The 55517-nt window shown below is 71.6% G+C and carries 51 protein-coding genes and 5 pseudogenes (1 of these 56 cut by a window edge); 22 read left to right on the forward strand and 34 right to left on the reverse strand.

Annotated elements, in window-relative coordinates:
- Nucleotides 1-36: 36 nt before the first annotated feature.
- Nucleotides 37-1422, reverse strand: a complete 1386-nt coding sequence (locus ACFPZI_RS08405; RefSeq protein ID WP_381360289.1) for a tetratricopeptide repeat protein — start codon at nt 1420-1422, stop codon at nt 37-39.
- A 341-nt stretch (nt 1423-1763) separates the two neighbouring features.
- Between ACFPZI_RS08405 and ACFPZI_RS08410 the strand changes: the two genes are divergently transcribed.
- Both ACFPZI_RS08410 and ACFPZI_RS08415 read left to right on the forward strand, forming a co-directional pair.
- A complete protein-coding gene (locus ACFPZI_RS08410; protein WP_381360292.1) occupies nt 1764-2462 on the forward strand; it encodes a bifunctional DNA primase/polymerase in 699 nt (232 codons plus the stop codon).
- Between the two features lie 72 nt (nt 2463-2534).
- Nucleotides 2535-2821: pseudogene (locus ACFPZI_RS08415) on the forward strand (ATP-binding cassette domain-containing protein); the annotation flags it as partial.
- Between the two features lie 165 nt (nt 2822-2986).
- On the opposite strand, the gene ACFPZI_RS08420 reads toward ACFPZI_RS08415, so the two are convergent.
- Both ACFPZI_RS08420 and ACFPZI_RS08425 read right to left on the reverse strand, forming a co-directional pair.
- Entirely contained in the window at nt 2987-3868 is an 882-nt protein-coding gene (locus ACFPZI_RS08420; RefSeq protein ID WP_381360295.1) for an alpha/beta fold hydrolase, read from the reverse strand.
- 585 nt (nt 3869-4453) lie between these two features.
- Nucleotides 4454-5146: a metal-dependent transcriptional regulator gene (locus ACFPZI_RS08425; RefSeq protein WP_381360298.1), complete on the reverse strand. Its 693-nt coding sequence runs from the start codon at nt 5144-5146 to the stop codon at nt 4454-4456.
- Nucleotides 5147-5406: 260 nt separating this feature from the next.
- Here ACFPZI_RS08425 and ACFPZI_RS08430 point away from each other — a divergent pair, with 260 nt between their 5' ends.
- Entirely contained in the window at nt 5407-6162 is a 756-nt protein-coding gene (locus ACFPZI_RS08430; protein ID WP_381360300.1) for an SIS domain-containing protein, read from the forward strand.
- Between the two features lie 313 nt (nt 6163-6475).
- Here ACFPZI_RS08430 and ACFPZI_RS08435 read toward each other — a convergent pair whose 3' ends face one another.
- The 3 genes from ACFPZI_RS08435 to ACFPZI_RS08445 form a co-directional block, all read right to left on the reverse strand.
- On the reverse strand, nt 6476-7888 hold the full coding sequence (locus ACFPZI_RS08435) for a PAS domain-containing protein (protein ID WP_381360303.1): 1413 nt from the start codon (nt 7886-7888) through the stop codon (nt 6476-6478).
- A gap of 199 nt (nt 7889-8087) precedes the next feature.
- A complete protein-coding gene (locus ACFPZI_RS08440; protein WP_381360305.1) occupies nt 8088-8507 on the reverse strand; it encodes a RidA family protein in 420 nt (139 codons plus the stop codon).
- A gap of 365 nt (nt 8508-8872) precedes the next feature.
- Nucleotides 8873-9979 carry a citrate synthase 2 gene (locus ACFPZI_RS08445; protein ID WP_381360308.1) on the reverse strand — a complete coding sequence of 369 codons (1107 nt, stop codon included), beginning with the start codon at nt 9977-9979 and terminating at the stop codon, nt 8873-8875.
- A gap of 375 nt (nt 9980-10354) precedes the next feature.
- Here ACFPZI_RS08445 and pdxH point away from each other — a divergent pair, with 375 nt between their 5' ends.
- Nucleotides 10355-11041, forward strand: coding sequence for a pyridoxamine 5'-phosphate oxidase (pdxH, locus tag ACFPZI_RS08450; RefSeq protein ID WP_381360311.1), 687 nt, complete (start codon nt 10355-10357; stop codon nt 11039-11041).
- A gap of 4 nt (nt 11042-11045) precedes the next feature.
- Here the strand turns inward: pdxH and ACFPZI_RS08455 are convergent, their stop codons facing one another.
- The 12 genes from ACFPZI_RS08455 to ACFPZI_RS08510 form a co-directional block, all read right to left on the reverse strand.
- Complete coding sequence (locus tag ACFPZI_RS08455; protein WP_381360314.1) at nt 11046-11732, reverse strand: TetR/AcrR family transcriptional regulator; 687 nt, start codon at nt 11730-11732, stop codon at nt 11046-11048.
- Nucleotides 11720-12454, reverse strand: coding sequence for an enoyl-CoA hydratase family protein (locus ACFPZI_RS08460; RefSeq protein WP_381360317.1), 735 nt, complete (start codon nt 12452-12454; stop codon nt 11720-11722). The genes ACFPZI_RS08455 and ACFPZI_RS08460 overlap by 13 nt, the downstream gene beginning before the upstream one ends.
- Nucleotides 12451-13986, reverse strand: a complete 1536-nt coding sequence (locus ACFPZI_RS08465) for an AMP-binding protein (protein ID WP_381360320.1) — start codon at nt 13984-13986, stop codon at nt 12451-12453. The genes ACFPZI_RS08460 and ACFPZI_RS08465 overlap by 4 nt, the downstream gene beginning before the upstream one ends.
- A gap of 153 nt (nt 13987-14139) precedes the next feature.
- Nucleotides 14140-15351, reverse strand: coding sequence for an acyl-CoA dehydrogenase family protein (locus ACFPZI_RS08470; RefSeq protein WP_381360323.1), 1212 nt, complete (start codon nt 15349-15351; stop codon nt 14140-14142).
- A gap of 187 nt (nt 15352-15538) precedes the next feature.
- Nucleotides 15539-17386, reverse strand: a complete 1848-nt coding sequence (locus tag ACFPZI_RS08475; RefSeq protein ID WP_381360628.1) for an acetyl/propionyl/methylcrotonyl-CoA carboxylase subunit alpha — start codon at nt 17384-17386, stop codon at nt 15539-15541.
- Between the two features lie 10 nt (nt 17387-17396).
- Nucleotides 17397-18995 carry an acyl-CoA carboxylase subunit beta gene (locus ACFPZI_RS08480; RefSeq protein ID WP_381360326.1) on the reverse strand — a complete coding sequence of 533 codons (1599 nt, stop codon included), beginning with the start codon at nt 18993-18995 and terminating at the stop codon, nt 17397-17399.
- Complete coding sequence (locus ACFPZI_RS08485) at nt 18992-20680, reverse strand: acyclic terpene utilization AtuA family protein (protein WP_381360329.1); 1689 nt, start codon at nt 20678-20680, stop codon at nt 18992-18994. The genes ACFPZI_RS08480 and ACFPZI_RS08485 overlap by 4 nt, the downstream gene beginning before the upstream one ends.
- Nucleotides 20677-21492: a TIGR03084 family metal-binding protein gene (locus ACFPZI_RS08490; RefSeq protein WP_381360332.1), complete on the reverse strand. Its 816-nt coding sequence runs from the start codon at nt 21490-21492 to the stop codon at nt 20677-20679. Before ACFPZI_RS08490 ends, ACFPZI_RS08485 begins: the two co-directional genes overlap by 4 nt.
- A 210-nt stretch (nt 21493-21702) precedes the next feature.
- The gene (locus ACFPZI_RS08495; RefSeq protein WP_381360335.1) at nt 21703-21963 is read right to left on the reverse strand and encodes a hypothetical protein; all 261 of its coding nucleotides are present in this window, start codon (nt 21961-21963) and stop codon (nt 21703-21705) included.
- Nucleotides 21960-22322, reverse strand: coding sequence for a DUF6247 family protein (locus ACFPZI_RS08500; RefSeq protein WP_381360338.1), 363 nt, complete (start codon nt 22320-22322; stop codon nt 21960-21962). The genes ACFPZI_RS08495 and ACFPZI_RS08500 overlap by 4 nt, the downstream gene beginning before the upstream one ends.
- Before the next feature lie 122 nt (nt 22323-22444).
- A complete protein-coding gene (locus ACFPZI_RS08505; RefSeq protein WP_381360341.1) occupies nt 22445-23410 on the reverse strand; it encodes an EamA family transporter in 966 nt (321 codons plus the stop codon).
- Nucleotides 23411-23592: 182 nt separating this feature from the next.
- Nucleotides 23593-24447 (reverse strand): LysR family transcriptional regulator, encoded by an 855-nt coding sequence (locus ACFPZI_RS08510; RefSeq protein WP_381360344.1) that lies wholly within the window; start codon nt 24445-24447, stop codon nt 23593-23595.
- A 25-nt stretch (nt 24448-24472) separates the two neighbouring features.
- On the opposite strand from ACFPZI_RS08510, the pseudogene ACFPZI_RS08515 reads away from it, so the two are divergent.
- A pseudogene (locus tag ACFPZI_RS08515) lies at nt 24473-24619 on the forward strand (NADP-dependent oxidoreductase); the annotation flags it as partial.
- 64 nt (nt 24620-24683) lie between these two features.
- Here the strand turns inward: ACFPZI_RS08515 and ACFPZI_RS08520 are convergent.
- Nucleotides 24684-25163: a wHTH domain-containing protein gene (locus ACFPZI_RS08520; protein WP_381360347.1), complete on the reverse strand. Its 480-nt coding sequence runs from the start codon at nt 25161-25163 to the stop codon at nt 24684-24686.
- Between the two features lie 114 nt (nt 25164-25277).
- Between ACFPZI_RS08520 and ACFPZI_RS08525 the strand changes: the two genes are divergently transcribed.
- Entirely contained in the window at nt 25278-25730 is a 453-nt protein-coding gene (locus ACFPZI_RS08525; protein WP_381360350.1) for an NUDIX hydrolase, read from the forward strand.
- Between the two features lie 170 nt (nt 25731-25900).
- Here the strand turns inward: ACFPZI_RS08525 and ACFPZI_RS08530 are convergent, their stop codons facing one another.
- On the reverse strand, nt 25901-28777 hold the full coding sequence (locus ACFPZI_RS08530) for an FAD-binding and (Fe-S)-binding domain-containing protein (RefSeq protein WP_381360352.1): 2877 nt from the start codon (nt 28775-28777) through the stop codon (nt 25901-25903).
- Nucleotides 28778-29339: 562 nt separating this feature from the next.
- Between ACFPZI_RS08530 and ACFPZI_RS08535 the strand changes: the two genes are divergently transcribed.
- The 7 genes from ACFPZI_RS08535 to serC all read left to right on the forward strand — a co-directional run bounded on the left by ACFPZI_RS08535 (nt 29340) and on the right by serC (nt 36718).
- Complete coding sequence (locus tag ACFPZI_RS08535) at nt 29340-31628, forward strand: ATP-binding protein (RefSeq protein ID WP_381360355.1); 2289 nt, start codon at nt 29340-29342, stop codon at nt 31626-31628.
- Nucleotides 31625-32032 (forward strand): roadblock/LC7 domain-containing protein, encoded by a 408-nt coding sequence (locus ACFPZI_RS08540; protein WP_381360358.1) that lies wholly within the window; start codon nt 31625-31627, stop codon nt 32030-32032. Before ACFPZI_RS08535 ends, ACFPZI_RS08540 begins: the two co-directional genes overlap by 4 nt.
- A complete protein-coding gene (locus ACFPZI_RS08545; protein WP_381360361.1) occupies nt 32029-32376 on the forward strand; it encodes a DUF742 domain-containing protein in 348 nt (115 codons plus the stop codon). The genes ACFPZI_RS08540 and ACFPZI_RS08545 overlap by 4 nt, the downstream gene beginning before the upstream one ends.
- Entirely contained in the window at nt 32357-32974 is a 618-nt protein-coding gene (locus ACFPZI_RS08550) for a GTP-binding protein (RefSeq protein ID WP_381360364.1), read from the forward strand. Before ACFPZI_RS08545 ends, ACFPZI_RS08550 begins: the two co-directional genes overlap by 20 nt.
- On the forward strand, nt 32971-34206 hold the full coding sequence (locus tag ACFPZI_RS08555) for a cytochrome P450 (RefSeq protein WP_381360367.1): 1236 nt from the start codon (nt 32971-32973) through the stop codon (nt 34204-34206). Before ACFPZI_RS08550 ends, ACFPZI_RS08555 begins: the two co-directional genes overlap by 4 nt.
- Entirely contained in the window at nt 34203-35459 is a 1257-nt protein-coding gene (locus ACFPZI_RS08560) for a cytochrome P450 family protein (RefSeq protein ID WP_381360370.1), read from the forward strand. The genes ACFPZI_RS08555 and ACFPZI_RS08560 overlap by 4 nt, the downstream gene beginning before the upstream one ends.
- 140 nt (nt 35460-35599) lie before the next feature.
- Nucleotides 35600-36718, forward strand: a complete 1119-nt coding sequence (serC, locus tag ACFPZI_RS08565) for a phosphoserine transaminase (RefSeq protein WP_381360373.1) — start codon at nt 35600-35602, stop codon at nt 36716-36718.
- 68 nt (nt 36719-36786) lie between these two features.
- Here the strand turns inward: serC and ACFPZI_RS08570 are convergent, their stop codons facing one another.
- The gene (locus ACFPZI_RS08570) at nt 36787-36966 is read right to left on the reverse strand and encodes a DUF397 domain-containing protein (RefSeq protein WP_381360376.1); all 180 of its coding nucleotides are present in this window, start codon (nt 36964-36966) and stop codon (nt 36787-36789) included.
- Nucleotides 36967-36977: 11 nt separating this feature from the next.
- Nucleotides 36978-37619, reverse strand: a complete 642-nt coding sequence (locus tag ACFPZI_RS08575) for a Scr1 family TA system antitoxin-like transcriptional regulator (RefSeq protein ID WP_381360377.1) — start codon at nt 37617-37619, stop codon at nt 36978-36980.
- Between ACFPZI_RS08575 and ACFPZI_RS08580 the strand changes: the two are divergent.
- Nucleotides 37504-37896: pseudogene (locus tag ACFPZI_RS08580) on the forward strand (hypothetical protein); the annotation flags it as partial. The gene ACFPZI_RS08575 and the pseudogene ACFPZI_RS08580 sit on opposite strands and share 116 nt — an antisense overlap.
- 226 nt (nt 37897-38122) lie before the next feature.
- Here the strand turns inward: ACFPZI_RS08580 and ACFPZI_RS08585 are convergent.
- The 3 genes from ACFPZI_RS08585 to ACFPZI_RS08595 form a co-directional block, all read right to left on the reverse strand.
- On the reverse strand, nt 38123-39685 hold the full coding sequence (locus ACFPZI_RS08585; RefSeq protein WP_381360380.1) for a cellulase family glycosylhydrolase: 1563 nt from the start codon (nt 39683-39685) through the stop codon (nt 38123-38125).
- Nucleotides 39686-39879: 194 nt separating this feature from the next.
- Nucleotides 39880-40752: an ABC transporter permease gene (locus ACFPZI_RS08590; protein ID WP_381360383.1), complete on the reverse strand. Its 873-nt coding sequence runs from the start codon at nt 40750-40752 to the stop codon at nt 39880-39882.
- Entirely contained in the window at nt 40749-41801 is a 1053-nt protein-coding gene (locus tag ACFPZI_RS08595) for an ATP-binding cassette domain-containing protein (protein WP_381360386.1), read from the reverse strand. The genes ACFPZI_RS08590 and ACFPZI_RS08595 overlap by 4 nt, the downstream gene beginning before the upstream one ends.
- An 86-nt stretch (nt 41802-41887) precedes the next feature.
- On the opposite strand from ACFPZI_RS08595, the gene ACFPZI_RS08600 reads away from it, so the two are divergent.
- Entirely contained in the window at nt 41888-42742 is an 855-nt protein-coding gene (locus tag ACFPZI_RS08600) for a TetR/AcrR family transcriptional regulator (protein ID WP_381360389.1), read from the forward strand.
- Here the strand turns inward: ACFPZI_RS08600 and ACFPZI_RS08605 are convergent.
- Nucleotides 42716-43747, reverse strand: coding sequence for a WD40 repeat domain-containing protein (locus ACFPZI_RS08605; RefSeq protein WP_381360392.1), 1032 nt, complete (start codon nt 43745-43747; stop codon nt 42716-42718). The two genes, ACFPZI_RS08600 and ACFPZI_RS08605, sit on opposite strands and share 27 nt — an antisense overlap.
- Nucleotides 43748-43835: 88 nt before the next feature.
- Between ACFPZI_RS08605 and ACFPZI_RS08610 the strand changes: the two genes are divergently transcribed.
- Nucleotides 43836-44513 (forward strand): GDSL-type esterase/lipase family protein, encoded by a 678-nt coding sequence (locus ACFPZI_RS08610; RefSeq protein WP_381360630.1) that lies wholly within the window; start codon nt 43836-43838, stop codon nt 44511-44513.
- Nucleotides 44514-44750: 237 nt separating this feature from the next.
- Here ACFPZI_RS08610 and ACFPZI_RS08615 read toward each other — a convergent pair whose 3' ends face one another.
- Nucleotides 44751-45512 (reverse strand): hypothetical protein, encoded by a 762-nt coding sequence (locus tag ACFPZI_RS08615; protein WP_381360394.1) that lies wholly within the window; start codon nt 45510-45512, stop codon nt 44751-44753.
- A 335-nt stretch (nt 45513-45847) separates the two neighbouring features.
- On the opposite strand from ACFPZI_RS08615, the pseudogene ACFPZI_RS08620 reads away from it, so the two are divergent.
- Nucleotides 45848-46000 (forward strand): annotated as a pseudogene (locus ACFPZI_RS08620) (aldo/keto reductase); the annotation flags it as partial.
- Nucleotides 46001-46146: 146 nt separating this feature from the next.
- Here the strand turns inward: ACFPZI_RS08620 and ACFPZI_RS08625 are convergent.
- Together ACFPZI_RS08625 and ACFPZI_RS08630 are read right to left on the reverse strand one after the other, a co-directional pair.
- Nucleotides 46147-47136, reverse strand: a complete 990-nt coding sequence (locus ACFPZI_RS08625) for an aldo/keto reductase (RefSeq protein WP_381360397.1) — start codon at nt 47134-47136, stop codon at nt 46147-46149.
- Between the two features lie 56 nt (nt 47137-47192).
- Nucleotides 47193-47618 (reverse strand): helix-turn-helix domain-containing protein, encoded by a 426-nt coding sequence (locus tag ACFPZI_RS08630; protein ID WP_381360400.1) that lies wholly within the window; start codon nt 47616-47618, stop codon nt 47193-47195.
- On the opposite strand from ACFPZI_RS08630, the gene ACFPZI_RS08635 reads away from it, so the two are divergent.
- Nucleotides 47553-47906, forward strand: a complete 354-nt coding sequence (locus tag ACFPZI_RS08635; RefSeq protein WP_465269178.1) for a hypothetical protein — start codon at nt 47553-47555, stop codon at nt 47904-47906. The genes ACFPZI_RS08630 and ACFPZI_RS08635 overlap by 66 nt on opposite strands.
- On the opposite strand, the gene ACFPZI_RS08640 is transcribed toward ACFPZI_RS08635, so the two are convergent.
- Nucleotides 47837-49486, reverse strand: a complete 1650-nt coding sequence (locus ACFPZI_RS08640) for a recombinase family protein (RefSeq protein ID WP_381360406.1) — start codon at nt 49484-49486, stop codon at nt 47837-47839. The genes ACFPZI_RS08635 and ACFPZI_RS08640 overlap by 70 nt on opposite strands.
- Nucleotides 49487-49561: 75 nt before the next feature.
- Between ACFPZI_RS08640 and ACFPZI_RS08645 the strand changes: the two are divergent.
- Nucleotides 49562-49861 (forward strand): annotated as a pseudogene (locus tag ACFPZI_RS08645) (aldo/keto reductase); the annotation flags it as partial.
- Between the two features lie 195 nt (nt 49862-50056).
- Here ACFPZI_RS08645 and thpR read toward each other — a convergent pair.
- Nucleotides 50057-50629 (reverse strand): RNA 2',3'-cyclic phosphodiesterase, encoded by a 573-nt coding sequence (thpR, locus tag ACFPZI_RS08650; protein WP_381360409.1) that lies wholly within the window; start codon nt 50627-50629, stop codon nt 50057-50059.
- Nucleotides 50630-50743: 114 nt separating this feature from the next.
- Here thpR and ACFPZI_RS08655 point away from each other — a divergent pair, with 114 nt between their 5' ends.
- A complete protein-coding gene (locus ACFPZI_RS08655; RefSeq protein WP_381360410.1) occupies nt 50744-51331 on the forward strand; it encodes a Uma2 family endonuclease in 588 nt (195 codons plus the stop codon).
- A 33-nt stretch (nt 51332-51364) separates the two neighbouring features.
- Here the strand turns inward: ACFPZI_RS08655 and ACFPZI_RS08660 are convergent, their stop codons facing one another.
- Both ACFPZI_RS08660 and ACFPZI_RS08665 read right to left on the reverse strand, forming a co-directional pair.
- Complete coding sequence (locus tag ACFPZI_RS08660; RefSeq protein WP_381360413.1) at nt 51365-52738, reverse strand: MFS transporter; 1374 nt, start codon at nt 52736-52738, stop codon at nt 51365-51367.
- A 32-nt stretch (nt 52739-52770) separates the two neighbouring features.
- Nucleotides 52771-53205: a MarR family winged helix-turn-helix transcriptional regulator gene (locus ACFPZI_RS08665; protein ID WP_381360416.1), complete on the reverse strand. Its 435-nt coding sequence runs from the start codon at nt 53203-53205 to the stop codon at nt 52771-52773.
- Nucleotides 53206-53396: 191 nt separating this feature from the next.
- Between ACFPZI_RS08665 and ACFPZI_RS08670 the strand changes: the two genes are divergently transcribed.
- A complete protein-coding gene (locus tag ACFPZI_RS08670) occupies nt 53397-53579 on the forward strand; it encodes a ribbon-helix-helix protein, CopG family (RefSeq protein WP_381360419.1) in 183 nt (60 codons plus the stop codon).
- A gap of 46 nt (nt 53580-53625) precedes the next feature.
- Here ACFPZI_RS08670 and ACFPZI_RS08675 read toward each other — a convergent pair whose 3' ends face one another.
- Entirely contained in the window at nt 53626-55077 is a 1452-nt protein-coding gene (locus tag ACFPZI_RS08675) for an NCS2 family permease (RefSeq protein WP_381360422.1), read from the reverse strand.
- Nucleotides 55078-55298: 221 nt separating this feature from the next.
- Here ACFPZI_RS08675 and ACFPZI_RS08680 point away from each other — a divergent pair, with 221 nt between their 5' ends.
- Nucleotides 55299-55517, forward strand: the 5' portion of a protein-coding gene (locus ACFPZI_RS08680) for a DUF2530 domain-containing protein (protein ID WP_381360633.1). 150 nt of this gene lie beyond the right edge of the window; only the first 219 of its 369 coding nucleotides appear in the window; the start codon lies at nt 55299-55301; its stop codon lies beyond the right edge, outside the window.

Raw genomic sequence — 55517 nt, forward strand, 5'->3', positions numbered from 1 at the left:
GCGACGGCCGGGCGCGGCAGCGTCGCGACGTCGTGCTCACGCCGCCGCGGGCAGGGCCATACGCGCGCCGAACTCCCTTACCACCGGCTCCTCCTGATACGGCTCCAGCCGCTGCTGGAAGTCCTCCAGGTACTCGGCGCCCCGGTGGGATCTGAGCCCGTCCAGCAGTTCCACCGCCTTCAGGCCCGTGCTGCAGGCCTGTTCGACCTCCCGCTGCTGCACCTGTGCTGTGGCGAGCAACACATAGCCGATCGCCCGGCGCCGCACCCGCGACTCGGGATGCCCGGCCAGCGACTCGCGCGCGCACCGCGCGGCGTCCTCGGCCTGCCCCAGGTCCCGGTGGCAGTGCGCCAACTCGTCGGACAGGTAGGCCTCGTCGAAATGGGCGATCCACACGGGGTCGTCCCCCGAGGCCGGCTCGGCCGCCTCCATGGCGCCGATCGCGCGCCCGGCCGCCTCCTCCGCGGCGCGCGCGTCACCCATGAGCGCGTGCCCGCGCGCCTCCGCCGCACGGAACATCGCCTCCGCGCGGGGTGTCGCCCGCCCTCGCGCGCCTTCCTGTGCGGCACGCGCCAACTGCGCGATCTCGCGCGGGTTTCCGAGCTGCGCGGCCAGATGACTCATGGAGGCGGCGAGCACGTACCCGCCGTACCCGCGGTCGCCGGCCGCCTGGGCCAGTCGCAGCGACTGGATGTAGTAGCGCTGGGCGAGGCCCGGCTGCCCGGTGTCGACGGCCATGTACCCGGCGAGTTCGGTCAGTCGGGCGACCGCCGCGAACAACTCCCGTCCGACGGCCTCCCGGTACGAGCCGGCGAGCAGCCCGGAGACGACGCTGTTGAGGTAGTGCACGACGACCGGACGCACGTGCCCGCTGCCGTACTGGTGGTCCAGGTCCACCAGGGACTGCGTCATGGCCCGCACGGCTCCCACGTCGGACTGCCCGACCCGCGGCCCGGCCGAGCGCGCCACCTGCGGGTCGGGGGCGGAGATCAGCCAGTCCCGGCTCGGCTCCACCAGCGCGGACGCGGCGACGGAGGAGCCGGACAGGAAGTCCCGCCGGCCCACGTCGCTGCGCCACAGCTCGCAGACCTGCTCTATGGCCCCCAGTACCGTCGGCGAGAACTGGAGACCGACACCCGACGCGAGGTTCTTGCCGTTGGCCATGCCGATCTCGTCGATCGTGACCGTACGGCCCAGCTTGCGCCCGAGTGCCTCCGCGATGATCGCCGGTGCCCGGCCCCGCGGCTGCTGTCCGCGCAGCCAGCGGGCCACCGACGTCTTGTCGTACCGGAGGTCGAGGCCGTGCTCGGCGCCGCACATGTTGACTCTGCGGGCCAGCCCGGCATGGGAGCATCCGGCTTCCTGGATGAGCGCCTGCAGTCGTTCGTTCGGCTGCCGCGCGACGAGAGGCCTTGCGGCCATGGCATACCCCCTGAGGCTGCGGTGCCTGCCCACGCACCGAGTTGACGTGTCTTCGGCGGCCGGACCCGCCCATCCCCTGACAACTCCCCTCGTGAAGGGACGAAGAGTTCCGGCCGTGAAGATCAATGCCCCGCCGAGGTGCCGAAGATGCGAGGCATGGGCGAATTGCCGGAGTGACGGCGGATGCCGGCCCCGTCCTGGCTACCCACCCTTGGCTACCCACCCGCGGACACCGATCCTCCTGCGCGCCCCCGCACATGCACCCATGCGCCCCGGCCACGGAGCGCATGCCCCTCCCCCGCGCATGGGCACGGGCGTAACCCCTGGTGACGGACGTAGTTGTGTTCATCGTGGAAGAGACGATCCCGGGCACCGATGCCGGACAGATCCCGAAGCAGCGCGGGGAAACCCTGCTGGACACCGCGGTTCGCTACACCGAGGAGCGACACTGGGACGTGTTCCCGGGCACGTGGCTGGAGGCCTTCGACGGGGTGCACCGCTGCTCGTGCGGTGTCGTCGAGTGCCCGGCCCCCGGCGCACACCCGGCGCGCTCCGACTGGGCGGCCCAGGCGACCGGCAGCGCGACGGCCGTCCGCCGCATGTGGCAGACGTGGCCGACAGCCTCGATCCTGCTGCCCACCGGCCACTCCTTCGACACGATCTCCGTCCCCGAGACGGCGGGGTTCCTGGCGCTGGCCCGGATGGAGCGGATGGAACTGGCGCTCGGTCCGGTGACCCTGACGCCCGCCCGGCGCATGGAGTTCTTCGTGCTCCCCGGCGCCGCGGCGAAGGTGCCGGGCCTGATCCGCTCCCTGGGCTGGTCGCTGTCCCCGCTCGATCTGACCGTGCGGGGCGAGGGGGCGTACGTGGCGGCGCCGCCCACGCGGTTCGGGTCCAGGGGGGCCGTGCAGTGGGCCGGCAGGCCGACACCGGCGAACCGGTGGCTGCTGGACGCCGCGGAGCTGATCTCGCCACTGGCGTACGCGTGCGGCCGGGACCGGCAGGACCGCCGGGAACGCCGGGAACGGCGGGAGCAGTAGGGCGCTGCGGGAGAGGATCTCGGCGTGCACGACCCGCCCCACCGTCGGATCGGCCCCCATGGGGTGCTTCGTATGACGGAGGGAACAGGGCGAACAGAAGTGGGTCCGGCCGCCGTTCGTGTGCGGGGGCTCTGGAAGCGGTTCGGCCGGCAGGTCGCGGTGGCCGGGATCGATCCGGAGCTGCCCGCGGGCAGGTTCATCGGGCTCGTCGGGCCGAACGGGCCGGCAAGACCACCACGCTGTCGATGGTGACCGGGCTGCTGCGGCCCGACCAGGGCACCGTCGAGGTCGTGGGACACGACGTGCGGCGCGACCCGGTCGAGGTCAAGGCGCGGATCGGGGTGCTGCCGGAAGGGCTGCTGTGGCCGGCAGGCACGGCGTACGGCGCCGCCCTCACCCTCCTCGGCCTCCGCCTCGCGGCGCCGAGCACGGCCCACCGCCTGCCGGAGATCCTCACGGCGGTCAGCAAGGGCTGAGGGGCAGGGCGGGGGCACGGGGCCCGCAGCAGGGCGAGGGCTCGGGGCTCAGGCGTCCTGGAGGGCGTCCAGGAACGGTTCGATGGCGGTGCGCCAGGCGTCGGGCTGGTCGTAGTGGACGAGGTGGCCGGCGTCGACCACCTCCGCGTACTGGCCGCGGGGCAGGACCCGGACCATCTCCTGGGCCTCCGCGCGGCCCAGTTCGCCGTCGAGGCCGCGGACCACCAGGGCCGGGCACCGCACCTGGGCCAGTTCTTCCCAGTGCGCGTCGTACACCCAGGTCTCGCGGGAGCGGAGCATCTGGCCGAAATCGAAAACCGGCCGCCATCCGTCCGGGGACTCGGCCATCACCTCGGCGTAGAACTCACCGCGGGCCGGGTTCGGCCGCTCCACCCAGGGGTCGTCCTCGCCGAACCACTTGCGGACGTCGGCGAGGGTGGCGAACGGAACGGGCCAGGCCTTGAACCACTGGGCCCACTCGCGCTGCGAGGCAGCCCCGAGCGCGGAGGCCCGCATGTCACAGATGACCAGCCCGTGCACCAGGTCGGGTCGTTTGGCTGCCAGCTGCCAGGCGGTCAGCGCACCCATGGCGTGGCCGATGAGGACGGCCGGGCCGAGGCCCAGCTGATCGAGGGCGGCCTCGGCGTCGTCGACGTAGGCGTCACGGGTGAACGAGGCCTGCGGGGGCTTGTCGCTGCGGCCGTGGCCGCGCTGGTCCAGGGCGACCGCCCGGCACCGCCCGGAGAGCCGGCGGGCGGTGGACGCCCAGTGCGAGGCACGGCCCATGAGCCCGTGGAGCAGCAGCACGCTCGAGGCGTCACCCCCGGTGGGGTGCTCCGTCGGATCGCTGCCGGTCTTGGGCGGATCGCCGAACTCCCAGGCCGCGAGACGTACGCCGTCCGTCCCCGTCACGTCGATGCGTCGCGCCATCGTCTTGGCACCCCCAGCTCGCTGCTTGCCGTGCTGCTTGCCCTGCCTGCTGTTGCCGCCCCACAGATTATCGAATGCGCTTTCGAGAATTCGGTTCCAGCCGTCAACACCCCTCGTACGAGTGACACCGCTCGGGGATTGATCGCCGCGGCCGGGGGGAGATCTCCAACGGGAGGCGGACCTCTCGGGGAAATTGGTCCGCAGGGAATGACCCTGGGAGCTCGGGGCTCCGGGTCAGCACAGGGGAGGGCAGGCCCCGGCGCCGTGCGGCGCCGGGGCTCCTCGCGTGGTCACGGCACATCCTCCCGCCCCTCCCCGGCCGGGTGACAGCGCGGTCGGCCCGGCCAAGAGCCCCTCAGGCCATATGCCTCACGCGACAGCCTCGCACGCGAACCGCGCGAGCGCTGCGCTTCGGCGCACTCGGCCCGGATTCGGCGCGATCGCACCGGCGCCGCGACGCCACCGGAGCAACTTCCTTTCACAGCAGTCGAGTTGACCGGACGCGAACACATGCCCACCATCGCGGGATCACCACCGTGCCGGCGCCCGCCCCTGCCCGACCGCTGTCCGCAACCGGACCCGGGACTACGGCTTGGCGACGAACACGTGGGAGGCGACGTCCCTCTCCAGCTCGGCCGCCTCACCGCTGCTGCCCACCAGCACACCGCCCGCCGACTCCGTCACACTGACCACCGAACCCGGCTGGACGCCCGCCCGGCGCAGCGTGTACATCAGCTGCGCGTCCGTCTGGATCGGCTCGCCGATACGGCGCACCACGACCGTCTTGCCCTCGAGACCCGGGTCGAGATCGGCCAGGGACACCATGCCCTCGTCCAGGAACGGGTCGGCGCCGTCCTTCTCGCCCAGCTCCTCCAGGCCCGGGATCGGGTTGCCGTAGGGCGACTCGGTGGGATGCCGCAGCAGCTCCAGCACACGGCGCTCGACGGCCTCGCTCATCACGTGCTCCCAGCGGCAGGCCTCGGCGTGCACCTGCTCCCACTCCAGGCCGATCACGTCGACGAGCAGACACTCGGCGAGGCGGTGCTTGCGCATCACGCGGGTGGCGAGCCGGCGGCCCTCGGCGGTGAACTCCAGATGCCGGTCGGCGGCGACGGACACCAGGCCGTCGCGCTCCATCCGGGCCACCGTCTGGCTGACCGTCGGCCCGCTCTGGTCGAGCCGCTCCGCGATCCTGGCGCGCATGGGGACCACCCCCTCCTCCTCCAGCTCGAGGATGGTGCGGAGATACATCTCCGTGGTGTCGATCAGTCCGGACATACGTGCCCCTCGATGAGATCTGCGATTGGCTCTGCCGGAGGCTGGACGGCTCACCGGCGCATGTGCTGGCCCTGGACTCAATTCTGACGCATGGCGCCGACAACCGAGGCGCGCCGTGGAACGAAAGGTATGCGCGGGGTGGTACACGGTGGTGCGGGGCCGTCGCGGAGGGCTTCCCTGCCCCTCGGGCCGCCATATTGACACGGTACTGGTCCGGACCGCACGGTGATCGGCAGCAGTCCACCCCGAAGGGATGCCGCATGAGCGACCGTACGCCGGCCGGCCAGTTCCTCGATGCCGCGATCGGCCTGCTGCACCGGGTCCGCGACGAGGAGGCCGCCTCCGTCGCGGCCGCGGGCACCCTGCTCGCCGACACGGTCGCGGGCGGCGGACGCCTCTTCGCCTTCGGCGCCGGCCACTCCTCGCTCGCCGCGCAGGACATCGTCTACCGCGCGGGCGGGCTCGCCCTGATGAACCTGCTCGCCGTCCCGGGCGTCGTCGGCATCGACGTGATGCCGGCCACCCTCGGCTCGGCCCTCGAGCGTGTCGACGGGCTCGCGAGCGCCGTGCTCGACTCGTCCCCGGCCCGCGCGGGCGACGCGCTGGTGATCGTCTCCCTGTCCGGGCGCAACGCGCTCCCCGTGGAGATGGCCATGAACGCCCGCGCCCTGGGCCTGAAGGTCATCGGCGTGACCTCGGTGGCCTACGCGACGGAAACGACGTCCCGGCACGTGTCGGGGACGTACCTCAAGGACCACTGCGATCTCGTCCTGGACTCCAAGATCGCGGTCGGTGACGCGGAGCTGACCCGGGACAACGTCCCCGCCCCCTTCGCCCCCGCCTCCACCGTCGTCACCACGGCCCTCCTCCAGGCGGTCATGGCCACCGCGGCCGCCACCCTGGCCGACCGCGGCATCGAGCCGCCCCTCCTGCGCTCCGGCAACGTCGACGGCGGCCACGCCTGGAACGGCCGCGTCCTGGAGCAGTACGGCGACCGGATCTTCTACCGGCACTGAACCCCGCCGCCGCCCCGCCACCCGTCGCTGTCACCGGCCCGGCGCCGGTCACCATGACCGCTTTGGCCGCCGTTGCCACTCCGACCGCCGGTCACCGCCATTCCCATCGCCGGGCCACCCTCACCACTCCGGCCGCCGGTCACCGCGACCGCGCTCCCGTCACCACTCCGGCCGCCGGTCACCGCGACCGCGCTCCCGTCACCACTCCGGCCGCCGGTCACCGCGACCGCGCTCCCGTCACCACTCCGGCCGCCGGTCACCGCGACCGCGCTCCCGTCACCGCTCCGCCGTCACTCCGCCCGCCGGGTCGGGGTCACTCCCGCTGTCCGGTCGCTCCCATCAGGTCCAGGGCCGTGGCGATGCGGTGGGCCACGTCCTCCGCGTACATCGCGTCGGGGCGTTCGAAGGCGTTGCGTCCCGGGCCCCGCAGAAACGTCACGGCACCGAGCGTGCGGCCCCGGCTGCGCAGCACCGTGCACAGGGCGTGCGCCGCGTCCGCCGGCCACTGCCGGGACACCGCCCACGCGCGCGCATCCTCCGCCGGCACCGCCCCCACGTCGGCCCGTACGGAACCGGCCCGCTCGACGCACCGCAGGGCGGGATGGCCCTGGCCGTACCGCACCGGCAGACCCGCCTGCCCGGCGAGCCTGCTCGGCCCCGGCACCCCTGACGGAGTGGCCGCGATCCGCACCAGCCGGATCCGGCCCGCGCTCTCCGCGTCACCCGCGGCCCCGTCGGCCGCCCGGTCCGCCACGCGGTCGATCAGCGCGTGGTCGGCAAATCCGGGGAGCGCGAAGTCCAGATGGACGGTGACGGCCTCCGCCGGGTCCTCGCACTCGGCCGCCGCCCGCGCCGCCCGGTGCAGCTGCTGCGCCCGGAACCGCACCAGCGAGGCCTCCTGCTCGCTCTGCCGGGCCTCGGTCACGTCCTGGAACAGCCAGCCCACGCCGAGCGGCACCGGCTCCTCCGCCAGCGGCGACGCCAGCCGCACGAAGCCGCACCGCCAGCACCGCCGCCGCTCGCCCTTCGGCTCCCGCACACTCACCCAGATCTCGGCGGGCGCGGGCGGAGCGCCCTGGGCCAGCACATGGGTGAGCGCGCTCTCCAGTTCCTCCACTCCCTGCGACAGCAGCTCCCCGAGCGGCCGCCCCAGCACGGAGGTGCGCCCGGTGCCGAGCGCCTTCGCCGCGTGCGCGTTGATCACGGCGGGCCGCAGATCGGCGTCGACGAGGACGACGCCCCAGCTCGCGTCCTCCAGCAGCGCCTCGCTCAGCGCGATCGACCGCTCCAGGTCGATCTGCGCGTGCACCTCGCTGAACGCGCAGTACACACCCGCCGGCTTCCCGTCGGGCCCGCGTACGGCCGCGGACTGCGTCCGCACCAGCACCCGGCCGCCGTCCTTGGTCAGCAGCGCGAACTCGTGCACCTGCCGGCCCGAGGCGTCCATGGCCGACATCAGCTGCCCCTCGACCTCCGCGGCGTCCGCGCCGCGCACCGCCCATCCGGCGAAGCCCTGCCGGCCCACGGCCTCGGCCGCGGTCCATCCGAGGATGCGCTCCGCCTCACGGTTCCAGTGCGTCACCACCGCGTCCGCGTCGAAGGCACACAGGGCGGCGTCCATGCCGTCCAACAACGCGGCCAGCAGATCGGAACCGTCCGAACTCTCCCGCTCGGGCTCGTCGGGCCCCAGTTCGTCGGTGGTCCCACTACGCCGGGAAGCACTCACCTGGACCCCCTGCAGCTGCGTCCTACGTACGGCACGTCGGTCCGCCCACTTGCAATCATTCAACTTGAACGTGACTCAGCGCACATCGGGTTCCCGCAACATTGAGAAAATCGTTGTACGCCACCGGCATTCCGCCCCCGGTCCCGCTCGCCCCGCCCGGTCCCGGCCGCCGACCCCGTCCGGAGTCCCCGCCCTCCGCTCAGCCGCCGCCGTCCCGGGGTTTCCCGCCGCTCCCCCGCCGGGCGTCCACCTCGATCTCGATCCTCATCCGGGGGTCGGCGAGCCCGCACACCTGCATGGTCGCCGCGGGCCGGACCTCGCCGAAGCAGCGCTTCAGCACGGGCCAGCACGGCTCGAAGTCCTCCCGCGCGGGCAGCAGGTAACGCACCCGCACGACGTCCGCGAAGGTGCATCCCGCCTCGTCCAGGGCCGCTTCGATGTTCCGCAGGCACTGCTCGGCCTGCTCGACCACGTCGTCGGAGATCGTCATGGCCGCGTAGTCGAACCCGGTGGTCCCGGACACGTACACCCGGTCCCCGTCCACCACGGCCCGCGCGTAGCCGATCCGCTCCTCGAACACCGACCCGCCCGCGATCGCCCGCCGCCCCGTGTCCTCCATGCGCCGCACGGTAGGTGACCGGCGGCGACACGTCCAACGGTCAATATCTCGAAAAACCGGTTGATCCGACGGCAGGACGGTTCCTAGGGTGGGGGTATTCCGGAAAGGAGGTGGTTCGGCACATGTATTCATACCGGACGGAAGAGGTGGCTGCGGGCCAGTAGCCCGTCGCCGTACTCGGTTCGGCGCCGGACCAGCGTGTGCGTGATGCACGCGACCGGCCCCAATCCAACGCAGTCGCCCGACCCGCGAGTCGCCGGTACGTCCGGCCGGCCCCTCCTTCGGAGGGCCAGGCTCGCGGGTCGTCTGCGTTTCCGGGAGCGCCGGAACCCCTCGGGCCCCGGGCGCCCGTCGTGCTCCGGGTGTCAGGCCCGGTCGGCGATGTCCGCGTAGCCCTCGATCTCCTTCGGGTCGCGGTTGCCGGGGCCGATGTAGTGGGCGGAGGGACGGACCAGGCGGCCGGTGCGCTTCTGCTCGAGGATGTGGGCCGACCAGCCCGCGGTACGGGCACAGGTGAACATCGAGGTGAACATGTGGGCCGGCACCTCGGCGAAGTCCAGGACGATGGCGGCCCAGAACTCGACGTTGGTGGCCAGGACGCGATCGGGACGGCGGGCGTGGAGTTCGGCCAGGGCGGCCTTCTCCAGCGCCTCGGCGACCTCGAAGCGCGGGGCACCGAGATCGCGCGCGGTGCGGCGCAGCACGCGGGCGCGGGGGTCCTCGGCGCGGTAGACGCGGTGGCCGAAGCCCATGAGGCGTTCGCCCTGGTCGAGCACCCGCTTCACATACGCCTCGGCGTCTCCGGTGCGTTCGATCTCCTCGATCATGCCGAGGACGCGCGAGGGCGCGCCACCGTGCAGGGGCCCCGACATGGCGCCGACGGCGCCCGAGAGGGCCGCGGCCACGTCCGCGCCGGTGGAGGCGATGACGCGGGCCGTGAAGGTGGAGGCGTTCATGCCGTGCTCGGCGGCGGAGGTCCAGTACGCGTCGACGGCGGCGACGTGCTTGGGGTCGGGTTCGCCGCGCCAGCGGATCATGAAGCGTTCGACGACGGACCTCGCCTTGTCGATCTCGCTCTGCGGGACCATGGGCCGGCCCTGGCCGCGCGCGGACTGGGCGACGTAGGAGAGGGCCATGACGGCGGCGCGCGCGAGGTCGTCGCGGGCCTGCTCGGCATCGATGTCGAGCAGCGGTTTCAGACCCCAGACGGGTGCCAGCATGGCGAGCGCGGACTGGACGTCGACGCGGACGTCACCGGAGTGGACGGGGATCGGGAAGGGCTCGGCGGGCGGCAGACCGGGGTTGAAGGCGCCGTCGACGAGAAGGCCCCAGACGTTCCCGAAGGAGACGTGCCCGACCAGATTCTCGATGTCGACGCCCCGGTACCGGAGGGCGCCGCCCTCCTTGTCCGGTTCGGCGATCTCCGTCTCGAACGCGACGACTCCTTCGAGCCCGGGTACGAAGTCGGACATCAGGCGGCTCCTCATGATGGGGGCGACGGATGGTGGTGTGGGTGGGACGACCACGCGCCGGCCGGTCGGTGGGTCGATCGGTCGGTAACCGGTCGATCTGTTGAGGCGAGTGCGCGTCCGAAGGCTCCGCGGTCGTCATCGCGAGGACTCGCGGTCCGGGGCGTCACCCCTGTGATGCCCGGCCGGCGGCCACCCAACCGGATCACTGTCCAGCACGATATCCCTGAGTGCCATTTTTGGGGAGAGTTCGCGGCACTCAGTGCCACACACTCGCGGACGGGCATCCGCTCCGGACCGCCCTCCCGACCTCCCCTCCCGACCTCCCCTCCCGACCGCCCTCCCGACCTGCGGACACCCCGCCCGCGGCCTCCGCGCATGCGGCAGGATGACAGCGTGACCGACCGAGAATCCGTTCCCCTCGCTCTCGCCTCGATGCGCAAGCAGTACCGGGCCGAGGGGCTTTCCGAGACCGACCTGGCCACCACTCCCCTCGAGCAGTTCGCACGCTGGTTCAAGCAGGCGGCGACGGACGGCGGCCTCTTCGAGCCGAACGCGATGATCGTGTCCACGGCGGACACCCAGGGACGGCCCAGCTCCCGCACGGTGCTGCTGAAGCACTTCGACGAGCGGGGGTTCGTGTTCTACACGAACTACGACTCCCGCAAGGGGCGCGAGCTGACCGGGAACCCGTACGTCTCGCTGCTGTTCCCGTGGCATCCGATGGCCCGGCAGGTCATCGTCACCGGAGTCGCGCGGCGCACCGGCCGGGACGAGACGGCCGCCTACTTCCGCACCCGGCCGCACGGCTCGCAGCTGGGCGCGTGGGCGAGCGGCCAGTCGTCGGTGCTGGCCGACCGTACGGACCTGGACGCGGCGTACGCGGAGCTGGCGGCCCGTTATCCGGAGGGCGAGCAGGTGCCGGTCCCGCCGCACTGGGGCGGCTTCCGGGTGGCCCCGCAGGCGGTGGAGTTCTGGCAGGGCCGCGAGAACCGCCTCCACGACCGCCTGCGGTACGCGGCCCGGCCGGACGGCGGCTGGCGGGTGGAGCGGCTGAGCCCGTGAGCCTTCAGCCCAGTACCTCGTCCAGCAGGGCCGCCCACTGCCGTACCACCCTCTCGCGCCGGGCCGCGTCGTCGGTGAGGAGGGTGGCGAGGCCCAGGCCGCGGGCCATGTCGAGGAGACCCTGGACGGTCTCGCGGACCCCGGAGCGGGTCTCGTCGGCGGCGAGGAGTTCCACGGCGACGCGGTGGCTCTCGCGGCCGATGCGGGATTCCAGCTCGGTCACACGGGGCCGCAGCTGCTCCTCGTTGGAGGCGGCGACCCACAGGTGCAGGGCGGCGCGGAACAAAGGCCCGGTGTAGAGGTCGATCAGGGCGGTGACCACCGCGCGGCGGTCGCCGGCGGCGGTGCCGTCGGCGAAGAGGGCACGCAGGGCCGTGGAGCGTTCCTCGGCCACGTACTCCACGGCAGCCGTGAAGAGGTCCTCACGGGTCGGGAAGTGGTGCTGGGCCGCTCCCCGGGAGACGCCCGCGCGTTCGGCGACGACGAGGACCGTGGAGCCCGCCCAGCCGTGTTCGGCGAGGCAGGCCACAGCGGCTTCCAGGAGGCGCTGCCGGGTGGCCCGGCTGCGGTCCTGCTTGGGGACGCGTTCGACACGTTCGGCACGGTCGCCGCGGCCGGCACGATCGCCGAGATCGCCGAGATCGCCGTGGTCACTGCGATCGCTGCGGTCGGTCGTGCTCACACCACCCATTCCGGATCCCGTCGTTCGAGGAAGGCCGTCATCCCCTCCCGCGCGGTGGCGGAGGCGAAGAGGCGGGCCGAGAGCGCGGTCAGGTCGGCGGCGTCCCGGTCGAAGGTCTCCAGCACCCTAGCCGTGAGCAGCCGTTTCGTCTCGGCCAGGGCCTCGGGGGCGGCTCGGCGCAGGCCGTCGAGGACGGAGGCGAGGACCTCGTCGACGTCCTCGCCGTAGGCGGTGAGCAGGCCGATGCGGGCGGCTTCGGCGGCGTCGAGGCGCTCCCCGGTGAGGGAGTAGCGGGCGAGCGCGCGCGGGTCGGTGCGGGGCAGCAGCGGCAGGGAGACGACGGCGGGGGCGACGCCGATGCGGACCTCGGTGAAGGCGAACGTGGCCGTGTCCGAGGCGGCGGCGATGTCACAGGCGCCGAGCAGTCCGAGGCCGCCCGCGCGAACGTGCCCGGTGACCCGCGCGACGACCGGTTTCGGCAGTTCGACGAGCTGCCGCAGCAGGCCGGTCAGGGCCTGTGGGGACGGAGGGTCGCGCAGGTCGGCGCCCGCGCTGAAGGTGTTCCCGGTGTGCGTGAGCACGACCGCGCGGACGCCGTCGTCCCGGCCGGCGTCGGTGAGCGCGTCGGCCAGCTCGGCGACGAGGGCGGCGGACAGGGCGTTGCGGCGCTCGGGGGCGTCGAGGCTGAGGGTCTCGACGCCCCGCGCGCGCGTGCGGCCGATCAGGGTCACGAGGGCTCCTCGGACTGCGCCCTGAGTTCGCGGCGCAGGATCTTCCCGGAGGCCGCGCGGGGGACGGCGTCGATGAACGTGACGTGGCGGACCCGCTTGTACGGGGCGACGCGTCTTACGGTGTTCACTGCGCGATCTCTGACAATGCTGTGCGCGCGGAGCACAACACAGCGTGGCGCTCCGGAACTTACCGCCGGAGCGCCACGCCGCACCCTCAGCAGCGGCTTGGTTTTCGCTGAGCTCCTGAGAACGAGGCCCCCGCGTCCAGTCCTTGGACGGGGAAGCCCTTGTACTTGTTGGTCTCCCCCCCACCACGAATGGTTGGGACCCCGATCCTCACGGACCAGTCTTTCTGCTTCGACGCCCGTGGCTGCCCCCATGAGGGCAAGGGGCGGCTCGCCGCCCGGCAGTCTTACACCAACTCCACAGACATGACTTCCCACCGACCCGGTGGTAGGCACGCGTACCCTTACGGAAACCCGCGCATCACAATGTGCAGCAGAGTAACTACAGAACGTCAACAGGTGCCGTGACTCCGGCGAATGGTGGATGTTCGGCGAGAGCTCCGTCATGCCGTACGCCTGGCCGACGGGCGGCAGGCCGAGCCGCTGCGAGCAGGCGGCGGCGAGGCTCGCGTCCAGGGGAGCGGCGGCGCTGATGATGTGCTTCAGGGAGCTGAGGTCGTACTCGGCGACCAGGGGGTGCTTGGCGAGCGCCAGGACGATGGGCGGGGCCACGTACAGGCCGGTGATGCGGTGGTTCTGGATGGCCGTCAGGAACGTCTCCAGGTCGAAGCGCGGGAGGACGACGACGGTGGCGCCCTTGCGCAGGGGGGCGTTCATCAGGGCCGTGAGGCCGTAGATGTGGAAGAACGGCAGCACGGCGAGGACGCGGTCGCCGGGTCCTGCGGTGATCAGCGGTTCGAGCTGGGCGAGGTTCGTGGCGATCTGGCGGTGCGTGAGCATCACCCCCTTGGGGGTGCCGGTGGTGCCGGAGGAGTACGGCAGGGCGGCGACGTCCTCGGCGGGGTCGATGGCGACCTGCGGCTCGGGGGCGGTGGAGGCCAGCATGTCGATCAGCGAGCGGTGGCCGGGCGCGCTGTCGCAGACGAGGATCTCCTCGACGCCGCCCGCGAGTTCGGCCGCCCTGCGCGCGGTCTGAAGCAGCGGGGACACGGTGACGATCCAGCGGGCCCCGGAGTCCGCCAGCTGCCTGCCGAACTCCTCGGCGGTGGCGAGCGGGTGAATGGTGGTGACCGAGGCACCCGCGCGGGTGGCCGCGTAGAAGGCGAGCGGGAAGGCGACCGTGTTGGGGCTGTGCAGCGCGAGCACGTCGCCCTTGCGCACGCCTGCCTCGGCGAGAGCGGCGGCGACGCGCCGGTGGAACCGGTCCACCTGCTCGTACGTGAGGGTGGTGCCGTCGGTGCCGTCGATGAGCGCCGCGGTGCTCCCGAACTCGGCGGCGCGCGCGAGCACCGCGTCGTGGATGGGGAGCTCGACGGGTGGAACGTCTGCGTACTCGCTGCGGAACATGGTTCCTCCTCGCACAACGCTGTGCCGGTTCGGTACGACTCGGTACTCCTGGATATGCCGTGACGCCTCTCAGGACTACTGGTTACTGCCGGTTTCAGCACTGCTCGGCGCTGCTCGGCCCTACTGGCCCTACTCGGTGAAGGCCCCCACCGCTCAGTACGACTTGGGCAGGCCCAGGGTCTGGTGGGAGACGTAGTTCAGGATCATCTCCCGGCTCACCGGGGCGATCCGGGACACCCGCGCGGCCGTCACCAGTGAGGCGAGGCCGAACTCGCGCGTGAGACCGTTCCCGCCGAGGGTGTGCACGGCCTGGTCGACAGCCTTCACACAGGCCTCGGCGGCGGCGTACTTGGCCATGTTGGCGGCCTCGCCCGCGCCCACGTCGTCGCCGGCGTCGTAGAGATGGGCGGCCTTCTGCATCATCAGGCGGGCCAGTTCGAGTTCGATGTGCGCCTGCGCGAGAGGGTGCGCGATGGCCTGGTGCGCGCCGATGGGCGCCTTCCACACCGTGCGTTCCCGCGCGTACTCGACGGCCTTGGCGAGGGCGTAGCGGCCCATGCCGATCGCGAAGGCGGCCGTCATGATCCGCTCGGGGTTGAGCCCGGCGAACAGCTGGAGCAGGCCCGCGTCCTCTCCTCCACTGCCGAAAGCGTGGGAGGTGCCCCCACCGACGAGGGCGTCGGCGGGCAGCCGTACGTCGTCGAGGGTCAGCTCGAACTGCTTCTCGGCGGCACTGAGCTCCATGTCGATCCGCCGCCGCTGGAACCCCTCGGTGTCGCGCGGAACGATGAACAGGACCGGCTTGAGCCGCCCGGTGCGGCCCTCTTCGGCGGACACGGTCTCGGTGCGGCCGACGATGAGGGTGGCGTCGGCGATGTCGACGCAGGAGACGAACACCTTGCGGCCGGTGAGCAGCCAGTCCCCGGTGTCGGGGTCGCGGCGCGCGGTGGTCGTGATGCGGTGCGCGTTGGAACCGGCGTCGGGTTCGGTGATGCCAAACGCCATGGTGCGGGTGCCGTCGGCGAGGCCCGGCAGCCACGCCCGCTTCTGCTCCTCGGTGCCGAAGCGGGCGATGACGGTGCCGCAGATGGCGGGCGAGACGACGAGCAGCAGGAGCGGGCAGCCGGCGGCGCCCAGTTCCTCCAGGACGATGGACAGCTCGGCGATACCGCCGCCGCCACCGCCGTACTCCTCCGGCAGGTTGACGCCGAGGTAGCCGAGCTTGCCGGCGTCCGCCCAGAGTTCGGCGGCGGGCACGCCTTCGTCGACGGTCCGGGTGAAGTAGGCGCGGCCGTAGCGGTTGCCGAGGGCGGAGACGGCCGCGCGGAGGGCCTTGTGCTCTTCGGATTCGATGACCGGGGACATTCAGCGCTCCTAGGGGCTTGCGGGCCTGAGGATGTACGGACCTGAGGGCGTTCGGTCTTACGCGCGTTCGGACGTACGGGCTTACGGACGTACGGGCTTACGGGCTCGCGGACTTGCAGACGTACGGTCTGCGAGCTCACGGGCGTTCGGCGGGCGTGCGGGCGTGCGGTTGCGCGTGCGAGGGCGGTCAGGGGGTGTCCGGGTCCACGACGGCCAGGAGGGCGCCGACCTCCACCTGCTGTCCCTCGGTCGCGTGCAGGGCGCTCAGCGTTCCGGTGACCGGCGCGGAGATCCTGTGCTGCATCTTCATCGCCTCCAGCCAGAGCAGGGGGTCTCCGGCCCGTACGGAGGCGCCTGCGGCCAGTCCGTCCGCGACCCGTACGACCGTGCCCGGCATCGGGGCCAGCAGGGAACCCGGCGCGAGCTGGGCGGTGGGGTCGGGGAAGCGGGGCAGGACGGTGAGGGCGGTGCCGTTGACCCACACCCGGTCGCCGTGCCGGCCGACCTCGAACCGGTGCCGGACGCCGTCCACGTCGAGGACGACGAGCCCGGCCTCGGCGCGCACCACCTGGACCTCGTCGGCGGCGAGCCCGTCCCGGGTGTGCCGGTAGCGCGCCTCGTGCTCCTCGCCGGCCAGGGCGTACCGCTTGACCTGCGGCTGCGAGGGCAGGTTGCGCCAGCCGCCGAACCGGGAGCGGCCGTGGGCGTCGGCGAGGGCGGCGGCGAGCGGGGCGTACGGGTCGGGGGCCGGTTCGGTCAGCGCGGGCAGGTGCCGGTCGTAGAAGCCGGTGTCCATGCGGCCTTCCACGAACTCCGGGTGCCGCAGGGAGCGGACGAGCAGGTCCCGGTTGGTGACGGGACCGTGGACCACCGCCCGCTCCAGGGCGGACGCCAGCTTGCGGACCGCCTCCGCGCGGGTGGGCGCGTGGGCGACGACCTTGGCGATCATCGGGTCGTAGTGGACGCCGATGTCGTCGCCGTCGGCGAATCCGGTGTCCAGGCGGACCCCTCCGGGGACGGCGAGGCGGTGCAGGCGGCCGGTCTGCGGCGCCCAGTCATGGGCGGGGTCCTCGGCGTACAGGCGGGCCTCCACGGCGTGCCCACGCGCGCGTGGCGGGTCGTTCTCGAGGGTGTGGCCCTCGGCGACGCGGATCTGTTCGGCGACGAGGTCGAGGCCGAACACGGCCTCCGTGACCGGGTGTTCCACTTGCAGCCGGGTGTTCATCTCCAGGAAGTGCGCCCTGCCCCCGGCCACGAGGAACTCGACGGTTCCGGCACCCGTGTAGCCGACCGCGCGGGCGGCGCGCACGGCGAGCGCGTGGAGTTCCGCGGTGAGTTCCCCGGTCAGGGCGGGTGCCGGGGACTCCTCGATCACCTTCTGGTGGCGGCGCTGAAGGGAGCAGTCCCGGGTGCCGAGCGCCCACACCGTGCCGTGCGTGTCGGCGAGGACCTGCACCTCCACATGGCGCCCGCCCTCCACATACGGCTCGACGAACACCTCGCCGTCTCCGAAGGCGCTCGCGGCCTCCGCGCGCGCGGCGGCCAGTTCGGCGTCCAGGTCGGCGAGGCCGCGTACGACGCGCATGCCGCGCCCGCCGCCGCCCGCGGCCGCCTTCACCAGCACCGGCAGGTCGGCCTCGGTGACCTCGCGCAGGGGCGCGACGCCCATGAGTTCCTTGGCGCGCGTCTTGGACGCCATCGCCTCGATCGCCTCGGGGGGCGGCCCGATCCACACCAGGCCGGCGTCCTGGACGGCGCGCGCGAAGTCGGCGTTCTCGGAGAGGAAGCCGTAGCCGGGGTGCACGGCGTCCGCGCCGGCCGCGAGCGCGGCCTTCACGACGAGGTCGCCGCGCAGATACGTGTCGGCGGGCGCCGCCCCCGGAAGGCGTACGGACGCGTCCGCCACGCGCGCGTGCAGCGCGTTCTCGTCGGCGTCCGAGTGCACGGCCACCGTCCGGATGCCCAGTTCACCGCAGGTGCGGGCGATCCGGCAGGCGATTTCGCCCCGGTTGGCGACGAGGACAGTACTGATCACCATGATCCCCTCACATCCGGAAGACGCCGAAGCCACCGCGCACGCCCTCGTAGGGCGCCGTGTGGACGGCCGACAGGCACAGGCCGAGGACGGTGCGGGTGTCGCGCGGGTCGATGACGCCGTCGTCGTACAGCCGCCCGGACAGGAACATGGGCAGCGACTCGGACTCGATCTGCTGCTCGACCATGGCGCGCAGCGCCGCGTCCGCCTCGTCGTCGTAGGGCCGGCCCTTCGCCGCCGCCGACTGCCGGGCGACGATGGACAGCACCCCGGCGAGCTGCTGCGGGCCCATGACGGCGGACTTGGCGCCGGGCCAGGCGAACAGGAACCGCGGGTCGTACGCCCGCCCGCACATGCCGTAGTGCCCGGCGCCGTACGAGGCGCCCATGAGGACCGACAGGTGGGGGACCTTCGAGTTGCTGACCGCGTTGATCATCATGGCGCCGTGCTTGATGATGCCGCCCTGCTCGTACTCCTTGCCGACCATGTAGCCGGTGGTGTTGTGCAGGAAGAGCAGCGGGATGTCGCGCTGGTTGGCGAGCTGGATGAACTGGGCGGCCTTCTGCGACTCCTCGCTGAACAGCACCCCTTGGGCGTTCGCGAGGATGCCCACGGGATAGCCGTGCAGGGCGGCCCAGCCGGTGGTCAGGCTGGTCCCGTAGAGCGGTTTGAACTCGTCGAAGTCGGAGCCGTCGACGATCCGGGCGATCACCTCGCGCGGGTCGAAGGGGATCTTCAGGTCGCCGGGGACGATGCCCAGGAGCTCGTCCTGGTCGTACGTGGGCGGCTCGGCCGGCCCGGGGTCGGGGTACGCCTTGCGGTGGTTGAGGCGGGCCACGACCCGCCGGGCCTGGCGCAGGGCGTCCGGTTCGTCGACGGCGAAGTGGTCGGCGAGGCCCGACACGCGCGCGTGCATCCCGGCGCCGCCCAGGGACTCGTCGTCGCTCTCCTCCCCGGTGGCCATCTTCACCAGCGGCGGACCGCCGAGAAACACCTTCGCCCGCTCCTTGACCATGATCACGTGGTCGGACATGCCGGGGATGTACGCGCCCCCGGCGGTGGAGTTGCCGAAGACGACGGCGACGGTCGGGATGCCGGCCGCCGACAGCCTGGTCAGGTCCCGGAAGATCGCCCCGCCGGGGATGAAGATCTCCTTCTGCGAGGGCAGGTCGGCGCCGCCGGACTCCACCAGGCTGATGACCGGCAGCCGGTTGGCGAGCGCGATGTCGTTCGCTCTCAGGGCCTTCTTCAGGCTCCACGGGTTGCTGGCGCCGCCGCGCACCGTCGGGTCGTTGGCCGTGATCAGGCACTCCACGCCCTCGACGACACCGATCCCGGTGACCAGGGAGGCGCCGGTCGTGTACTCGCTGCCCCAGGCGGCCAGCGGGGACAGCTCCAGGAACGGGGTGTCGGGGTCGAGGAGCAGTTCGATGCGTTCGCGCGCGAGCAGCTTGCCGCGTCCGCGGTGCCGGTCGACGTACTTCCCGCCGCCGCCCGCCAGGGCCTTGGCGTGTTCGGTGTCGAGTGCGGCGAGCTTGCCGAGCATGGCCTCGCGGTGGGCCCGGTAGTCGGGTCCCGCCGTGTCCAGGGCGGATGCGAGGACCGTCACAGGAGGACCTCCGGGATGTCCAGATGGCGGGAGCGCAGCCATTCGCCGAGCGCTTTGGCCTGCGGGTCGAAACGGGCCTGCGCGGCGACGCCCTCGCCGAGGATGCCCTCGACGACGAAGTTCAGGGCGCGCAGGCGGGGCAGTACGTGCCGGGTGACGGGCAGGCCGGCGGCCTCGGGGATCAGTTCGCGCAACCGCCCGACGGTCAGCTCGTGCGCGAGCCACCGCCAGGCGTCGTCGTCCCGCGCCCACACCCCGACGTTGGCGTTCCCGCCCTTGTCCCCGCTGCGGGCGCCGGCGATCAGGCCGAGGGGGGCGCGTCGGGCCGGGCCGGGGGCCAGGGGGTGTGGCAGCTCCGGCTCCGGCACGTCCGCGAGTACGGCGGTGGCGGGGGGCCGGCCCACCGGGATGCGACGGCCGTCATGGAGGACGGCCACATGGTCGACGGAACCATGGGGGACGTACACATCCTCGAACACCCCATACGGGGCGCCCTTCCCCGGTGGGGCCGCCACATGGAATCCGGGGTAACTGGCCAGCGCCAGCTCGATGGCGGCCCCGCTCAACGCCCGCCCGACCGCCTCCTGCTCCGGGTCCCGTACGACGAGCCGCAGCAGCGCACTCGCGGTCTCCTCCGTACCGGCGTCGGGCCGGTCGGTCCGCACGAGGTCCCAGCGCACCTCGGCGGGCGGCGACTTGGCGAGCGCGCCGGTCATCTGCTCCTTCACCAGGTCCGCCTTGGCCTCGATGTCGAGGCCGGTGAGGACGAACACGACCTCGTTGCGGAATCCGCCGAGCCGGCTCCGCCCGACCTTGAGCGTGGGCGGCGGCGCCTCTCCTTCGGCTCCTTCGACGCGTACCCGGTCGGGCCCGTCCTGGCCGATCCGCACACGGTCGAGCCGGGCGGTGACGTCCGGCCCGGCGTACCGGGCGCCGCCGGTCTCGTAGAGCAGCTGTGCGGTGACGGTGCCGACATCGACGAAGCCGCCGGTGCCGGGGTGCTTGGTGATGACGCTGCTGCCGTCCTCACGCAGCTCGGCGAGCGGGAAGCCGGGCCGCAGGAGGTCGCCGGGGGGCCGCTCGCCGAAGAAGGCGTAGTTGCCACCGGTGGCCTGGGTTCCGCACTCCAGCACGTGCCCGGCGACGACGGCCCCCGCGAGCCGGTCGTAATCGGTCGGCGCCCATCCGAAGTGCGCGGCGGCCGGACCGGTGACCAGGGCGGCGTCGGTGACCCGCCCGGTCACGACGACGTCGGCGCCCTCGCGCAGACAGGCCGCGATGCCGAAGCCGCCGAGGTAGGCGTGCGCGGCGAGGCTCCCCGGATGCCGGGCGGTGAGGTCGTCGCCCTCGACGTGCGCGACCCGCACCGGGATGCCGAGCCGCCCGGCCAGCTCCCGCACGGCACCGGCGAGCCCTCCCGGGTTGAGCCCTCCGGCGTTGGCGACGATGCGCACCCCCCGCTCGTGGGCGAGGCCGAGGCACTCCTCCAGTTGCCGCAGGAAGGTGCGGGCGTACCCGGCGGAGGGGTCCCCCAGCCGGTCGCGGGCGAGGATGAGCATGGTCAGCTCGGCGAGGTAGTCGCCGGTGAGGACGTCGAGTTCACCGTCGGCGAGCATCTCGCGCAGGGCGTCGAAGCGGTCCCCGTAGAAGCCGGAGGCGTTGCCGATCCGCAGGGCCGCCGTCACGGGGTGTTCCCCTCGCCGTCCTCGCCCTCCCCCTTGGGGGGACGTCCGCCGCCGGGCGGCCCGGCGAAGGCCTGGGCGATGTCGAGCCAGCGGTCGGCGTCGGGCCCCTCGGCGGTGAGGGCGAGATCGGCGCGGTGGGCGCGCTGGGTGACCAGGAGGCAGAAGTCGAGCGCGGGCCCGCTGACGCGCTGCGGGGCGTCGACGGGACCGTACCCCCACAGCTCACCCCCCGGCGCGACGAGTTCGACGCGGAAGGGGCCGTCGGGCGGGGTGAGCCCCTGCACGCCGTAGGCGAAGTCCCGGGTCCGCACCCCGAGCCAGGCCACATGCCTCAGCCGGTCGGTGGGTGGCCGCAACACACCGATCGTGTCCGCGAGGTCGAGCCCGTGGGCCCAGGTCTCCATGAGCCGGGCCGTCGCCATGGAGGCCGCCGACATGGGCGGCCCGTACCAGGGAAAGCGCATGCCGGGGGGCGCGGAGCGCAGCCCCTTCTCCAGCGCCGCCCGCCCCTCGCGCCACCGCGCGAGCAGCTCGGCGGGCGCGAGCCGCGCGTACTCCTCGGCGCCCTCGTCGACGAAGGTGTGCGGGGCGGCGAGCGCCTGTTCCACCAGCCGATGGAAGCCTTCCGGGTCCGTGACGGCGAGCAGTGCCGAATGGTCGGTCCAGGCGAGGTGCGCGATCTGATGGGCGACGCTCCACCCGGCGGCGGGCGTCGCGAGCCCCCACTCCTCGGGCTCGAGCCCGGCCACGAGCCGGTCGACCTCCTCGCTCTCCTCACGCAGATCGTCGATCACGGACAGCGGATCGGACACGAGGCGCTCCCCTCGGGGCACGGGCACGGCGGTGTGCGGCGCGGATTCCCGGAGCATGGCAGCGGCACCAGAAACAATCAAGCATGCTTGCATGAATTGGGGCGGGACCTGTCCCGCCGTCGGGCGCGGGCACCCGTGGCCGGCCCGGGAGGCCGGCACCATGAGCAATCCATGAGCAATCAGGGAAGGGAGGCGTCCATCGCCCGGCGGTCATGCCACCGGATCGGGCGTGACCTGCCAGATGGCGACGAGCTCCGAGCGTGACGTGACCATGTACACGAAGAAGCCGCCGGCGACGAAAGCGTGCTTCGCCCCCTCGTCCATCCCCTCGTACGCGGGGCCGTGGAGATGCAGGGCTTCCGCCGCCCCGACCAGTTCATCGGCCGTCTTCGCCACCTCGGCCAGAAACGCCGCCGGGGCTCCCGACGCCACGGTCTCCTCGTCGGGTACGTACTCCCAGCCCCAGGTCACCCGGCCAGCACCGCCCTGGCCGCCTCGCGGTACAGGGAACTCGCCGTGGCCAGATGGCCGCGTGCCTCTTCCACCGTGGTCGCGATCCCGGCCAGGTACTCGGCGCGGTGGTAGTCCTTCGCCGCAGCCGGATGACGCTCGATTTCGATGAGGGCAGCCCAGTGGCTGAGATAGGCGTGGACCGGCTTGAGCGATCCGTGCTCCACCGCTTCGGCCGGCGCTTGGTCCTTCGCCTGGTCGTACGCGGCCAGAAGGCCGGGCGCGACGACCGCACAGGCGGCCCGGAGGGCGCCCGGCGTGCGCTCGGGACGAGGAATCAGCGGTCGGTCACCGGCGGTCTCGGTGTGCTGCACGCTCATGTCGCTGTTCCCTCCGTGTCCTCGGCGGACGAGCCAGTCACCCTCCGGAGAACGACTGGTTGTTGATTCGAGATACGGAAGGGACTCTAATACCGCCTCTCCCCTCCCCGTCGCCGTAACCGTCAGGACTCGCCCCCCGGCACCTTCGCGCGCCCCCGCCCCACCTGTGTCCGTACCGCCCCCATGCTCGCCACGATGACCAGGGCGATGGCGGCGGCCTGGGTGAGGGTGAGGGCCTGGCTGAGGATGAGGAAGCCGGCGGCCGCGGCGATCGCGGGTTCCAGGCTCATGAGGACGGCGAACGTGGAGGCGGGCAGCCTGCGCAGGGCGAGGAGTTCCAGGGTGTACGGGAGGACGGAGGAGAGCACCGCGACCGCCGCGCCCAGGGCGAGGATCGTGGGATCGATGAGCTTCGTGCCGGACTCGGCGATGCCCAGCGGCAGGAACAGCAGCGCCGCCACCGCCATGGCGAGGGCGAGCCCGTCGGCCTGCGGGAAGCGGCGGCCCGTCCGCGCGCTGAAGATGATGTAGGCCGCCCACATGACTCCCGCCCCCAGGGCGAAGACGACACCCAGGGGATCGAGGCTGCCGAAGCCTCCGCCACCGAGCAGGAAGACGCCGGCGAGGGCGAGTCCGGCCCAGACGAAGTTGATCGCGCGCCGGGAGGCCAGGACGGAGAGGGCGAGCGGGCCGAGAACCTCCAGGGTGACCGCCGTACCGAGGGGGATGCGGGCGACGGACTGGTAGAAGAGGCCGTTCATCCCGGCCATGGCGACACCGAAGGCGATCACCGTGGTCCAGTCGGCGCGCGAGTGCCCGCGCAGCCGGGGCCGGCACACCACGAGCAGCACGATCGCGGCCACCATCAGCCGCAGCGTCACGACCCCGAGCGCACCGGCCCGCGGCATCAGCGTCACCGCGAGCGCCCCGCCGAACTGCACGGAGATCCCCCCGGCGAGCACCAGGCCGACCGGCCCCAGGGAGCCGCGCCCGCGCGGGGCGCCCGTCGGCGCGGACGCATGGCCCCGGCCTGTCGAAGGAGCGGCGGCGGCCGGGTTGGACGTGGTGGCGGCACTGGGGGTGGTCACGGGGCCTTCCAGACATGTGTCGTGCGGGAGCGGGGCGCGGGAGCCGGCCTTCGCGGAGGGTGCGTCCGGAGGCACTGCCCGGTCCCGACCAGTGGACCGGGTCAGGACCGTGGAGCTTTTACATACCTGACCATGCGGCCCCCGCCCCGCCACGGTCAACTCCGTCCGTCACCCGGACCGGCCTACGGACCCGCCCCCTGGGGGACCTCGGCCCGCAACTCCCTCACCAAGGCGCGCACGACGGCGGACCCGGCCAGTTCGCTGGTGGTGACATAGCCGACCCGGCGGGTCGGACGCCCGGGTCCGAGATCGGTGATCTCGACCGAGTCCGGCGCTCCGACCAAGGAGAGCGCGGGCATGATCGCCATTCCGTGGCCTCCGCCCACCAAGGAGAGCACCGCTCCGTCGTCCTCGGCCTCGACGGTCGCCATCGGGATCCAGTCCTGCGCGGCCCACCAGTCGCGGGTGTACGAGCCGCAGTTCTCGACCCAGTCGACCAGCGGCAGCGAGCGCGGGTCGGCCTGGCCCGCCGCGTGCACCAGGGCATACGGCTCCTCCAGGAGTCCGCCGGCGACCAGCCCCGGCGGAAGCGGCACGGAGCCGCCCAGCGTGGTGATGCCCATGTCGGCTTTCCCGTCGGCCACTTCGCCCGCGGTACCGCGCCCCACCTCGCGTACGATCCGCACCCGTGGCTCGATTCCGGGATGCCGGGCGCGCAGCCGCCGCAGGACGGGCGGCAGCAGGTGGAGAGCCGCGCTGCGGAAGGCCGCGATCCGCAGCGGCCCCTCCGCCGGGCCGGGCCGGGCCGCGCCGCGCGCCTCGGCGGTCAGGACGTCCAGCAGACGGAGCACGCGGCGGGCGTACGCGACGGCCCTCTCTCCCGCGGGGGTGGGGCGGGCGCCGGTGCGGCCTCGTTCGAAGAGGACAGCACCGATCTTGCGCTCGCTGCCGCGCACCGAGTGGGAGACCGCGGACTGGGTCAGACCGAGTGCGCCGGCCGCGGCGGAGAAGCCGCCGGTGTCCGCGACCGCCACCACGACGCGCAGCTCGTGCGGGGCGCTCGCGGTGCCGCATCTGCAGAGCGGCCGGCTCGCCCCGGACGAGACGGTGGTCGACGGGTTCGAGCACATCGTGGACGCGTTCCTGGGAATGCTGCGCGGCGAGAACACCGACAAGATCATCGTGCGGGGGGCGAGTGAGCAGCCCTGACTGCGGTGAGCGGCCCTCACGCGGCAGGTGCCGGGGAGCGTGCTGTCCCGGGCACCTGCCGCCGTCAGGAAAGCCGGGGCGGGGTGGGAGCGGGGCGCCGGGTCGGGTGGGCGAGGTCCGGGACCTCGATGCCCGGCTCGCGCAGGCGGGCGGCCACCTCGGCCGGACTCCTGCCCGTCCTGCTCGCCACGGCCAGGATCTCCGCGATGTCCATCGACTTGCCGAGCTGGGGCATGGCCTCCAGCAGATCACTGCCGCGCACGTCGAGCACGGGCGGCACGTGGACCTCGTGGCCGAGCAGTGTCAGGCGTTCCCCGCTCTCCTGGGGGCTGCGGCCGGTGGCCCGCGCGGCACGCAGCACGTGCTTCAACGATGGGGTCCTTCCCCAGTGGAGCCAGGGCCCGCGGGCATCCAGGCCCTCGCTGAGCAGGAGGATGTCCTCCTCTTCGAAACCGCCCGCGTCGGGCAGCTGTCGCTCGCCGTAACCGAGCTCCCCGCAGCGGTCGTTGATCTCCTTCGGGGTGCGGCCGAGGATCTTCGCCACGAGGAGGACGTGAAAGGTGTCGGAGGTGTCGACGGGCGAGGGGCGGGCACCGGGACGGGTACCGTCCCCACCAGGGAACCCCTTGTCCGCCCCGCTCCTACCTCCCGAGGCCCCGTGCGACGACTCATTGCCCGTCTCTGGCGACTTCTGCGCCCCGTTCAGAGCCGCGTCATGTGGTTCCTGAACGCCAAGTTCGTGGTCGGTGTGACCGGCGTCGTACGCGACGACGAGGGGCGGGTCCTGCTGCTCCGGCACCGGATGTGGCCACCGGGCCGTCAGTGGGGCCTGCCGAGCGGCTTCGCGCACAAGGATGAGGACTTCCGGCACACCGTGGTGCGCGAGGTCAAGGAGGAGACCGGCCTCGACGTGGAGGTGGGCCGCCTCGTCATGCTGAACAGCGGTTTCCGCACCCGCCTGGAAGTGGCCTACGAGGCCCGCCTGCTGGGCGGCGAGCTGCGCATCGACCCCTTCGAGATCCTGGAGGCCCGCTGGTGCCGCCCGGACGACCTCCCCGAGGACATCCAGCCGGTGTGCGGGCCGCTGGTACGGGGCGAGACCGTGCCGTGAACCACGCGTGCTTCCGCCTTGCCGAATGCCCGGCGGACCACCGGACGATCTTCACGGACCGACCCGCCCCTGCCCCTCCCCCGCAGAACGGGGTTCCGGAGGGGAACGAATCGTCGCAGCGGCTGCGGCGGCTCATTCGAGCGGGTCGAGGACAACAGGGCGGTATCTGCTCACGCTTGTCCGTCCAGGGCCTGAGCCAGCACCTCCGCCAGGTGCCTGCCCCGCACCCCCGCCAGTTGCTCCAGCTGCGTCCGGCAGGAGAAGCCGTCGGCCAGGACCACCGCGTCCTTTGGTGCCTCCCGCACCGCCGGCAGGAGCTGGTCCTCCGCACAGGCCGTGGACACCTCGTAGTGGCCCTTCTCGAAGCCGAAGTTGCCCGCGAGGCCGCAGCAGCCGCCGCTCAGTTCGCCGGTGAGACCCGCCGCGGCACGCAGCCCGCGGTCGGCCGTGTCGCCGAGGACCGCGTGCTGGTGGCAGTGGGTCTGGCCGGTCACCGGAAGGTCCAGGGCGGGCGGGGTCCAGTGGGGCGCGTACTGCTGCAGGGTCTCCGCGAAGGTGCGCACGCGGGCAGCCAGGAGCGCCGCGCGGGGGTCGTCGTGCAGCAGCTCCGGCGCGTCCGTGCGCAGGGCCGCCGCGCAGCTCGGTTCGAGGACGACGACCGGGACGTCGGTGGCCAGTACCGGTTCCATCAGGTCGAGGGTGCGGCGCAGCACCGCACGGGCGTGGTCGAGCTGGCCCGTCGAGAGGTACGTGAGGCCGCAGCAGACCCGGCCCCGACGGGCCGTCAGCAACCGTGCCGCCGACCGTGAGCGGCCGTCCCCCACCGGGCGCCCGTCCAGTCGCAGCGTCGGCGGCAGGGCCACCCGCAGGCCCGCCGCCTCCAGGACCCGTACGGCCGCCCGGCCCACGGAGGGCGAGAGGTGCTCGGTGAAGGTGTCCGGCCACAGGATCACCAGGTCACCGTCACCGGAGGGCACGGCGGTTCGCCGTCCCCGCCACCACCGCGTGAACGTCTCCCCCGCGACCCGCGGGATCTCCCGCTCCCGCGCGATCCCGCCCAGCCGCTTCGCCACCCGGGCGAGCGGGCCCACCGAGGCCAGTCCGTTGACCACCCCCGCCGACCTCGTCCGCGCCACCCAGCCCAGCCACACCGGCAGCCGTCCCATCGCGTAGTGGGCGGCGGGGCGGCGGCGGCCGGCGTAGTGGTGGTGGAGGAACTCCGCCTTGTAGGTGGCCATGTCGACCCCGACCGGGCAGTCCGAACGGCAGCCCTTGCAGGACAGGCACAGGTCCAGGGCGTCCCGTACCTCCGTGGACCGCCAGCCGTCGGTCACCAGCTCGCCGGCGAGCATCTCGTGCAGCAGACGGGCGCGCCCGCGCGTGGAGTGTTCTTCCTCGCCCGTCGCCCGGAAGGAGGGGCACATCACCGCCGGCCCCGACACCGACGTCGTACGGCACTTGGCGACGCCCACGCAACGGCGGACCGCCGCCGAGAAGTCACCGCCGTCGGACGGGTAGCCGAAGGCCACGTCCACCGGCTCCCTCGGCAGGACGGAGAAGCGGAGGTTCGCGTCCAGGGGCGCGGGGCGCACCAGCATCCCCGGGTTGAGCAGGTCGTCCGGGTCCCAGACGCCCTTCACCCGCTCGAAGAGGGCCACCATGTCCGGGCCGTACATGCGCGGCAGCAGTTCGGCGCGCGCCTGCCCGTCGCCGTGTTCGCCGGAGAGCGATCCGCCGTGCGCCACGACCAGGCCGGCCAGTTCCTCGGAGAAGTGGCGGAAGCGGGCGACACCCGGACCGGTCAGCAGGTCGAAGTCGATCCGGACGTGGATGCAGCCGTCCCCGAAGTGCCCGTACGGGGCGCCGCGCAGTCCGTGGGCGGCCAGCAGGCCCCGGAAGTCCCGCAGGTACGCGCCGAGCCGGGCGGGCGGTACCGCGCAGTCCTCCCAGCCGGGCCAGGCCTCGGTGCCGTCCGTCATCCGGGTCGCCGTGCCGCTCGCGTCCTCCCGGATCCGCCACAGCGTCCGCTGCCGGCCCGGGTCGGTGACCACCAGGGCGTCCACGACGTCCGCCGCGCGGACGATCGTCTCCGCACGCGCGCGTGCCTCCCCTTCCGTCTCCCCGCCGGTCTCCACGAACAGCCAGGCTCCCCCGCGCGGGAGGTCCACCGCGGACGGCACCAGGTCGGCCGCCATGCCCTCCACGGTCAGCGGGCGGTGCTCCAGCAGCCCGGCCGCGGCCTCGGCGGCCCCGCTCTCGTCGGCGTAGGCCAGCACGGCGAGCGCACGCGCGCGGGGCGCCTCGACGAGCCGGACCACCGCCTCCGTCAGCACGCCCAGCGTGCCCTCCGAGCCGCAGAAGGAGCGGGCGACGTCGGCGCCCTTCTCGGGCAGCAGGGCGTCCAGGGCGTATCCGGAGATACGGCGGGGCAGCTCGGGGAAGCCGGTGCGCAGGCGGGCGAGTTCGCCCTCGGCCAGCTCCCGCAGTCCCGCCGGGGCCCCGGCCCATGCCCGCCCCAGCAGCAGCCGCTCGCCGCGCGGGGTGACGACCGACAGGTGCCGCACGCTGTCCGCCGTGGTGCCCCAGGCGACGGAGTGGGAGCCGCAGGAGTTGTTGCCGATCATGCCGCCGAGGGTGCAGCGGCTGTGGGTGGAGGGGTCGGGGCCGAAGCGCAGTCCGTGCGGGGCGGCAGCTTCCTGGAGCCGGTCGAGGACGAGACCGGGCTGCACGACGGCCGTGCGGGTCCGAGGGTCGAGGGAGAGCAGGCGGTTCATGTGCCGGGTGAAGTCGAGCACCACACCGGTGCCGGTGGCCTGCCCCGCGATCGACGTGCCGCCACCGCGCGGCACCACGGGGACGCCGTACGTCCGGCAGACCGACAGCGCCGCCACCACGTCGTCGGCGTCCCGGGGAGCCACCACGCCGAGCGGCACCCGGCGGTAATTGGAGGCGTCCATGGTCGTCAGCGCCCGCGCGGTGGTGCCGAAGTCCACCTCGCCGCGCACGGCCGCGCGCAGCCCTGCCCGCAGTTCCCGCAGATCCGTCATGCTTTCAGGATGCCTCGGGGACGGGCGGAGCACCGACGAGGGCGCACCTCCCCGCACGGCACCCGCGGCGAGGGGTACCGCCACGGGACCGGCTGGAACCGCCACACGCCCCGCCGTAGGACCACCACACCCACCGTGGAACCGCCGCAGGACCGGCTGAAACCACCGCACGCCCCGCCGCGGAACCGCCACACCCACCGTGGAACCGCCGCAGGACCGGCTGAAACCACCGCACCTCCCGCCGCGGAACCGCCGCAGGACCGGCTGAAACCACCGCACCTCCCGCCGCGGAACCGCCACACGTCCCGCCGCACGCCCGCCCTGGGACCGCCCTGGGGTCCATTCCCCTCCAGGTTGGCCCACCTCCCGAAAAACGGAACCTGAATCTTCCCAAGCTGATCACAAACTCTCATATAGTGAGCGCGAGTTGCGCGCAGTTGTCGGACCTCGTTCCCAAGGCGACCCCGGAACCGGGTCCGGCGACCCCATCGAACCGCCCGAGCGCCGCAGGGACGACGGCACCCGGGCGGACCCGACCGAGGACCGACCGAGGACCTGATTGATGACCTCCCCCCTGCTCCCCGGCAACCGCCCCACCCCCCGCAGCCTGTTGCCCGCCCCCCTGATCACCGCGGTGCTCGCCGCGGTCGGGGTCGTCGCCGCGGTGCTGCTGGGACCGGAACCCGCACGCGGCGCCGTCGGGGTGACCGGGACGGTGGCGGCCCTGCTGCTGTGTGCGGCCGTCACCTGGGCCACCCACGCCGTCCTGTCCGCGCGAGCGCTCCGCGTGCGGCTGGAGACGGCCAACGTGGACGTCGACCGGCTGATCCAGGAACGCACCCGGCAGGCGGAGGAGGCCCGCCGCCAGCACGAGCGGCTGACCGGCGAACTCACCCGGGAACGGGCCCGCCTGTCGGCCGAGCTGGACCAGGAGCGGGCCCACCTCGCCCAGTCCCTGGCCGCGGAACGCGATCGCCTCGACGAACAACACCTCATCACCACCCAACGGTTGACGCAGGGGCACACCGTCGAGCGGGCGCGGCTCACCGACGAGCACACCGCCGAGCGGTCCCGGCTCACCGAGCAGCACACCGCCGAGATCGCCCGCCTCACGGACGGCCACACGGCCTCGCTCGCCCGGCTCACCGACGAGCACACCGCCGCACTCTCGCGGCTCGCCGACGAGCACGCCGCGGAACTGCGCCGGCGCGACGAGGAACACGCCGCCCACACCGCTGCGTTGGTCCAGGAGCGCACCGCCGAGCGCGACCGGCTCGGCCAGGTGCGCGACCGGCTGAGCGAGGAACGGGACCGGCTGTCCCGGGACCGGGACCGGCACATCGACGAGAACGCCCGGCTGGCCGTCCGGCTGCGCGAGGCCAACAGCGCCCGCTCCGCGGCGCTCTCCGCGACCGCCAACGTCGCCGGCCGGATGCAGGCCCTGTCCACCGGCATGCTCGCGGACCTGCGCGCGATGGAGGACAAGCATCACGACGAGGAGGTCCTCGCGGATCTCCTCCACCTCGACCACCGCACCGCACAGGCGGGCAGGCTCGCCGACTCCGTCGCCGTCCTCACCGGCGCCCGTTCGGGCCGTCGTTGGGCCCGGCCGATCGGCATGGAGTCGATCCTGCGCGGCGCCATGGGCCGGATCAGCGGCTATCAGCGCGTCCGCGTCCACTCCGCGAGCGACATCGCCGTCGCCGGGCACGCCGCCGAGGGCGTGATGCACGCGGTCGCCGAACTCCTCGACAACGCGGCCAACTTCTCGCCACCGACCGCCGAAGTGCATGTCTACGTCGAGGAAGTGCCGGCCGGGGTCATCGTGTCCGTCGAGGACAGCGGGCTCGTCATGGGCGAGGCCCAACTGCGGCGCGCCGAGCGGGCGGTCTCCGGCGAGACCACCGGGCTCGGGGGCCTCACCGGCACACGGCTCGGACTCGCCGTGGTGGGCCGGCTGGCCCGACGGTACGGACTCCGGGTCTCGTACCGTCCCTCGGCCCGCGGCGGCACGGGCGTCCTCATACTCGTCCCGCAGGACATCCTCGTACCGCCGGACGCTCCCAGGACGCCGTCCGCCGTCGCCGCCGCACCGTCCTCCCTCTCCTCGTCGCTCCCGGCCGCGCCGACGGCTCCCACCACGCCACCGGCACGGTCCGCATCGGCCGGAGAGACCGTGCCGTCCGGGAAGACGTCCGGGAAGACTCCGGCGACAGCACCGACGACGGCGCCGGACGAGTCGTCGGGCCCGACCCTGCCCCGCCGTCGCGACAACCGTCCGGCCGACGCACCGGCGGCCCACCCGGCCGAGAGCACGACCGGCAGTACGGCCCCGGAGCCGAGCCGCGGCATCCCGTCCGGCACGATCCCTGCGCCACGGAACCCGGCCACCCGCACCCCCTCCCGTACGGCGCCCACGGCAAGCGCCACGGGCCACTCGACGTCCCGCGCCGGAGCCGACGGCCCCGACCCCGATCCGGTGCCCGCGCACGATTCCGCCGGCCGGGGCACGGACACGCCCTCGCTGAACCTCCCCCGCCGCCGCCGCGGCCGGACCCTGGCCGAGGCCGAGCGCACCCACGGCACAAGCCGTGCCGACGCCCCGCCCAAGGCTCCGCCCACCGCCGAGGAGACGAAGGCCCGCACGGCCCGCTTCAGCAGCTTCCGCCAGGCCGTACGCGCCACCGCGACGGAACCGGCCACAGACCCCACAACGGACACGGCCCCAGACACGGCCACCGACGCGACCGCAGACACGGCCGCAGGCGCCGGAGGCACCCCGAACGGGGACGCCGAAGCGATCACCTCCACCCCCACCCCCGCAACACCGGAAGGCGACACCACCTCATGACCGGCACGACGACCGCCGACGAGAAGCTCACCTGGCTGATAGAGGGCCTGCTGGAGCGCACCCCGGGCGCGCGGCACGCGCTCGTGCTGTCCAGGGACGGCCTGAAACTGTGCCGCACCCCCGAACTCTCCGCCGACCAGGCCGACCAGCTCGCCGCGATCGCCGCGGGCATCCAGTCGCTGTCGCACGGCGCGTCCGTGGAGTTCGGCGACGGCAGCGGAGGCGTCCGCTCGGCGATGACCGAGTTCTACGGCGGCGTGCTGTTCATCGTGGAGGCCGGCCAGGGCGCGCATCTGGCCGTGGTCACCAGTGAGGACGCCGACGCAGGGCTCATCGGGCACAACATGAGCGAGCTCGTGGAGCAGATCGGGGAGCACCTGACCGCTCCGCCGCGCTCCGCATGAGCAGGCCGGGCAGGGACGACTCCCCGGACCGCCTCTACACCCTCACCGGCGGACGCAGCCGGTCCGGGCCCGACAACCCCTTCGACCTGGTCACCCTGGTCGTCGCCGAGTGCGATCCGGTGCCCGGCATGCAGTCCGAGCACGCCGCGATCCTGCGGCTGACCGAACGACCCACGGCGGTCGTGGAGATCGCGGCCGAGCTGAAACTGCCGGTGAGCATCACCCGCATCCTGCTCGCCGACCTCCAGGCGTCGGGCCGCGTCAGCGCCCGGCACCCGCGCAAGGCCGCCGTACCCGACCCCGACATCCTGGAGCAGGTGCTCGTTGGACTCCGCAACCTCTGACACGCGTACACCACTGGGCGCGTCGGCCGACAACGGCCTCAAGATCGTGGTCGTGGGCGGCTTCGGCGCCGGCAAGACGACGATGGTCCGCTCGGTGAGCGAGATACGTCCCCTCAACACCGAGGAGACGATGACCCAGGCCGGCGAGGCCGTCGACGACCTCAGCGGGGTGCACGGCAAGACCGCGACGACCGTGGCCTTCGACTTCGGCCGCATCACCCTGGACAGCCGCAACGTGCTGTACCTGTTCGGGGCGCCCGGCCAGGAGCGCTTCTGGTTCCTGTGGGACCGGCTGTTCTCCGGCACCCTGGGCGCGGTCGTCCTGGTCGACACCCGGCGCATCGACGACTCCTGGTACGCCATCGACCGGCTGGAGAAGCACGGCACGCCGTTCATCGTGGCCTGCAACGACTTCGGCGGCCCCGCCTTCGCGCCGGAACAGATCCGCGAGGCCCTCGACCTCGATCCGCACGTCCCGCTGGTCACCTGTGACGCGCGGTCCCGGGAGTCCAGCAAGCTGGTGCTGATCACGCTGGTGGAGCACATCCAGACCCTCTACGCCGACCAGGCCCGAGCCTCCCGTCAGGAGCTGGTGTGAGCCCTGCTTCCGCTCCCCACCCCGTCCACTTCAGCGGCCCCCTGCTCCAGGACGACCCGGCCGGGGTGTACCGGGAGATGCGGCGCGACCACGGCAGCGTGGTCCCGGTGCTGCTGGACGGCGACGTACCGGCCTGGCTGGTGGTCGGCTACCGCGAACTGCACCAGATCACCGGGGACCCGGTGCTGTTCAGCCGCGACTCCGACCTGTGGAACCAGTGGGAGAACATCCCCGACGACTGGCCGCTGCTGCCGATGATCGGCCGCAAGCAGCCGTCGATCCTCTACACGGTCGGCGAGCGGCACCGCGAGCGGGCCGGGATGCTGGTCGACGCGCTGGAGGCGGTCGATCCGTTCGAACTGCGCGGCTACGCCGAGAAGTTCGCCGACGAACTGATCGACGGCATCTGCCCCCGGGGCGCGGCCGACATCATCAACGAGTTCGCGACGCTGCTGCCCGTACGCGTGCTGGCCCGGCTCTACGGCTTCTCCGACGAGCAGGGGCCGGCGCTCGTCACCGCCCTCAACGACATGATCGACGGGCGGGAGCGGGCGCTGGCCGGCCAGACCCACCTGTTCACGTCGATGACCGAACTGGTCACCGCGCGCAGGAAGGCGCCCGCCGACGACGTGGCGTCACGGATGCTCGCCGACACCTCCGGGTTCACCGACGAGGAGATCGTCCAGGACCTGATGGTGATGCTGGCGGCCGGACACCAGCCGACCGCCGACTGGATCGGCAACTCCCTGCACCTGATGCTGACGGACAAGCGGTTCGCCGCTTCCCTGTTCGGCGGCCGCAACAGCGTCGCCGAGGCGATGAACGAGGTGCTGTGGGAGGACACTCCCACCCAGAACGTGGCCGGCCGCTGGGCCTCCCGCGACACCCAGCTCGGCGGGTGCCGCGTCCGCGCCGGAGACATGCTGCTCCTCGGCCTCCAGGGCGCCAACTCCGATCCCCAGGTGCGGACCGACAGCTCGGCCCTGACCGGCGGCAACAGCGCGCACTTCTCCTTCGGCCACGGGGAGCACCGCTGCCCGTTCCCGGCGCAGGAGATCGCCGAGGTGATCGCACGGACCGGCATCGAGGTCGTCCTGGACCGCCTGCCGGACATCGACCTGGCGGTGCCGGCCCCGTCCCTGTCCCGCCGCCCGTCGCCGTGGCTGCGCGGCATGTCCGAACTTCCGGTCACTTTCACACCCACTCCCGCCCTTGGAGGCTCCCTCACATGACGGCTGGTACGGACACACGGACACCCGCGCCCGGCACCGAGGGGAACCCGATCCCCCTGGACCCGTTCGTCTCCGACCTGGACGCGGAGAGCGCGGCGCTGCGCGCCGCGGGCCCGCTCGCACGCGTGGTCCTGCCGGGCGATGTGCCGGTATGGGCGGTCACGCACCACGCCGAGGCCAAGAAGCTGCTCACCGACCCCCGCGTGGTGAAGGACATCAACGTCTGGGGCGCCTGGCAGCGCGGCGAGATCGCCCCCGACTGGGCACTGATCGGACTGGCCAACCCGGGCCGCTCCATGCTGACCGTGGACGGCGCCGACCACCGTCGCCTGCGCACCCTGGTCGCCCAGGCGCTCACCGTGCGCCGGGTGGAGCGGATGCGTGAGCGCATCACGGAGCTGACCGAGGGCCTGCTGGACCGGGTGGCCGAGGCGCAGGGCGAAACGGTCGACCTGAAGGCCCTGTTCGCCTACCCGCTGCCGATGTACGTGGTCGCCGACCTGATGGGGCTCGCGGAGGAGCGGCTGCCGCGGCTGAAGGAGCTGTTCGAGAAGTTCTTCTCGACGCAGACCCCGCCCGAGGAGGTCATCGCCACGCTGACCGAGCTGGCGCAGATCATGGCCGAGACGGTCGCGCGCAAGCGGGAGAACCCCGGCGACGACCTGACGTCCGCGCTGATCCAGGCGTCCGAGGACGGCGACCGGCTCACCGACCAGGAGATCGTCTCCACCCTCCAGTTGATGATCGCGGCCGGTCACGAGACGACGATCTCGCTCATCGTCAACGCGGTGGTCGGCCTCTCCCTCCACCCCGAGCAGCGGGCGCTGGTGCTGTCCGGCAAGGTGGACTGGTCGGCGGTGGTCGAGGAGACGCTGCGGCACTCCACGCCCACCTCCCACGTGCTGATCCGGTTCGCCACCGAGGACGTACCGGTCGGCGACACCGTCCTCCCGGCCGGGGAGGCGCTGATCGTGTCGTACGCCGCGATCGGCCGGGACGAGCAGGCGCACGGTCCGAGCGCCGTCGACTTCGACATCACCCGCGAGAGTGCCAACCGGCACATCTCCTTCGGCCACGGCCCGCACGTGTGCCCCGGCGCGGCCCTGTCCCGCCTGGAGGCGGGCGTGGCCCTGCCCGCCCTGTACGCGCGCTTCCCGAAGCTGGACCTGGCGGTCCCGGCGGACGAACTGCGCAACAAGCCGGTGGTCACGCAGAACGACCTGTACGAGCTGCCGGTGAAGCTCGGCGGCTGACCGGGGCCGGGGCGGGTGCGGGAGGACGGTGGACCGTTCTCCCGCACCCGCCCCGCACACGTCCGTGGTGGTGCGACACCCGTCTCAGCCGACGGACGATGTTTCGCCCGGGTTTCCCGGAGCCGCTAGGCTCCCGTCTCGTGGCTGAGATCCGGATTCCTGCTGACATCAAGCCCGCCGACGGTCGTTTCGGTGCGGGCCCCTCCAAGGTGCGGACGGAAGCGCTGGACGCGCTGGCCGCGACCGGCACGTCCCTGCTGGGCACCTCCCACCGCCAGGCCCCGGTGAAGAACCTGGTCGGCGAGGTGCGCGAGGGCATCGGCGAGCTGTTCCAGCTCCCCGAGGGCTACGAGGTCGTCCTCGGCAACGGCGGCTCCACCGCCTTCTGGGACATCGCGACCCACGGCCTGATCGAGAACAAGTCGCAGCACCTCACCTTCGGCGAGTTCAGCTCCAAGTTCGCCAAGGCCGCCAAGCTCGCCCCGTGGCTCGCCGAGCCGACCGTCGTCTCCGCCGACCCGGGCACGCACCCCGAGGCGACCGCCGAGGCCGGTGTGGACGTCTACGCCTTCACGCACAACGAGACCTCCACCGGCGTCGCCATGCCGATCAAGCGGGTGCCCGGCGCCGACGAGGGTGCCCTGGTCCTCGTGGACGCGACGAGCGGCGCCGGCGGCCTGCCCGTCGACATCGCCGAGACGGACGTCTACTACTTCGCCCCGCAGAAGTCCTTCGCCTCCGACGGCGGCCTGTGGATCGGCGTGTTCTCCCCGGCCGCGATCGAGCGCGCCGAGCGCGTCCACGCCTCCGGCCGCCACATCCCGGAGTTCTTCAGCCTGCCCACGGCGATCGACAACTCCCGCAAGAACCAGACGTACAACACCCCGGCCCTCGCCACCGTGTTCCTGCTGAACGAGCAGCTGAAGTGGCTCAACGGCCAGGGCGGCCTCGACTTCGCCACCGGCCGCACCAAGGACTCGTCGTCCCGCCTGTACGGCTGGGCCGAGGAGTCGAAGTTCGCGACCCCGTTCGTCACCGACCCGGCGAAGCGCTCCCAGGTCATCGGCACCATCGACTTCACGGACGAGGTCGACGCCGCCGCGGTCGCCAAGGTGCTGCGCGCCAACGGCATCGTCGACACCGAGCCCTACCGCAAGCTCGGCCGCAACCAGCTCCGGGTCGCGATGTTCCCGGCGATCGACCCGGCGGACGTCGAGGCCCTGACGAAGTGCGTGGACTACGTCATCGGGCAGCTGTAGGCATCACCCGCACGACGACGAAGGGCGCCCGGCGGATCACCCCGGGCGCCCTTTCGTGCGTGCGGTGCCTACGCGAACTGACGCAGGAACGCCTGCCAGCCCTCTCGGGAGACGGTGAGCAGAGGGCCGTTGCACTGCTTGCTGTCGCGGACGGCTCGGCCGTGGTCGGCCGTGTCGGCGATCTCCACGCATTCGCCCTGCTGACTGGAGTACGACGACTTCCGGAAGAGGCCCACTATTTCGCTCACGATCGGCTCCCCTAGATGCTCTGCAGTACGTCTCGGACGAGCTTCGCGCTCGCGTCCGGTGCCAGTGCCAGTGCCAGTGCCAGTGCCAGTGCCAGTGCCAGTGCCGTCGATCGTAGGAGTTCGTACGAACTCGCGTAAACAGCCAGGTCGTCCGGAGACTCGATAACAGACGTACTCATCAGGTCGTCCATGGTCACCGCCTCGATCGCCGACTCCGCATCGAAGCTGAAGGCAGAGAAAGCCGAGGCGGCAGCCGCCAGTGTTCCAGCACTGAACGGCAGAACCTGCACGGTGATGTTCTCGCGTTCCCCGGCTTCAAGGAGCGCCGACAACTGCTTTCGGTGAACGTCCGCACCCACCAGGGGGTACATGACGACCGCTTCCCAGATGACAGCGGTGTACCGGGCCCTGCCCTCCGCGATCTTCTCTTGCCGCCGCCTCCGCACCCCCACCAGCCGGGCGACCTGCTCAGGGTCAAGCCGGTTGGGACCGCCTGCGATGACCTCTTCCGCGTAGGCCAGGGTCTGCAACAGTCCTCCCGAGCCGCCTCCGGCCGAGAGCCGACCGGAACTGGTCCAGCGGTACCGCGAGGTGGCCGCGGAGTTCCCGACGTCGGATCTGCCCCCGCTGGAAACGGCGTACTGGCTCGTCAAACCGCGCTCCTTGGTACGGGGCACATGGCCGGCCCCCTCGGAGGCGGTGGCGTAGCTCGCCGAGCGGCTGACCGAGTTCGCCCCCCGGTTCGCGAGTGAGGCGCAGCGCGACGGCCGGCACCTTACCGCCCTCGTCGCCTCCGCCGCCCGGCGCATCGGATCGGGCGGGAACGTATCACTGGGTTTCTACCTCAAACGCCCCTCCTTCCTTTCCCTGGCCCTGGTGACCTGCCTCCCGGGCCACAGGCACCTGGAACTCCGGTGCCCCCTGGCCTGAGCCGCGTGGCCCGTACGCCGGCGGGGGCCCGGCAGGTCACTGGACGCTGTGGGCGCATCCGGCGGACCTGGGGCATGAGTCCGCCGAGCGTGACACTTTCCGGGAATGTGTCACGGTCGCGGCCGGAGTACCCGGCTCCGGCGGTACGGGCTCGCGGAGCCCGGAACGCCAGGCCGAATCGACCAGCAGCATCCGCCACTGCGCCGGGCCCCTGATCACACATCACTCACGTCGCCGTGCAGCTCACGCTCGGCGCGCTCCCGCCGCCGGGTGCGCCTCCGAAGCCGAGACTCGCCGAACCGCCCGTCGGAACTGCGCCGTTGTGCGCGGCGTTGACGGCGGTGACGGTCGCCCCGGACTGGGTGTACGAGGCGTTCCACATACTGGTGACCCGCTGGGTGCCGCTCCAGGTCCACGTCACCTTCCAGGACTTCAGCGGCACGGTCCCGGTGTTGGTGACCTTCACGTCGGCGTTGAAGCCGCCGCCCCAGTCACTGCTGACGGTGTAGGCGGCGGTGCACTTGGCCGTGTCACCGGGGCCGCCCGGGTCTCCCGGTCCGCCGGGGTCTCCCGCCGCGAATCCCGGCGCCTTGATGTCCGCGAGGTAGCCGTCCTTCACCGTGTCCACGGTCGTCCAGTCGTCCTTCAGGATGCCGCCGGTGTCACCGGAGTTGGGGTTCCAGGACCAGAACGTCCAGTGGAAGCTGTCGGCCCCGTGCCCCGACGTGGACCGCAGATACGACACCAGTGCGGACAGCCACCGCTGGTCCACGCCCGACTGGAGCGTCGTACCGAACTCGCCGAGCCAGACCGGGGCGATGTCCTGCTTGAAGATGTAGCCCCAGTACTTGTCCCAGATCCCGGACATGTTGGCGGGGAACGACGGGTCCTCGAACCAGGGCTGTCGGCCCACGCTGGTGGCGTAGTCGTGCGCGGAGTAGACGAGCCGGTTCGGCACGGCCAGGCGGACCGGATACTGGGCGACGCCCATCAGGTTGCCGCCCCACCAACCGTTGACCCCGTTGTGCGACTGCACGCCCTCGACGAAGACCAGCAGGTCGGGGTTGACGGACAGCACCGCGTTGCCGGCCCGCTCGGCGGCCAGCCGCCAGTCCCGCGCCGTGTCGCCGCAGCCCCAGCAGGCGGGGTCGTGAGGCTCGTTGTGCGGGTCGATGCCGATGACGGTCGCATTGCCCAGGTAACGGGCAGCGAGCGCCTTGAGGTTGGTGATCCAGGTCGACTCCGGGACCGCCGAGGTGTACCAGAGCGCGGACTGCGCGGCCGCGTCGGGGCGGTGCCGGTCGAGCACGACCTTCAGGCCCTTCTGCCCCGCGTACGCCACGATCCTGTCCAGCACCTGGAGCGAGGTCAGGCCCCGCAGATCGGTGTTGATGCCGTCGTGGTTGATGCTGCCGGGCATGGCGCCCGGCTTGAGGATGTCGTCGCTGTAGGGGACGCGGAGGGTGTTGTAGCCGAGGGACTTGATCTGGTCGAGCATGCCCTTGTAGTCGCGGGCCCACAGGCCGTGGGCCACCCGGACATCGGTCTCGAAGCCGAACCAGTTGATCCCGGCGATCCGCACGGGCTGCCCCGCCGCGTCCAGGATCTTCCGGCCGCTGGTGTGCCAGTACCCTTCACCGGCCGCCGCCGCGCGGGTCGTCGCGGTACCGGCCGCCGCACGGGCCGCACTGTCGCCCGGCTCCGCCGCACCGGCCGGCTGCACACCCGCCAGCGGCAGCAGGAACGCCGTCACGGCCACGCACACCGCTCTTCGCAAGCTGCGGAACATGTCGCTGCTTCCTCTCGGAGGGCGGGCCCGGAACGAGTGGGAGCGCTCCCACTACCCCGCACCCTCCATGCAAGCCATGTCACATGGACACGTCAAGAAGGCGGACGGCATTCACTTCCCGAACGCCGTCCGCCCCACCCTCGACCCGTCCCACCCTCGACCCGCCCCAGACTCGCCCCCGTCGCGCCAGCGGCTCATCGGCTGAGCCGCTGGAACCTCCGTACCGCGAGCGGCAGGAAGACCGCCGTCAGGACGAGTGGCCACACCCCCGCCATCAGCAGTGCGTGCTGCTCGACCCAGGAGTCGCCGCCGCCGACCGGCGTACCGAACAGCTCACGGGTGGCCGCGGCCGTGGACGAGATCGGGTTCCAGGCGGCTGTCCAGCCCAGCCAGTCGGGCATGAGCTGTGGGGCCACGAAGATGCTGGAGATCATCGTCAGCGGGAAGGCGACCGCGAACAGCCCGCCCGCCGCCTCCGGGTTGGGCACCAGGAGCCCGAGCCAGACCCCGAGCCAGATGAGCGCGAACCGCAGCCACAGCAGCAGGCCGAACGCCGCGAGGAAGCCCCAGCCGCCGTCCGGCCGCCAGCCCATGGCCAGTGCGGTGAGCACGAGGATCCCCAACTCGGCGCAGGCGACGACCAGATCGGTCACCCCGCGCCCGGCCACCACCGCGGACGGCGCCATCGGCATCGAGCGGAACCGGTCGATCACGCCTTTGGTGGCGTCGTGCACCACGATGGTCGCGGTGTTGATGAAGCCGAACGCCATCGTCATCACGAACATCCCGGGCATCAGGAAGTCCTTGTAGTCCCCGCCGCCGGGCACCGTCATCGCGCTGCCGAAGACATAGCCGTAGAGCAGCACCGACAGGATCGGGAAGCCCAACTGCCATGCGATGTTGACGGGTTGGCGCCGGTAGTGGGTCAGGCCTCGGCGGACGATGTTCCAGCAGTCGGCGAGCGCCCAGTACGCGCGACCGTGTTCGGCGGGCTCGGTGGCCGGATCAGCGAGGAAGTCGGTGCCCCGGTCGGTGCCCCGGCCGGTGGCCAGGTCGGCGGCGCTCATGCGGCGGCCTCCTTGCCGCCCGGAGCGGCATGATCGGTGGCGGGTGCGGTGGTGCGGTGCCCGGTCAGCCGCAGGAACACGTCGTCGAGGCTCGGCCTGCGCAGCCCGATGTCCTCGACCCGCACCCCCTCGTCCTGGAGTGTGCGCGCCACCTCGGTCAGCGCGGCCACCCGGTCGGTCACCGGGGCGTGTACGCGCAACTCGCTCTCGTCCGACTCCGGTTCGCCGTCGGCGACCCGGGCCACCACCTTCACCGCCCGTGCGACATCGGCCCGTTCGGCGACGACGACCTCGATCCGGTCGCCGCCGACGAGGTTCTTCAGCCCGTCCGGGGTGTCGTCCGCGATGGCCCGGCCCTGGTCGATGACGGTGATGTGCGAGGCCAGCTTGTCGGCCTCCTCCAGATACTGCGTGGTCAGCAGCACGGTCGTGCCGTCCGCGACCAACGCCCTGACCGAGTCCCAGACTTCGTTCCGGCTGCGGGGATCGAGCCCCGTCGTCGGCTCGTCCAGGAAGAGCACGGCCGGCGCGAGGATCATGGAGGCGGCGAGGTCCAGGCGCCGTCGCATGCCGCCGCTGTAGTCGCCGACGCCCTGGTCGGCGGCGTCGCTCAGGTCGAACCGCTCCAGCAGTTCGGTGGCTCGCGACCGGGCCCGCTTCCCGCCCAGGTGGAACAGCCGCCCGAACATCTCGAGGTTCTGCCGTCCGGTGAGCACCTCGTCCACCGCCGCGTACTGCCCCGTGAGCCCGATCCTCGCCCGCACCTCGCGCGCCTGCCGTCCGACGTCGAGATCGGCCACCGTGGCCCGTCCCCCGGCCGGCCGGACCAGTGTCGACAGGATGCGCACGGCGGTGGTCTTCCCTGCGCCGTTCGGTCCCAACAGGCCGTGCACGGTGCCCGTGCGGACGGCGAGATCGAAGCCGTCGAGGGCGCGCTTCTCGCCGTACCGCTTGTCCAGCCCCTCGGCCCTCACCGCGTAGTCGCCGTGGTCGCCGGATCCGCCATGGCCGCTGCCGGGCCCGTCGCCCTTGTCATGACCGTCGTTCATGGTCCCCCTTCCACGTAACTGAGTACACCGTACCCGATTACGCGTACGCCGTACTCAGTTTTTTCACGCGGATCTAGACTGACCCCATGACAAGCGGTGGGGAGACCAGCGACAGGGAGACGAGCGGGAGCGGTGACATCACCCGCACCCTCGACCTGCTGTGGGGCACGGGCCGGCGGCCGAGCCGCGGGCCGAAACCGAACCTGACGCTGGAGCGGGTCGTGGAGGCCGCCGTCGAGCTCGCGGACCGGGAAGGGCTCGGCGCGCTCTCCATGCGCCGGATCGCCGCGGAACTCGGCACCGGCACGATGTCCCTGTACCGCTACGTCCCGGGCAAGGCCGAGCTGCTCGATCTGATGCTGGACCGCGTCCAGCGCACTTCCGAGGACCCCGACGGCTTCGGTGACGGCCACTGGCGCACGACGCTGGAGATCCTGGGCCGCTCCACGCTCGCCCTGTACCGCCGCCACCCCTGGCTGCTGGAGGTCAACCAGTCCCGCCCGATCCTCGGCCCCAGCGCGCTCGACGGCCTGGAGAAGGTGATGTCCCGGATCAGGCCGATGGGCCTGTCCGACCCCGAACTGCTGTCGGCGATCACCACGATCGAGGGGTACGTCGCCGGCGCGGCCCGCACCCAGCTCTACCAGCAGGAGGCCGAGCGCACCTCCGGGCTGACGGACGCGGAGTTCTGGGAGGCCCAGCAGCCGGTCCTGGAGAAGGCCATACTCAGCGGGCGCTACCCCGTCCTGGCCTCCCTCTCCGAGGACACCTTCAGCCCCGACTTCGACCACTTCGAGTTCGGACTGCAACGCATCCTGGACGGCCTGGAACTGTTCGTGACCGCCCGCACCGCGAAAGCCTCCCCGTCGTCCGCCCCCCCAGCCGGGCCGGACCGTTCAACCGGGCCGAACCGCTCAGTTCCGCCGGAACAGCCGTCGTAGCCCGAGCAGGACGGCACCCACGACGATCGCGCCGATCACTCCGACCTTGAGCCCGTCGCCGCCGAGGCCGCCCTCGCCCCCGTCCTCCCCGGCGGCCGCGCCGCCGTCCGCGGACGACCCGCCCTTCCCGCCACCCTCGCCCCCGGGCACCTCCCGGGCCTCGACCGGGCTCTGCTCGCCCTCGCTCCCGTACATCAGCCGGGAGCCGTCGGCGGAGTAACTGACGGACTCGCCCTGCCCCGCGAGGGGCACGCTGAGCCGCCCCTTGCGCTCGATCTTTCCGTCCGTCGCGTCGTCCCACGCGTACTGGATGCCGCCGAAGTACGACCGTACGGCGAGCTGCCGGCCGTCGGGTGAGAAGGCGGCGTCGGTGGCCCACAGGTCGACGGGGGCGATCGGCCGGAAGACGTTGCCGCCCGAGGCGGAGAGTTCGGCGGGCCCCTCGTACAGGTGGCCGCCCTCCTCCTTCTTGTCGATGAGGTAGACGCGCCCGGTCTTCGGGTGCACGACGAGGGACTCGGCGTCGCGGGCCCCGTCGGAGTACGTCACGACGTACTGCGTGGCCCGCACGGTCTGGTCCCGCAGCTCCTTCGGCTCGGGCAGCTCGTAGATCCACACGTACGGCCAGGTGCCGCCGAGGTTGTCGCCGATGTCCCCGACGAAGATCCGGTCGTCCGGCCCGATGGAGATGGCCTCGACGTCCCGGGGGGTGCCGATTCCGGTGAGGGTGACCCGGGCGACGGTGTCGCCGGTCGCGCTGTCGACGGCGTAGAGGTAGGGGCCGTCGTCGCTGTCGTTGTGGGTCCAGTAGACGCCCGGGTGGAGCCGGGAGGCGGCGAGCCCGCTGGACTCGGTGATCCGCGGGTCCTGGATCGTGAAGGAGTCGTTCCCGGCACCCGCGTCGTCGCCGCCGGCGGCCGAGGCCGGCACGCCGAGCGCGCCCACGAGGAGAGCCGGAGCTGCGAACAGGACGGCCACGGCGAGCGGGGCGAAGGGTCGGCGCATGACCCAAGAGTGCCACTGCGCCGCGCAGTTCACGGCGGGTGGTCGGACTCACATCGCGGTGGCGGGGTGGATCGACGATGATGACCGGATGCTCAGGTTCATGCCCGTCGGCGACTCGATGACCATCGGGAGCGCGGGTGAACACACCTGGCGCTACCGGCTGTGGCAGCACCTGTGCGCGGAGTACGGCGGCCCCTTCACCCTCGTCGGCCCGCGCGAGACACTGCACGACCAGCAGACGGACTCTCCCACCTCGTACGCCTACGCCGACCCGGACTTCCCGCGCGGGCACCTGGCCGGCTGGGGCGAGGGCTGGCACCACATGGTGCCGCTGATCGGCGAGGCCGTCCGGACCCTGCGCGCCGACGTGCTCCTGATCTCCCTGGGCCTGATCGACCTCGGCTTCTACACGAACCCCGAGCAGACCGCGGACAACGTCCGCGTCTTCGTCGCGGAGGCACGCGCGGCCCGGCGGCGCGTGCGTCTGGTCCTGCTCCCGGTGATACCCAACATCCGCGCGGAGGTCGACCCGGGCTTCGCCGCCCAGGTCGCCCGCTTCAACGACCTCCTGGCGAAGACGGCCGTCGACCTGGACACCCCAGACTCCCCCGTCCTCCTGGCCGCGCTTCCGCCGACGTACGACATCCACACCGACACGTACGACGGCACCCACCCCAACGCGAACGGCGAACACAAGATCGCCGAAGCCTTCACGGAGGCGCTGTACCAGGGCTGGGAACTGGGCGGCCCCTACACCTCGGCGTAGGGGCTCGCTCCGAGGGGCCGGAAGGACCGGGAGATTCCCGGTGGTTCTGAGCTGCCCTGGGCGGTTCTAGGTGGATCGGGGCGGATCCGGATTGATCAGAGATGATCAGGGATGAATCCGGGTGACTCCGGGTGACTTCGGGTGACTCCGGAGGCCGTCTTCAGGGCGCCCTGCCCTGCGGCGTTCGGCCCTGGGACGTCCTGCCTGGAACGTCCTGCCCTGTGGTCGGTCCGCGGCTCAGGCGTCCTCGGCGATCCTGGTCGCGATGCCGTTGCTGATGGTGAGCTCGGCTCCGACGCCCTTCTTGGCCGCCTGCTCGAGTTCGGCCTCGGTGCACTCGGTGGCGCTCTGCCCCTCCGCGTCACCGCAGATGTCGCCGGCGCCCCAGATCTCGGTCTCCTCAGAGACGAAGAACGCCTGCTCGGTGCCCTTCATGTCGGAGACCGTGTACTTGCCCGGCGCCAGGTAGGAGGCGTTGCCGAACCAGGTTCCGTTGACGCCCTCGCCCTTTGCGATGCCTTCACCGGCGGCCTCCCCGGAGCCCGAGCCCGAGCCGGAGCCGGAGCCCGAGCCGGAGTCGCCCTCGGCGGCGCGCCGCTCGGTGACCTGGGTCGCGGCACCGTCCTTCATCTCCACGTCGGCGTTCACGGCGCCCTTCTTGGCCGCCGCCTCCAGCTGGTCCAGCGTGCACGGCGCGTCCACCTTGGCCCCCGCCTCGCCGCATATCGTGCCGGCGCCGTAGACCTCGGTGTCGTCGGCGACCAGGAACTGCTGGTCGTCCTTGCCCGGCACGGAGACGATGTACTTGCCCGGGGCGAGATACGTGACCTTCCCGTTGTTGAACGAGCCGCTGACACCCTGCGCGTCCCCGGAGGCCGACGTCTCCACGCCCTCGGCGGGCGTGTCCGTGACGTCCTCGTTCTGGCACGCCGTCATCAGCAGACCGGCGGTGATCGCGGCGGTGACGACGAGGGTCTTGCGCAGGTGGCGGTTCATCATGGGAGTTTCCTTCCGGGGAGGGAGCGGAACGCCGATAGCGTTTCCGCCGGTCTCCCGCTCTGCACTGATCATGACGCGCCCCATCGGCCCCGGGTAACCCTCGTCTTCCCTTGAGAGCGACGCTGCGACGCCCCCGCGACACAGCAACACCTCGCCTGGGGAAGGCAGTTCGTCGGCGCGCCGCCTTGTGCCGGTCGGACGGGGGCGGACTTCGGCGACCTCTTCGACCCGACCGGCACGGTGGCGGGCCCTACGGTCGCGACCGGCGGCTTTTCCCACGGCCGGTCCCGTTCCCGCTCGACTGGAGCGCACTCCAGGCCGTTGGCTGGGGAACCATGGAGTACACACAGCTCGGACGCACAGGACTGAAGGTCGGCCGGCTCGTCCTCGGGACGATGAACTTCGGTCCGCAGACCGACGAGGCCGACAGTCACGCCATCATGGACGCGGCGCCGGACGCCGGGATAAACCTCTTCGACACCGTCAACTGACAACTTTGACGCCAGGTTGCACAGCAGTGCATCGCTGACGCTCACCGTTCCTGCGGACCCCGAGTGGGAACGACGAAGCCGCCGCCTCCAACTCGCTTCGAAGGCAAGCAGAAGGCGACGGCCCCTCGCACAGATCTGCTATCTCACCATGCGAAGGCTTCGGGAGACGGTCCGGGGCCGGGGAAGATCTCGTCCAGAGACGTCAGCAGCTCTTCGCTCAGCTCCAGCTCCAGGGCGCGCAGCGCCGAGTCCAGCTGCTCCTGCGTGCGGGGGCCGACGATCGGGCCGGTGACGCCGGGGCGGGTCAGCAGCCAGGCGAGCGCCGCTTCACCGGGCTCCAGGCCGTGCTTGTCGAGGAGGTTCTCGTACGCCTGGATCTGCTCGCGTGTCTTGGTGTCCTTGAGCGCGTCGGCAGCGCGGCCGCTCGCCCGGCGCCCCTGTGTGGCCTCCTTCTTGAGGACGCCGCCGAGCAGTCCGCCGTGCAGCGGCGACCAGGCGATGACCCCGAGGCCGTAGTCCTGCGCGGCCGGGATGACCTCCATCTCGGCGCGGCGCTCGGCGAGGTTGTAGAGGCACTGCTCGCTGACCAGGCCCATGCGGCCGTGCCGGGCGGCGGTCTCGTTCGCCTGGGCGATCTTGTACCCGGGGAAGTTGGACGACCCCACGTAGAGGATCTTGCCCTGCTGGACCAGGACGTCGATCGCCTGCCAGATCTCCTCGAACGGCGTCGACCGGTCGATGTGATGGAACTGGTAGATGTCGATGTAGTCCGTCCGCAGCCGCTTGAGGGAGGCGTCGACGGCCCGGCGGATGTTCACCGCGGAGAGCTTGTCGTGGTTGGGCCAGACGTCTCCGTCGCCCGCCATGTTCCCGTACACCTTGGTGGCGAGGACCGTCCTGTCGCGCCGCCCGCCACCCTGGGCGAACCAAGTACCGATGATCTCCTCGGTGCGGCCCTTGTTCTCACCCCACCCATAGACGTTGGCCGTGTCTACGAAGTTCAGACCCGCGTCGAGAGCGGCGTCCATGATGCCGTGGCTGGTTGATTCGTCTGTCTGCGGACCGAAGTTCATCGTGCCGAGAACGAGTCGGCTGACCTTGAGTCCGGTGCGTCCGAGGTGCGTATACTTCATGGGCCACAAGCCAACTGCTTCGAGTCCGCTCCAGGCAAGGGCATCAGGTGCCGCCGTCAGGAGTCGTCCCCGAGGTGGCGGTACAGCGTAGCCCGGGAGACGCCCAGAGCCTTGGCGATGGCGCTGACGCTTTCTCCCTTCGCCTTCCTCTCGCGGGCCACGGTCAGCACGTCCTCGTTCACGACGGACGGCCGTCCGCCGGTACGCCTCTGTGCCTTGGCTGCGTCGAGTCCGGCGCGGGTGCGCTCCTTGATGAGGCTGCGTTCGAACTCCGCCACGGCTCCTACCACCTGAAGCTGAGCTTCCCCCGAGATGCGGTGAGGGTGACAGAGGGTCGGATGGGTCTCATGAGAGGAGCCCACACGATGCCCGCACCGAGGAAATACCCGCTGGAGTTGCGTGAGCGTGCGGTGCGGATGTACCGCACGGCCGAGCCGAAGCCCGTGATCCGCCGCCTGGCAGAGGAACTCGGCGTGCACCACGAGGCCCTGCGCGGCTGGCGGGACATGTGCCTCCCTTTCTTCGCGGGGGTGGACCGTGCACGGATGGCGCGGTCTCTCTTCACAGGTGGACGCCCAAGCCTTCGGGCCTGGACTCGGACTCGTGCGGTCGGGAGCGACGGCGGCGACCTGCCAAGCAACTTACGAACGCGCAGGAGGGCCCCGACCACAGGGCCCTCCTCGTCACATGCAGTTGTCGGTCAGCCTTCGCTGTGGACCGCCGCCATGTTGCGCAGACTCTGCTTGAAGTCCATCGGGATCAGAACCTGAACCCTCCCGACTGGGTGTTGCCACATCCCGTCATGGCCATCGGGAGCCATGAGCTGCGCGGCGGTCATCCCGGGAATCGGCTCGGCATGGATGACGGCCTTGACCCCTGCGGCGCGTAGCTCCCTGCCCTTTTCGTGCTGGGTCGACAACGTGCTCCACCGTTCCCGGTAGGTCTCTCCTGTCGGGATCTCCTCCCAGGTGTCCGGGCGCGTGGGCTGCGCGATGAGCTGTTCACGTCGCGCATCCAACCGCTTGTACGCCTTCCGGTACTCCTGCTTGCCCAGCTCACTGGAGTAGAGGCCCGCCTCGCGGTCCTCCCTCAGGTCCGACAGGGCGCGGTTCACTTCCTCGATGTCGCGCGTGTAGTCCACGCCCGGCCGGAAGACCTTCCGGACGATCTCGACGTCCCCGGCAGCGAGGAGGAACGCCTTTCCCACGGCGTCCTCCAGCGTGTGCGCCGCGATGCCCTTGCTTCCGGTCGGACACGGCTTGTGCGTGGTACGGGAGGCGCAGCGGTAGTAGGGCCAGTTACGGCCAGGGCCGAGATATGCCGGCTCCCCACATGTGCAGAACGCGACCCGGAGCAAGGGCGACCCACCCTTGCGGTTGCCGTTGCGCTTGCTGGTGTTCTCGTCCAGCTTCTTGTTGGCCAGCCCCCACTCCTCGTGCGTGATCAGAGGCTCCGCACGCTGGAGCGGCTGACCGTCCGCGTCCCGGACGACCCGGCGTCGTGTCGTCTTCTTCCCGTCGATCATCACCTCCTCGGATACTTCCATCTGCCCCAGGATGCAGCGGGAGCGCACGACCTTGGCCGTGTTCGCGGCGGTCCAGCGGCTTCCCTTCGGGGTTTTGCCGCTGCGGATCATCTGAGCGTCGAGTGACGTCGGGGTCTTCGACACGTCCTCGTTGAGCCACTGCGCGATGCTGTTCGCCGACTCGCCCGCGATGAGACGGCGGACGATCTCACGGAGCGTCCCAGTCGTGTCGGTCCCGTAGTCGTCAGGGACGAGCTTCCATCCGTCGCCGGTCTCCTGCTTCTCCTCGCGGTAACCGTACGGAGTGCGGCCGCCGCGCCAGCGCCCCTCCTTCACCAGGTGGTTGTACGAGGACTTGGCCCGCGCCTTGATGGCTTCGAGCTCCCCTTCCGCGAAGGACGCGATCAGGCTGAAGAGGAGCTTCCCCATCTGCGTGTTGAGGTTGATCCCGTCCTCGACGGTCGCGACCTCCTTGCCGTTCTTCTCGCACCACTCCAGGAGGGTGTGCACGTGGAGCACGCGCCGCGAGAGACGGTCGATCTTCAGCGCGCAGATGATGTCGTACGCGTCGGCGCGCGACTCCTCCACCGCGATCCGGTGCTCGATCGCGCTGACCTCCTTCCCGATAGTCGAGGGAAGCCACTTGCCGAACTCCGGACGCTTCCACGGCTCGACCCCGCCGGACACGTCGATGTCCTCGACCCACCCCACGACGACGTGCCCCTCCTGATCGGCCCATCGCTGGATGGACCGACGCTGACGCTCCGGCGATGTGGTCTCGTCCGACACCCTCGACAGACGAACCACGCCCAGAACTCTCGCCATGCCCGTTCACCCTCTCCCCGTCGGTAACCGGATGGTCACCTTATGCAGTCAGGGTCACAGCGTCGAAATTCATCATTGGACACCGCCAACGTGTACGGCTGGGACGAGAAAAAGGGCCGCACCGAGGAGATCATCGGCAACTGGTTCGCCAAGGGCGGCGAGCGGCGCGACAAGGTCGTGCTCGCCACCAAGGTGTACGGGAACATGGCCGCCGACGGTGAGGCGTGGCCCAACCACGACAAGCTGTCCGCCCTGAACATCCGGCGGGCCGTGGACGCCTCGCTGAAGCGGCTGCGGACCGACCACATCGACCTGTACCAGTTCCACCACATCGACCGCGATACCTCGTTCGACGAGATCTTCCCGGCCCGGGACCGTCCCCGGAGGCCTTCGCCTGGTAGGGCTGGTAGGGCACGGTCGGCTCCGGCGCCGGGTGCGACAGGCGTCGGAGCAGGCCGGCAGTGATGTCGCGGTTAACCGAGCGCCGACGCCACTGCCACCACGACGAACATCAGTACGAGCGCACCGGCCATGATCCGGTTCCGGGTTTTCGGGTCCACGCCATCGAGCCTAACCGGCCGCCCCGAGCGGACAGCGCGCGACCACCTCGTAACGGGGCTGTTCGCCCGGCACACCCGACCTCGGCAGGTTGCTGCGCACCAGCGCGAACTCGCCCACGGTCCAGGCGCGGCTGCGGAACCCGGCCAGCGCCCGCAGGTACGGCTGCGTGTCGATGGCGGTGCCGCTGCGGGCCAGCGTCAGGTGGGCCTTGTAGCGGCGGTGCTCCCCCGTCCCGACGCCCGCCTTGCGCCCCGCCGCCTCGGCGCGCTCGGCGAGCAGGCTCAGGGTACGCAGGTCGCCGTCCGCTCCGGCCCACAACGTCCTCCCGTGCCCGAACTGGCCGCCACCGTCCAGGGCCAGCCCGAACGGCTCGGTCCGGGCCGCGGCCCGCTCCAGGCGCGCCGTCAGCTCGGGTACGAGATCGTCGTCGACCTCGCCGTAGAAGGCGACGGTGAAGTGCCGGCCGGGAGGTCCCGTCCAGCGCAGGCCGTCCGCACCGGGAAGCCGCCGCAACGCCTCGACCTCGACGGCAAGCTCACGGGACACGTCCTCGGGGGGCAGTACGGCGGCGAAGAGTCTCATGCGTCCAGTCTCACCGGGGAACGCATGTACGTCCGCGCGTGTCCTGGTCACCGTGCGTATCGTTGTACCGCGCGGCTGCACTCGTCCGGGGCGCAGTCGGGGAGGAGCGCCACGATGACCGTCCTTGCAGACAGGATCGAGATGGCCGAGAGCACTGGCGAACTCACGCTCGACATGATGTTCGAGTGGCTGGAGAAGATGCCCGTCCCCGAGGGATACAAGACCGAGATCGTCGGGGGGCACATCTTCATGACGCCGCAGCGCCGCACCCACTGGGACATCACCCTGAATATCGTCGAACAGTTGCGCGTCAAGTATCCGCGCACGCGCTTGATGTCCGACGTCCGCATGGACTATCCAGGACATCTCAATGGGTTCGCGTCCGACGTGGTGGCTCTTGCGGAGGGAGCCGAGGAAGACGCCAACGGACGCCGGCGCCACGAGGACGTCGAGTTCATCGCCGAGGTGATCTCCAGGAAAACCGCCGGCAACGACTACGGCCCGAAGAAGGACGCCTACGCCACCGCCGGCGTACCGGTGTACCTGATCGTGGACCCGTACACCGGCGAGTGGCACCTGCACACCCTGCCGAAGGACGGTACGTACCACGGTGACGTCACCTTCGGCTTCGGCGAGGAGATCGACCTGACCCGGACGGTCGTCGGCCTCGTCCTCAAGACCGACGAGTTCCCCCGCGACTGACCGCGGGGGTGCGCGCCCCGGCAGCTTGCCCGGTCAGGCCACCGACGTCAGCGTCTTCTGCCCTTCCCGGGGCACGAACCGCATCCGCGGATGCCCGCCGTCCCAGCCGACCGTCAGGCGCAGGTTGCCGACGCGGGCCAGGATCAGGCCGATCACGGCGGCGGCGAGGGCCGCGACGGCGCCGCCCGTCGCCAGGCCCACCCGGGCACCGTAGGTGTCGGTGATCCAGCCGACGATCGGGGCGCCGACGGGCGCGCCGCCGAGGAAGACCATCATGTACAGGGCCATGACGCGACCGCGCACGGCCGGGTCGGTGGCCATCTGGATGCTGGTGTTGGTGGTGACGTTGACCGTCATGGCGAACAGGCCGATCGGGATCATGAGCAGGGCGAACAGCCACAGGGTGGGTGCCCCGGCCGCCACGATCTCCAGTCCGCCGAAGGCCACCGCCGCCAGGATCAGCAGCCGCAGACGGGCCGTGCCGCGCCGGGCGGCGAGCAGGGCGCCGGCCAGGGAGCCGACCGCCATCAGCGTGTTGAACAGGCTGTAGACGCCCGCGCCCCCGTGGAAGACGTCGCCGGCGAAGGCCGAGAGGTAGACGGGGAAGTTGAAGGCGAAGGTGCCGATGAACCCCACCAGGACGATGGGCCAGACCAGCTCGGGCCGGCCCGCGACATAGCGCAGCCCCTCCCGCAGCTGCCCCTTGCCGCGCGGGGACGGCGTGACGGCGTGCAGTTCGCGGGCCCGCATCATCAGCAGGCCGGCCAGCGGCGCGATGAAGGACAGGCCGTTGAGGAGGAACGCCCAGCCCGTGCCGACGCCGGTGATCAGCAGGCCCGCGACGGCGGGGCCGACCAGGCGGGCGGACTGGAAGTTCGCGGAGTTCAGGCTGACCGCGTTCTGCAGCTGGCCGGGGCCGACGAGTTCCGCGACGAAGGACTGGCGGGCGGGGTTGTCGACCACCGTGGCCAGACCGGTGACGAAGGCGGCGACGTAGACGTGCCAGACGTCGACCTGTCCGGTGAGGGTGAGGACGGCGAGCGTCAGCGAGGTGAGGGCCATCGCCGACTGGGTGACGAGCAGCGTGGGGCGCTTGCGCAGGCGGTCGACGAGGACGCCGCCGTACAGGCCGAACAGCAGCATCGGCAGGAACTGCAGGGCCGTGGTGATACCGACGGCGGCCGAGGAGGCGGTGAGGGTGAGCACCAGCCAGTCCTGGGCGATGCGCTGCATCCAGGTGCCGATGTTGGAGACGACCTGGCCGATGAAGAACAGGCGGTAGTTCCTGACCCTCAGCGAGGAGAACATCCCGGACTTGCGGGTGCTTCGGTCCGGCGCTTCGGCGTCGGTCGGGGTGTCGTGGGTGTCAGGTGCGGGGGCGGAGTCTGCTCCGGGTCCCGTACTCAAGGTTCGCCTCCTAGCGACAGCTGCTGGGTTTCCTAGATGTGCGCGAGCTTCTCCAGGACGGGGGCGGCGGCACGGAGCTTCGCCCACTCGTCCTCGTCGAGCCCCTCGGTCAGGATGGCGAGGAAGGCGTTCCGCTTGCGGCGGCTCTCTTCGAGCATCGCCTCCGCCTGTTCGGTCTGCGTGACGACCTTCTGGCGCCGGTCGTCCGGGTGCGGCTCCAGCCGGACCAGCTCCTTGGCCTCCAGCAGCGCCACGATGCGGGTCATCGAGGGCGGCTGGACATGCTCCTTGCGGGCGAGCTCGCCCGGGGTGGCTTGGCCGCAACGGGCCAGGGTGCCCAGCACCGACATCTCGGTGGGGCTGAGCGACTCGTCGACGCGCTGATGCTTGAGCCGACGGGACAGGCGCATCACGGCGGATCGAAGGGCGTTCACGGCGGCTTCGTCGCCCTGGCTGAGGTCCGGCATGTTATTTAGCGTAACTCATTACTCTCGCTAAAGGACCACTCGGAGCGAGCTCACGTCCCACCGGTGACCATGGCGTCGGCCACTCATGCGCGGAATCGCTCGGTCAAATCGCTCACTCGAGTCACTCATATGGGTGATCCCGGCGTGGATGCGGGCACGCCGAGCCGGGATGTGCGGCAACGCTCATGTCCATGGGGACCGACGTACTCAGCCTGCGCATGAACCACGAGCTGCTCGAACGGCTCCGGGAGCATGCCGCCAAACGCGGAATGAGCGTCCAGGACTATGTCGTCCAGACGCTCATTCGCGATGACTTCGACCAGCGGTTCCAGACCGCCGTCGAGGAGACGGAGAAGTTCTACGACGTCACCTGAGCCGCAGCGCTGAGCCGCAGCGCTTCTCCCGCCGGGTCGGGTCCGATCAGGTCAGGCCCAGCGCCGGCATCAGGTAGTAGAAGGCGAAGACCGCCGACACCACGTACAGCGGCACCGGCACCTCCTTGCCGCGCCCGGCCGCCAGGCGCAGCACCACGAAGGTGATGAAGCCCATGCCGATGCCGTTGGTGATCGAGTAGGTGAACGGCATCATCACCATGGTCACGAAGGCCGGGATGGCGATGGTGTGGTCCGCCCAGTCGATCTCCTTGATCGAGCCCGCCAGGATCAGGAAACCGACCGCGAGCAGCGCCGGGGTCGCCGCCTGCGACGGGACCATGGTGGCGATGGGCGTGAGGAACAGCGCGACGGCGAAGAGCGCGCCGGTGACGACGTTGGCGAAGCCGGTGCGCGCGCCCTCGCCGACACCGGCGGTGGACTCCACGAAGGCGGTGGTGGCGGAGGCGGAGCTGGCACCGCCCGCGGCGACCGCGACACCGTCGATGAACAGGACCTTGTTGATGCCGGGCATCTGGCCCTCGCTGTCGGTCAGCTTGGCCTCGTCGGAGACGCCCATGATCGTGCCCATCGCGTCGAAGAAGCACGACAGCAGCACGGTGAAGACGAACAGGATGCCGGTCAGTATGCCGACCTTCTCAAAGCCGCCGAACAGGCTGACCTCGCCGATCAGGCCGAAGTCGGGGGTGGAGACCGGGTTGCCGGGCCAGGTCGGGTTCGTCAGGCCCCAGGAGGGGATGTCGGCCACAGCGTTGATGATCATGGCGAGGACGGTCATCGCGATGATCGAGATGAGGATCGCGCCGGGCACCTTGCGCATGATCAGCGCCAGCGTGAGCAGCGCGCCGAGGATGAAGACGAGAACCGGCCAGCCGGTGAGGTGACCGCCGCTGCCGAGCTGCAGCGGCACCGTGGTGTTCGCGGCGTCCGGGATGCGGGAGATGAACCCGGAGTCGACGAGGCCGATCAGCATGATGAACAGGCCGATACCGATGGCGATGGCCTTGCGCAGGCCGTACGGGACGGCGTTCATCACGCGCTCACGCAGACCGGTGGCGACCAGCAGCATGACGACGAAGCCGGCCAGCACCACCATGCCCATGGCGTCCGGCCAGGACATGCGCGGGGCGAGCTGGAGCGCGACGACCGAGTTCACGCCGAGGCCGGCGGCCAGCGCGATCGGCACATTGCCGATGACGCCCATGAGCAGCGTGGTGAACGCCGCCGTCAGGGCGGTCGCGGTGACCAGCTGACCGTTGTCGAGCTGGTTGCCGTACAGGTCCTTCGCGCTGCCCAGGATGATCGGGTTCAGCACGATGATGTAGGCCATCGCGAAGAAGGTGGCGAATCCGCCACGGATCTCGCGGGGCAGGGAACTGCCCCGCTCGGAGATCTTGAAGTAGCGGTCCAGTGCTCCGGAGTCGGGTGCGGGCCCCGGCTGATCGGGCATCGGAGCCTTGGCGGGGGCCGACGTGGACATGGGAAACCTCATCACCGGCGGGCTCTATCCAAAACCCTTTGGTGTTTTCTACGAACAGAAGCGGCCAGAGACAAACGGATTCAGTATGAACATATAACGCCGCCCACGCTATCTCCGCGCGTAGACGAGCGCGGGCGGTGCAGCGCGGACGCGGCGGACGTCACACTCTCCGTTCCTCGTAAGCTGTCCACATGGCCGCTTTCTTCTCGGGTCTCTCCGACATCGTCAAGGGGACCCCCAAGCACGAGGCGCCGGAGCCCCTTGAGGGCCCCGTGGTCGCCACCATCGTCGGCGGCACGATCATCTGGTTCGCCCTCTTCCTGGTGCAGCTGCCGTTCTACGGCTGGTTCGACGACCGCGGCCACACCTGGTGGCTGTGGACCTGTCTGGCCGGCGGCGGGCTCGGCTTCATCGGCATCTGGTACGTCCGCCGGCGCGAC

Origin of the sequence: Streptomyces chlorus (assembly GCF_042655885.1) — a bacterium.
In the GTDB taxonomy this organism is placed as follows: domain Bacteria; phylum Actinomycetota; class Actinomycetes; order Streptomycetales; family Streptomycetaceae; genus Streptomyces; species Streptomyces chlorus.

What these genes read in the sequence shown, in the direction of transcription:
- ACFPZI_RS08405 (WP_381360289.1), bottom strand. Translation starts at nt 1,422, where the DNA reads ATGGCCGCAAGGCCTCTCGTCGCGCGGCAGCCGAACGAACGACTGCAG.
- ACFPZI_RS08420 (WP_381360295.1), bottom strand. Translation starts at nt 3,868, where the DNA reads ATGGCGCGACGCATCGACGTGACGGGGACGGACGGCGTACGTCTCGCG.
- ACFPZI_RS08425 (WP_381360298.1), bottom strand. Translation starts at nt 5,146, where the DNA reads ATGTCCGGACTGATCGACACCACGGAGATGTATCTCCGCACCATCCTC.
- ACFPZI_RS08430 (WP_381360300.1), top strand. Translation starts at nt 5,407, where the DNA reads ATGAGCGACCGTACGCCGGCCGGCCAGTTCCTCGATGCCGCGATCGGC.
- ACFPZI_RS08440 (WP_381360305.1), bottom strand. Translation starts at nt 8,507, where the DNA reads ATGGAGGACACGGGGCGGCGGGCGATCGCGGGCGGGTCGGTGTTCGAG.
- ACFPZI_RS08445 (WP_381360308.1), bottom strand. Translation starts at nt 9,979, where the DNA reads ATGTCCGACTTCGTACCCGGGCTCGAAGGAGTCGTCGCGTTCGAGACG.
- pdxH (WP_381360311.1), top strand. Translation starts at nt 10,355, where the DNA reads ATGCGGCAGGATGACAGCGTGACCGACCGAGAATCCGTTCCCCTCGCT.
- ACFPZI_RS08455 (WP_381360314.1), bottom strand. Translation starts at nt 11,732, where the DNA reads ATGGGTGGTGTGAGCACGACCGACCGCAGCGATCGCAGTGACCACGGC.
- ACFPZI_RS08465 (WP_381360320.1), bottom strand. Translation starts at nt 13,986, where the DNA reads ATGTTCCGCAGCGAGTACGCAGACGTTCCACCCGTCGAGCTCCCCATC.
- ACFPZI_RS08470 (WP_381360323.1), bottom strand. Translation starts at nt 15,351, where the DNA reads ATGTCCCCGGTCATCGAATCCGAAGAGCACAAGGCCCTCCGCGCGGCC.
- ACFPZI_RS08500 (WP_381360338.1), bottom strand. Translation starts at nt 22,322, where the DNA reads ATGAGCGTGCAGCACACCGAGACCGCCGGTGACCGACCGCTGATTCCT.
- ACFPZI_RS08530 (WP_381360352.1), bottom strand. Translation starts at nt 28,777, where the DNA reads ATGACGGATCTGCGGGAACTGCGGGCAGGGCTGCGCGCGGCCGTGCGC.
- ACFPZI_RS08535 (WP_381360355.1), top strand. Translation starts at nt 29,340, where the DNA reads ATGACCTCCCCCCTGCTCCCCGGCAACCGCCCCACCCCCCGCAGCCTG.
- ACFPZI_RS08540 (WP_381360358.1), top strand. Translation starts at nt 31,625, where the DNA reads ATGACCGGCACGACGACCGCCGACGAGAAGCTCACCTGGCTGATAGAG.
- ACFPZI_RS08545 (WP_381360361.1), top strand. Translation starts at nt 32,029, where the DNA reads ATGAGCAGGCCGGGCAGGGACGACTCCCCGGACCGCCTCTACACCCTC.
- ACFPZI_RS08560 (WP_381360370.1), top strand. Translation starts at nt 34,203, where the DNA reads ATGACGGCTGGTACGGACACACGGACACCCGCGCCCGGCACCGAGGGG.
- ACFPZI_RS08585 (WP_381360380.1), bottom strand. Translation starts at nt 39,685, where the DNA reads ATGTTCCGCAGCTTGCGAAGAGCGGTGTGCGTGGCCGTGACGGCGTTC.
- ACFPZI_RS08590 (WP_381360383.1), bottom strand. Translation starts at nt 40,752, where the DNA reads ATGAGCGCCGCCGACCTGGCCACCGGCCGGGGCACCGACCGGGGCACC.
- ACFPZI_RS08595 (WP_381360386.1), bottom strand. Translation starts at nt 41,801, where the DNA reads ATGAACGACGGTCATGACAAGGGCGACGGGCCCGGCAGCGGCCATGGC.
- ACFPZI_RS08600 (WP_381360389.1), top strand. Translation starts at nt 41,888, where the DNA reads ATGACAAGCGGTGGGGAGACCAGCGACAGGGAGACGAGCGGGAGCGGT.
- ACFPZI_RS08605 (WP_381360392.1), bottom strand. Translation starts at nt 43,747, where the DNA reads ATGCGCCGACCCTTCGCCCCGCTCGCCGTGGCCGTCCTGTTCGCAGCT.
- ACFPZI_RS08610 (WP_381360630.1), top strand. Translation starts at nt 43,836, where the DNA reads ATGCTCAGGTTCATGCCCGTCGGCGACTCGATGACCATCGGGAGCGCG.
- ACFPZI_RS08615 (WP_381360394.1), bottom strand. Translation starts at nt 45,512, where the DNA reads ATGATGAACCGCCACCTGCGCAAGACCCTCGTCGTCACCGCCGCGATC.
- ACFPZI_RS08625 (WP_381360397.1), bottom strand. Translation starts at nt 47,136, where the DNA reads ATGAAGTATACGCACCTCGGACGCACCGGACTCAAGGTCAGCCGACTC.
- ACFPZI_RS08635 (WP_465269178.1), top strand. Translation starts at nt 47,553, where the DNA reads ATGTACCGCACGGCCGAGCCGAAGCCCGTGATCCGCCGCCTGGCAGAG.
- ACFPZI_RS08640 (WP_381360406.1), bottom strand. Translation starts at nt 49,486, where the DNA reads ATGGCGAGAGTTCTGGGCGTGGTTCGTCTGTCGAGGGTGTCGGACGAG.
- thpR (WP_381360409.1), bottom strand. Translation starts at nt 50,629, where the DNA reads ATGAGACTCTTCGCCGCCGTACTGCCCCCCGAGGACGTGTCCCGTGAG.
- ACFPZI_RS08655 (WP_381360410.1), top strand. Translation starts at nt 50,744, where the DNA reads ATGACCGTCCTTGCAGACAGGATCGAGATGGCCGAGAGCACTGGCGAA.
- ACFPZI_RS08665 (WP_381360416.1), bottom strand. Translation starts at nt 53,205, where the DNA reads ATGCCGGACCTCAGCCAGGGCGACGAAGCCGCCGTGAACGCCCTTCGA.
- ACFPZI_RS08670 (WP_381360419.1), top strand. Translation starts at nt 53,397, where the DNA reads ATGGGGACCGACGTACTCAGCCTGCGCATGAACCACGAGCTGCTCGAA.
- ACFPZI_RS08675 (WP_381360422.1), bottom strand. Translation starts at nt 55,077, where the DNA reads ATGTCCACGTCGGCCCCCGCCAAGGCTCCGATGCCCGATCAGCCGGGG.